Source organism: Marivibrio halodurans (assembly GCF_017963645.1).
In the GTDB taxonomy this organism is placed as follows: Bacteria; Pseudomonadota; Alphaproteobacteria; order UBA8366; family Aestuariispiraceae; genus Marivibrio; species Marivibrio halodurans.
Window position 1 is genome coordinate 1 of sequence record NZ_JAGMWN010000008.1, and the last position, 56,876, is coordinate 56,876.

Consider the following 56,876-nt stretch of genomic DNA (forward strand, 5'->3'; position numbering starts at 1 on the left):
GGCTCGCTCCTTCCTTCTTTGGATACCGACATCTTAAACAGATGTCGGCGGGAGGGGCGGGCCATCCATAAAGGGGGACGTCTTGAGGCCTCGGGTCGCTTAAAGAATGTAGGTCGTGACGCCGAGGAGGATACAGAGAAGCATGGCGACCATGCCGGCAAGGGTCGCAACCCGACTGGCGGTCGGGTGATCCTTGCATGCATCGCCCGCCGCCCAACTGACGGCATCATGCGTGATCCAGCGCAACGATCTCATGGCACGCTTCCTCTCTTCACACGCCATCATATCGGGCGAGATGCGCGCCTGTGCAATTCAATGCCGTCCCCTCGCGCTTCCGGGGATGCTTACCCGGTCCGTGCCGGCCGGCCTATCGCTCCCGCAGGCGCGGCATCAGTTCCACGAAATTGCAGGGGCGGAAGCGGATGTCGAGCTGGTGATGCAGAATCTCGTCCCAGCCGTCCTTGCAGGCACCGGTGGAGCCGGGCAGGGCGAAGAGATAGGTGCCGCCGGCGAGGACGGCCATGGCGCGGCTCTGGATCGTGGAGGGGCCGATCTTGGCCGCGGAAATCCAGCGGAAATATTCGCCGAAGCCCGGAATCTCCTTCTCCGCGACGCGCTGGAACGCCTCCGGCGTCACGTCGCGGCCGGTCAGGCCGGTGCCGCCGGTGGTGATGACGCAATCGACGCCCGTGTCCGCGATCCAATGTTCTAGCTTGGCGACGATCGCATCGGCGTCGTCCTTCACGATGGCCCGGTCGGCGAGGACATGGCCGTCGGCGCGCAGCCGGTCGACCAGCGTTTCGCCCGACCGGTCGTTCGCCAGATCACGCGTGTCGGAGACGGTCAGGATCGCGATATGGACCGGCTTGAAGGGGCGGCTCTGGTCAATCGCCATGGAACGCGGAACCTTCCTCGGTCGAAAGATCGGGCGGACGGGGCGGGCGGGCGCGATCGTTCATTCCACGGCGATCGCCTGCTCCGCCACCTCGGCATCGTCGAGAGTCATATAGATCGGCCAGGCGCCGCCGATCAAGGCGTCGAGGGTCGGCGAGGCCTGGCCCAGCCGGTGCCGGTAGACCCAGAGATTGGCCATGACATGCTCGACATAGTCGCGCGTCTCGCGCGAGGGCAGGCTCTCGATGAAAAGCAGCGGATCGCCGTCATAGTCGATACGCTCGCGCCATTTGTTGAGATTACCGGGTCCCGCGTTATAGGCGGCGGCGGCATAGAACAGATTGCCCTCGATGGAGGGATCGCCCATCAGCATGCGGATATAGCGCTGGCCGAGCGAAAGGTTCAGCGACGGCTCATAGAGCGCCGCGCGCTTGACGCCGCGATAGCGTTCTCCCGCCACCCATCCGGCGGTCGCCGGCATGAGCTGCATCAGGCCGCGTGCCCCGGCGTAGCTCTTGGCGCGGGCGCGGAACCGGCTTTCCTGCCGCACGAAAGCGTAGATCAGCGCGCGATCCACGCTGAACCCGTCCATCGGCCGCCATCCCGGCAGCGGATAGAGCGCGGCGTCCAGCCATGCCCCGTCGGCTTCCGCCATGTCGCGGCCGACGCGATAGGCCAGGTCGGCGAGCCCGGCCGCGTCCGCGAAGGCCAGCAATGTGTTGGCCATCGCCGGCGGCAGCGCATCGGTGAAGCGGCGAAGCTCCCCGTCGGCGCGCTCGGTCTGGCCGACCTCGATCAGCGCGATCGCGCGCCGCGCGGCCGGGATGCGTGTCAGCAACTCCACCTCGTCCTTGCCCAGGGCGGGTAGCGAGAAATCCAGCGCCGGTTGCTTGCCGAGCGACCGCGTGGCGAGCAGCCCATAGAAGCTTCGCGGAACCTCGGCCGCGTGGCTCAGCATCGGGTTGACCTGTTCCGGCATGCCGCCGACGAGCGCCGCGCGCGCCGCCCAATAGCCGCCCGCCGCCCGGTCCCATCGCGCCGCCGAGGGCGAGTGGGCAAGACCCGAGAACAGATCGAAGGCGGTTTCATATTTCCCGGCGCGCCATGCCGCGAGACCGCCCCACCATTGGGCCAGCGCGGCCCCGTCGGGGGAAAGGCTTTCCGCGCGCTCCGCCACCGCGATCGCCTCCGCGTCCTTGTGGTAGCGGAAATAGCCGCGCGCGACCACGCCGAGGCTTTCGGCGAAGGCGGCCGGCGTGAAGAGGTCCCGGTACTTCGGCTGATCCAGATAGTCCAGCGAATGGGTGACCGATCCGCGCTGCACCCAACGGCGGATCTGATATTGCGCCTTGCGGATTTGGCCGCGTTCCCAGCCCGACTTCCCGGCGAGTGGGTCCGGTCCCGTCAGGCGGCGCGCCGCCTGCCCCTCGGGCATCTCCGGAATGCCGATACGCTCTATCCCCGGTAACGAGACGGAGCGCGGCTTCTCCGGCCATTTGTAGTTGGGCGGCCGACGCTTGAGGGCGAGGCGGTAAATCCGTTGCGCCCCCGGGTGGTCGGCATACTCGGCCATCCAGCCCTTGAGTTCCAGATAGGTGGACCGCCAAGCGGTGGGGTGCATATAGCGCTGGAACAGCACATGCCCCATCAGCAGATCGTCGTCCAGGGTGGCGATCAGTCGATCGGCCTCCTGCATCCGGCCGGCATTCTGCAAGTCGAAGATTCGGGCGTAGCGCGTCCTGTCCTCGTCGCCCAGAATATCGGGAAGCTTGGCATGGCCGCTCGCGGTCCCTTCGGCGCGCTCGCCGTTCGTGAAACGGCCGGGAAGCAGGGCGGCGCTCTCGGTCTGGGGCGGATCGATCTCGAACCGGTTGGAGAGGTCGTCGGCGACGGCCGGCCTCGGTTCCGTGGCCGTGGCCAGGAATAGACCGATGGCGGCGACCGCGCCCAGGCGCAACGCCACGCGCGCGCCCCTAACGGCCAGCACGCGGCGGGACCGCGCGGCGACGAAGCCGGAACGAATGGAAGGCACTGAAACTTGTCCCCTCAAATCTCGTATTTCGGCCAGTGCGCGAAACGGCAAAATGCCTTCATGCACGAGCCAAAAAACCGCCACAAATTTAGGTGAAAGCCCGCGCTTATACAAGCGGCCCCGGGTCGTTCCAAGATCGATCGGGGGGAATGTGGGCTGGACGCGCCTATCCCGTTGGTGCCGGAAGGGGGCGATTGGGCGGATTCTTGAGGGCAGGCTGTTCGGGGGGGCAGGCTGTTCCGGCCAGGCTTTTCCTTGCCGGAAGCGGGCGCCGCGATATGTCAGCCGTTCGGTGTGTCCGCCGTATCCCCGTCGATCAGATCCAGGTCCCGCATTCGGCGCTGCAGTGACAAGAGATCGCGCCAGGCAAGGCGCTTCATCGCCGGGCTGCGCAGCAGATAGGCCGGATGGAAGGTCGCCAGGGCCGGAAGCGTTCCGACCTCTCCGCCCGCGTCATAGTCGAACCACCGGCCGCGCAACTTGGTGATTCCCTGTTCGGTGCCGAGGAGCGATTTAGCCGACTTTCCCCCGACGAGCAGCAGGATCTTCGGCCGGACGAGTTGGATGTGCCGCGCGATGAAGGGGCGGCAGGCGGCGACCTCCGCGTCGGTCGGCGTCCGGTTCCCCGGCGGCCGCCAATAGAGCACGTTGGTGATGTAGAACCGCTCCCGGTTCAAGCCGATGAAACCCATCATGCGGTCGAGCAATTGGCCGGAAACGCCGACGAAGGGCTTGCCCTGCATGTCCTCGTCGCGTCCCGGCGCCTCGCCGATCAGCATCACGTCGGCGGCGGGGTTGCCGTCGCCGAAAACGAGGTTCGTCGCCGTTTGCTTGAGTGGACAGCCGTCGAAGGATTCAAGGGCCGCGCGCAATTCCTCCAGCGTTCCGCAAGCGCCGGCCGCGCGGTTTCCAAGGGCCGCCGCCTCGGCGGCGCCAAGGGGAGCGTCCTCCGACGTTTGCCCCCGCGCCGTGGGGGAGGGCGTCCTTGGGGAAGCGGGCGCCTTGGATGGTGGCGGGGAGGGATGGGGCGCGGGCGTCGCCGCCGCGGGGCGTCGGCGGGCGGCGGCCGCGGCCTCGCTCGCCGCGAAACGGTCGAGGGGGGCGGTTCCCGTCGCTTCGTCCGCGCCCATCGCGATCTGCCAGGCGAGCATGGAGAGCGCCGCCTCCCGCGCCGCCCCCGTCAGGGGGGGCGCATCGAAGGATGCCACGTCGCTTTCCCGCATGTTCTGGTCGTCGCCGGTCATTGTCGCGTTCGGCTCGGTCTATAGGGTGGTGCGCGAACACAAGCCTAGCACGGCGCATCTTGGAACCGCATCCGGGTTCGTCTAGAACGTGGGCTGGATAGAGACAAGGGATCATCCGGGATTATCGGGGAAGTATCGAGATGAGCGAGTCCGCCGAACGCGAAAGCATGGAATATGACGTCGTCATCGTCGGCGCCGGTCCCGCCGGACTGGCGACAGCGATCCGGCTGAAGCAGCTCGAACAGGAGACGGGTCGGGAGATCGCCGTGTGCGTCCTGGAAAAGGCGGGCGAGGTCGGCGCGCACATTCTATCCGGCGCCGTGCTGGAGCCGCGCTCGCTGTTCGAATTGCTGCCGAACGCGATCGAGGACGGCGCGCCGCTCGACACGCCGGCGAAGGAGGACACGTTTCTCTATCTGACGGAGAAGGGCTCGCTGAAGCTGCCGACCCCGCCACAGATGCAGAATCACGGTAATTACATCATCTCGCTCGGTAATCTCTGCCGCTGGCTGGGGGAGCAGGCGGAGGCCCTGGGCGTCGAGATCTATCCGGGCTTCGCGGCGGCCGAGGTGCTCTATCACGACGACGGCTCGGTGAAGGGTGTCGCGACCGGCGACATGGGCGTCACCAAGGATGGCGAGAAAGGCCCGATGTATCAGCCGGGTATGGAGTTGCATGCGGCCCAGACCGTCTTCGCGGAAGGCTGTCGCGGTCATCTCGGCAAGGAATTGCTTCGGCGCTTCCAACTTCGCGAGGAAGGCCGGTTCCAGACCTACGGCATCGGCATGAAGGAGTTGTGGGAGGTTTCGCCGGAGAAATCCAAGCCCGGTTCGATCGTTCATACCTGCGGCTGGCCGATGGACAGCAAGACCTATGGCGGTTCCTTCCTTTATCACCTGGAGGGCAACCTGGTCTCGGTCGGCTATGTGATCGGGTTGGATTACGAGAATCCCTACCTCTATCCCTATATGGAATTCCAGCGCTTCAAGCATCATCCGGAGATCGCCAAGGTGCTGGAAGGCGGGCGTCGCCTGTCCTATGGCGCCCGTGCGCTCAACGAGGGCGGCTGGCAATCGGTGCCGAAACTGACCTTCCCGGGCGGCGTGCTGGTCGGGTGCGAGGCCGGTTTCCTCAACGTGCCGAAGATCAAGGGCACGCACACCGCGATGAAGTCCGGCATGGTCGCGGCCGAAACGCTGTTCGCCGCGTTGAAGCCCGCGGAGGAGGGGGCGGACTCCCCGCGCGAGGTCGTCGCCTTCGAGGAGGCGATGAAGAAGAGCTGGGTCTGGGACGAGCTTTATAAGGTCCGCAACGTGCGCCCGGCCTTCAAATGGGGGTTGTTCGCCGCGATCGCCTATTCCGCGCTGGATACCGTCATCCTGCGGGGCAAGGCGCCCTGGACGTTGAAGCATCACGGGCCCGACCACGCGGTTCTGAAACCCGCCGCCCAGTGCGAGAAGATCGACTATCCGAAGCCGGACGGCGTGCTCAGCTTCGACCGGCTGACCAACGTGTCCTTCACCAATACCAATCACGAGGAGGATCAGCCCTGCCACCTGACCCTCAAGGACGCGTCGGTACCGATCGAGCGGAACCTGCCGGAATTCGACGAGCCGGCGCAGCGCTATTGCCCGGCCGGCGTCTATGAGGTGGTACGGGACGATTCCGGCGCGCCTGCCTTCCAGATCAACGCGCAGAACTGCATCCACTGCAAGACGTGCGACATCAAGGACCCGGCCCAGAACATCCACTGGGTCACGCCTCAGGGCGGCGAGGGGCCGGTCTACGCCAACATGTAAGGGACCGGACGGTTCCGATCCGATGGCGTGAATCGTGGTCGGGGCGGAGGCGCCGCCGATCATGGGGAGCTGTGCGTGTCGCGATCCGCCGGCTGCCGGCCGGAAGACGCCGTCGCTACGGGCTTTCTACCGCGCGTTTCCTTGCTATATGGTTGGGCTATATGGTTGGAGGCGATGGAAACGCACGACCAATCCGACAGCGCGATGGGAGCCGCCGAATGATCCGAAAGCTTGGAATGAGCGTCGCCGTTCTGGCCGCCATGGCGGCGTGCGCCGGGTCGGGTCCGGTGGAGCGGGCGCTGGCTTTCGAGCGGAACGTCGGTGGCGCCGTGCCGGCGATGATCAAGGTCGCCGACGCCACGGGCCAGAGCGTGTCGGAGCTTACCGGGGCCGTCGGGGATAGTGGTTACGGCGCCTATCTCGCCGGCCGGCATGCCGAGGGGATGAGCGATTTCGGCGCGGCGGCGACGTTGCTGGACCGGGTGCTGGAAGAGAATCCGGAGGACCCGCGCCTGATCCGCCGGGCCTTTCTGGCCAATGTGAATGCCGGGCGTTTCGAGCGCGCGGTCGAACTGGCCCGGAAGATCGATTCGCAAAGCCCCATCGGCATGGGGCTCGCCACCTTGATCGAGAGCGCGGACGCGTTGAAACGTGGCGACTATGCCGAGGCCGCGCGCCTCGCCGATGCGGCGGAGCGGACGGGGCTGTCGCGCTATGCCGCGCCGATCTTCGCGGCCTGGGCGCGCGCCGCCGCGGGCGAGACGGACGCCGCGATCGAGGCGCTGTCGGAGATCGATGCCGATAGCGGTTTCGGTCCATTACTGGCGCTGCATACCGGATTGATCCAGAAGCAGGCGGGACGTCTCGATGCGGCACTGCGGACCCTGACGCCGGTCATGCCGGACTCGGTTGGGCCGGACTCGGTCGGGCCGGATTCCTCGCCGACCGATGAGGCCCCGACCGACGGCGCCCAGACGAATGGGGGGGACGATGCCGCCGGTTCGGATATGGGCGGAGAGGGCGAGGCCGCCGCGCGTGCCGAGGCGGTGGCGCGCATGCCGGTACGCATGGTGCGCGCCTATGCCCGTGTTCGTCTGGCGAACGGCGCCCCGGCGGCGGAAGTTCTCGCCATGATGCGTGACTACGACGGCGCGAATCCCGGCGTCACGATCATCGAGCGCGATATCGCCGCGCTGGAGGCCGATGGGACGCTGGAGGATCTCGTCGTCGGCCCGGCGGCGGGTGTCGCCGAGGGGCTCTATCACCTCGCCTCCAGCGTTCAGCGGCAGGCGGAGGGCATCGCGCTCGGCTATGGCCGGCTCGCCGTCTTCCTCGATCCGGGGATGGAGCTTTCCCGTCTACTCGTGTCGGAAATCCTGGAATCCCGGGGGCGTCACGCGGAGGCGATCGAGGAACTCAGGATGGTGCCGGAAAGCTCCGACTATGCCTGGTCGGCGCAGCTCGCGGTCGCGGATAATCTGATCGAACTCGACCGCGATGCCGAGGCGGCGGCGCATCTGGAACGGATGGCGACGACGCGCCCGGACGATATCGACGCGCTGATGAAGCTCGGCTATCTGATGCGCCTGCGCGAACGGTTCGACGAGGGGGCGGACGTCTATGCCCGCGTCCTCGACCGGATCGAGACGATCCGGCCGGAACATTGGCTCGTTCTCTATTATCGCGGCATCACGCTGGAACGCACCGACCGCTGGCCCGAGGCGGAGGACGCCTTCCTCAAGGCGTTGGACCTGAAGCCGGGCGACCCGTACGTCCTCAACTATCTCGGCTATAGCTGGGTCGATAAGGGCATGAACATCGATCGCGCCAAGGAGATGATCCGAGACGCGGTCGCGCAGCGTCAGAACGACGGCTATATCGTCGATAGCCTGGGATGGGTTCAGTACAAGCTCGGCAATTACGAGGAGGCCGTGCGCCATCTGGAACGCGCGGTCCAACTTCGCCCTCAGGACCCGGTCATCAATGATCATCTGGGCGACGCCTATTGGCGTGTCGGGCGCCGGTTGGAGGCACGCTTCCAATGGGACCGCGCGCTCAGCCTCGATCCCGACGAGGAATTGGTGGAGACCATCGACGACAAGCTCGACAGCGGCTTGGAGACCGACCCGGAATCCGGGGTGGGCGCCGAATCGGATGGCGCCGAGGCCAATTGACCGGGGCGGCGATGCACGACTTCGCCGCGGCGAAGCTCAACCTCACCCTTCGTATCCTCGGACGGCGGGCCGACGGGTATCATGAATTGTCCTCTCTGGTCGCGTTCGCCGATATCGGCGACCGGGTAAGCGTGGCGCCCGCCGATGCGCTGACGCTCGCGATCGACGGGCCGGCGGCGGGCGCGCTCGCCGATTTGCCGACCGACGACAATCTGGTCATGCGCGCGGCCCGGGCATTGAAGATGAAGATGGGGCAGGGGGAGACGGGCCTACCTGCCGGGGCGGCCTTGCGTCTGGAGAAGCATCTGCCGGTCGCGAGCGGGATCGGCGGCGGTTCGGCCGATGCGGCGGCCGCCTTGCGCCTGTTGTCGCGTCTGTGGAGAATCGCGCCGGACCCCGGCGGGCTGGCCCGGCTCGCGCTCGCGCTCGGCGCGGACGTGCCGGTTTGCTTGACGGGTCGGCCCGCCCGGATGGAGGGGATCGGAGAGGTCGTAACACCCGCCGGGCCGATCGCCCGTGATCCGGCGCCGGGCGTCCTGCTCGCCAATCCGGGCGTGGCGACACCGACCGGCGCGGTCTTCGCCGCGCTCGACGCTCCGACGTTCGCGCCGGACGGGGAAGGCGTGCGCCGGGACCATTGCGCGCCGCTTGGTCCCACCCTCGACGATCTGGTCGCGGCCATATCGCCGATCGGCAATGATCTGAGCGAGGCCGCCTGCCGCGTGACGCCCGCGATCCGCCGCGTCATGCAGGCCTTGGAGATCCTGCCGGGCGTGGCCTATGCCGCCCTTTCGGGCAGCGGCGCGACGTGCTTCGCCCTGTTCCGGGACCGCGCCGCGGCGGGGCGCGCGGCCGATATCCTTCGCGCGGCGGAGCCCGGCTGGTGGATCGCGGCCGGCCGGCTTCTTTCCGGGGTCGAACCGGACGGTGGGCCGTTGGGGTTGGGCCGGGGGGATATCGGCCGGGGGGAGGCGGCGCCGTGACCGGCGGCGATGCCAACGATCGCTCGCCCAGGCGACTCCTGGTCTGCGTCAATCCGGTCGGCGGCGCGAACAAACCCTGCTGCGGCGGCGATCGCGGTTCGGAAAGCCTGGCGGCGACCCTGGAACGCGAAATCGCCGCGCGCGGCATCCGCTGCGGGCTGGCGCGCATCCATTGCCTCAACAAATGCCTGAAGGGCCCGGCGATGCGTCTCGCGCCCGGCGGCGATTTTCTTCTCGGCATGACGGCGGCGGATCTTCCGGCGCTGCTCGACCGGCTGGAAGCCGAATGCGGCACCGAGACCGGGGGCGACGCGGGCGGACTGCCGCCGGGGCTCTATCCCGGCGCCTGACCGGAAACCTGACCCGAAGATTGGCCCGAATGCTGAATCGACCACGGGCAGGATGTCACGATCTTGCGGCCCCGGAAGCGATCCCATAGAGTGCGCGGCATTCCACGCGGCGATCCGCGATTGGGGCGTAGCCAAGCGGTAAGGCAGCGGTTTTTGGTACCGCCATGCGCAGGTTCGAATCCTGCCGCCCCAGCCATCCCTCCTGGATCGGCCATCCCTCCCGGGCCGGCCGTCCCTCCCGGAATGGACTGAACCCTCGACCACTCCGTCGGAGGAGTTGTCCCGCCCCGTTTCGTTCGTCCAGCGATAATCGCGGTGGAACGGAAACGCCCATGGCGCAAACGGGTGTCCGTATCCGCCGGAGGTGGCCGCGGCGATGCTTTCCAGACGGAGATGAACCGGGACGGCTCCATCCGTGCGCGAGCGACACGACGACAATCCCCTTCTTTATCGCTCCGGCGTCGAGACTTGCCAAAAAAGAGTTCCGCTGGATACTGCTCCGCACTGGGAAGACCTTCGGCGCGATCATGGGATGATTTTTGCGCGGCAGGACTCTGCCGTCGGGATTCGAGTACCTTGCCCGAGTATCTTGTAAGAGGGTCGCGAACATGTGTGGGAATCGATGGATCGGCCTTTTATGATCACTCAGGAAATCCATCGGCCGAAGTCCAATCAAGACGGTGCCCACTTCGAGAACATCACGGACGAGATCGTAACCGTCGCCTCCCGGCGGACGGCGATAGCATGCGTGGGCGTCAGCGCGACTTCCTCCATGTCTCGGTTGAGACGGCGGCGCGTCGCGCCCGGCAGCATCTTGTTCAATGCGGTCACTTCAATGGGGTCAAACGGACCTGAGATCGGAGCGTTGTCATGGCAGAATTGTTCGATCCTTTCACGCTGAACGCGATGCATCTGAAGAATCGCGTCGTCATGGCCCCGATGACCCGCGGCCTGTCGCCTGAATGGTTGCCGACATCCGAAAGCGTCGCCTATTACCGCGCCCGGGCCGAGGGCGGCGCCGGTCTGATCATATCCGAAGGCGTGGCGCCGGACCTCGGGTCCAGCCATGGTGAACGAGACGTTCCGGTCGTGCTTGGGGAACGCGCCGTGGATGCTTGGCGCGCCGTGACCGATGCCGTGCATCAGGCTGGCGCCGCGATGGCTTGCCAGCTTTGGCATGTTGGGGCTTTCCGGCGGATCGGGATCGGACCCACCCCGGACGCGCCGGTGCTTTCCCCTTCCGGTGTTCCGGTATGGCCGGAGGTTACGCCGGACGTGATGAGCGACAATGATATCGCCGATGCGATAGAGGCATTTGCCAAATCCTCGCGCGCCGCCGTCTCCGCGGGTTTCGACGCGGTCGAGGTCCATGGCGCGCACGGATATCTGATCGATCAATTTCTTTGGTCGCAAACGAACCGTCGGTCGGACCGCTATGGCGGTGGCCCGCGTGAGCGTGGCCGGTTCGCGGCCGACGTCGTTCGCGCGGTGCGACGCGAGGTTGGCCCGGATATTCCCATCCTGTTTCGGTTCTCGCAATGGAAGCGGCATGATTTCGAGGCATGGAATGCGGATTCGCCCGATATGCTGGGGGCGTTGTTGGAGCCGGTCTCCGAGGCTGGGGTCGATTTGTTCCATGCGAGCACCCGCCGCTATTGGGAACCGGCTTTTCCCGATGCCGGTCCCGAGGGACTCGCGGCCTGGACGCGCCGTTTGACGGGAAAGCCCACGATCGCGGTGGGCAGCATCGGTCTCGACGACGTTTCACGCCAAAACGCCAATCCCGTCGATTTGAATGATTTACAGGATCGGTTGGCGGCCGGGGAATTCGATCTCGCCGCGCTCGGACGTCAATTGCTCGCCGATCCGGAATGGCCGAACAAAGTCGCCGCCGGACGCCTGTCCGATGTGAAGCCGTTTAGGCGCGCTCATATCGATTGGCGCGATTCACCGTAAGCCGGCGCCTCGTTGTTCAGGCCGCTCCGTCTTGACGCGCAAGATGAGGGCGGTCGTCCCGCGGGGGTCCTCGGGATTTCCCTGGAGAACAAGCGCTGGGTCGATGACGGCGATGACGGGCCGTCGCCGGAACGGCTCGGGGCGGGTGCTGTGAAGACGAAGCTGGGTCGTGACGCCTTTTGAACTGCGGGGATGGGAAGTCCCCGCGTTTCCCGTGCCCATCGGGGCCATCAGGCCCGTGACATTATCGGATGTGGCCTCGGGGCGCATGTCCGCCATGCGGCGGATGCGCGCGGCTGTCGATTTCCGGTGCGGCGCGTTTCCGCCCGTGGCAATAGCATGTCCATGATCGGCGCGCGCGCATATCGGACCAGCCGGCGGCGGCGTGGCGGCAGGGGGCTTTCCCTGCTGCTTGCGCTGTCGCTGGTGCTGGGGCTGCTCGGGCCCGTGTCGGGGACGCTGCCCTTGCCGTCGCGGGATGGCTTCATCCCGATCTGCACGGGCAGCGAGATCGTCTATATCCCGATCGCGGAGGCAGGCCTCGTCCGCTCGGCGGAACAGGGGCAATCCGCGCCCGCCACCGATCCGACTACCGATCCGACTACCGATCCGACCACCGTGCCGTGCCCCTGGTTCGTGCCGTTCCATGCCGTGGCGATGCCATCGGTCGCGAGCGTGCATGTCCCCGTGGCCTATGCGGTCCCCCATTTCCGGTTGGCGGACAGCGCGCCCGCGGGCCGGTTTCTTTCCAGATCATTCCGGGCGAGAGCGCCACCGCCTGCCGGCGTGTGAGCGACCCGAACCCCATCAATGCCGCGCCCGACCACGGGCGGCGGCACCTCTTGCCATGGAATGACGATGATGAGCACCACAACCACCGCGCCGGGGGCATCCGTCTCCGCGCTCTATCGCGCCGTATGGCGCTGGCATTTCTATGCGGGACTGATCGTCCTGCCCTTCATGATCCTGCTCGCCGTGACCGGCGCGCTCTATCTCTTCAAGGACGAGATCAACGATCGTCTTTACGGCGGTCTCCGGCAGGTCGAACCGGCGGCGACGGTGCCGCTCGCGCCCTCGGACATCGCCATGCGGGCGCTCGCCGCGCATCCCGGCACGCTGAAGGCCTACCACCCGCCGGCCGCGTCCGACCGGTCGGCCGAGGTGAAGATCGTGGGCGCGGACGGCGTGCGGAACGTCGTCTATGTCGATCCCTATAGCGGCGCGGTCCTGGGAAGCACATGGGACGGCGGTTTCACGGGATCGCCCCTGATGTGGACGATCCGGAAGCTGCACAGCCTCGACTATGTCGGTTGGTGGGGTAACCGGATCATCGAATGTGTCGCCGGCTGGGCCGTGCTTCTGACGGTGACCGGGATCTATCTCTGGTGGCCGCGCGGCCGGAAGGTCGGCGTACTGCGTCCCCGGCGGACGCGGGGGCGCCCGTTGTGGCGCGACCTGCACGCGGTGACGGGCGTCTATACGGCGGGCTTCATCCTGTTCCTGGCGATGACGGGCCTGCCCTGGTCCGGGGTCTGGGGTAAGCGATTCTACGACCTGTCCTATGCCGTGGGGCTCGGCATGCCCGATGGCTATTGGGGCGACTATCCGACCAGCACGGTCCCGACCGGAGAGGCCTTGGACCGCGCGCCCTGGATATTGGAACATCAGCCCATGCCGGTGTCCGTCTTGTCGGCGGATGGGGCGCATGGGGCGCACGGCGAGGCGGCGGCGGACGTGGCGAACGGGGTGCCGGCCGGCCTGGATGCCGCCGTCGGCACGGTCGAGGCGATGGGCATCCATCCCGGATATGCCCTCGCCATGCCCGGCGGAGCGGAGGGGGTATTCACCGCCTCCGTCTATCCGGACGACATTTCGCAGGAGCGGGTGATCCATCTCGACCGATATACGGGCGACGTTCTGTTCGATATGGGGTTCGCGGATCTAGGCGCTCTTGGCCGCGCGGCGGAATGGGGCGTCAGCGTCCATATGGGGCAGGAATTCGGTTTGGTGAATCAAATCCTGCTGCTGCTTGCCTGCGTGGCGATCATGCTGATGGCGGTTTCCGCCGTCGTCATGTGGTGGAAGCGCCGGCCGGCCGGGTCGCTCGGCGCGCCGGTCCCGCCGATGGATTGGCGCGTTCCGAGAGCCGTTCTCGCGATCGCCATAGCCGCCGGGCTCTTCTTCCCCTTGGTGGGGCTCAGCCTGCTCGTCGCGCTCGCGATCGAGCTTACCCTCTCCCTGGTGGCGCGCCGCGCGCCGGGGTAAGGGCCGGGCCGCGTCCGGTCATCCGGCATTGCCCGGACGCGGCCTGTCCTTCCGTGCGGCAATTCGGCCATGGGGGCTTCCCAAGAGGGGCCGCATGATGTCTATGCCGGGGCAGGGAATGACGACGAAAAGGGAGATGGAATCCATGTATTACGGCACCGGAAGCGTGGAGACGGAGAAGGCGAGCCGCTATCTCCAGCAGCTCTGTAAGCATTTCGGGCATAAGATCCCGGCCGAATTCGATGAATGGTCGGGCCGGCTGACGTTCGAGCCGGGCCTGTGTCTGTTGCGCGCGACGGAAGGGCGCCTCGACGTCTATTGCGTGGCCCGGGAGGATGAGAAGCTGGAGATTTTGCGCAAGGTGATGGGTGATCATTTCGAACGCTTCGCCTGGAAGGACTCGCTGACATTCACCTGGACGGAAGGCCTTGCGGGTGATGCGCCGGAATCGGTAAGGGCGGCGGTGGTGGAGGAATAGCCCTGTCCTTGGGGGCGGCGATCTTGCATCACGGGCGGTTCGGAGGTAGACAGCAACTGCGAATTAGTCGCAATAAAGGGCGTTGAGGCCCATACGCGTCCCCTATCGAGGATTTCCCAGGCGTGTCGCGCGACCCGACGATACTGGCTCTGTACAGCGCGCATCGGGCCGATCTGGTCAACTACGCCAGCGCGATCCTGGGCGACCGCGCCCATGCGGAGGATGTCGTTCAGGAAGCCTATCTGCGTTTCAGCGACGCCGCGCGGGAAAGGCCGCTGGACGAGCCGCTCAATTATCTCTATCGCATCGTGCGCAACCTGTCGCTCGACGTTCACCGGCGGCTCGGCCGGGAACGGTCGATGCAGGTGCAGGGCGAGGAAGGCGAGCGCGCGGCGGTCGCCGACCCCGTCGCCTCGCCCGAGGCGGTAGCCGTCGGGCGGGAGGAGATCCGTCTGATGAACCGGGCACTGGCCGAACTGCCGGAGCGCACGCGCCTCGCGCTTGAAATGCACCGGTTCGGTGGTCTTCCCTTCAAGGCGATCGCGGCGGAGTTGGGCATCTCGGTCGGGTTGGCGCATCTATTGGTGGTGCAGGCGCTGGATCATTGCCGGCAAAGGCTGGCGCGCGCGCGGCCGGGGGACAAGGATTGAACGCCGCCGCCGCTCCATCGTCTATTCATCGGGTAGGGATGCATGCCCGGGTCCCGATGCGCGTCGGCGCATGGGGCCGTTCGGATTTTTCGTAAGGAGACCGCCGCGGTGACGGGTGATCCGAGAGAGCCGGGAAGCGCCGCCGAATGGATGGCGGCTCTGATCGAGACGCCGGAGGACCCTGAGCAACTGGCCCGATTCGAGGCATGGCGCGATCGCGCGCCGGAGAATGCCCGCGCTTGGCGGGAGATGACGCGCGCCTATGTGGTGCTGGGTCATGTCGAGCCGCGATATGCCGACAGATGGGGCGACCGGGGGACCGATGGGGAACGGGAGCCGGTGCCTCTTCCCACGGAAGCCGCGTCGCGTCCGCGTCGCGTCCGGGCCGGCACGTCCCATGCCCGATCCGGACGCGGTCGGCGGCATGGGCGGATTGCCGCAGCCGTGGCGGCCTGCGCCTGCCTGCTTCTGGCGGCCGTTCTGGTCGCGCCGGGGGGGACCTCCTTTCCGGATGCGGACCACGCGACGGCGCGGGCGGAGATCGGGCGTATCGTTCTTCCCGACGGCAGCCTCCTGCATCTTGCCCCGGAGAGCGCCGTCGATATCGCCTACGAGGATGCGCGGCGAACCGTGCGGTTGATCGAGGGGCGGGCCTTCCTGGAAGTGGAAGCCGATCCCGCGCGCCCCTTCCTGGTGGAGGCGGAGGGCCTCTCGACACGGGTTCTGGGCACGGCCTTCGAGGTGCACCACCATGGATCGCGCGCTTCCGTCGCGGTGCGCGAGGGGACGGTGGCGGTGCGCGCCGGTCAGGGCGAATGGTCGCTCTCCGCCGGTGAATGGGCGCGCCGCCTGGCCGATGGGTCGGTGACGCGCGGGCGCATGGCGGCCGATCAGGTGGCCGCATGGGTGGATGGCCGATTGGTCGCGAAGGACCTGTCGGTCGAGGAATTGGTCGAGGAGGTCGCGCATTATTACCGGGGCACGATCCTGGTGCGCGGCGAGACCTTGTCGGAACAGCCGGTTACGGGCGTTTTCGATCTGACCGACCCGGCGGGCGCGGTTTCCGCGATCGCCGCGGGCCAGGATGCGTTCGTTCTCGATCTCTCGCCGATCGCGCTGGTCGTCCTGGGTGAGTGATCGGACGGCCCCGCGAAAATTTCCAAATTTTTTTGAATGTCCCCCGATCGGCGGACGTCATTCCTGCGAGGTCTGAGATTGAGACGCATTAGCGCGCGGGCCGAGGCTTGGTGTTTTGGAGGGGATTTTCATGCCCATGACTTATCGACGGACGACGCGGGCGCGCGGCATGGCGCGGGCGCTTGCCATCACGACGACCCTGACCGGGGCGGCCTTGACCGGGGCGGCACTGACCTGGGCGGGGGCGTCCGCCGCTGCCGCGGATCAGGTCGTGCGCACGGATGGCGGCGCGATCAGGGGCGTCCAACTCGCCCAATCGGGCCAGCAGATCGATTTCGACATCGCCGCGCAGCCGCTTGCCGACGCACTGCCGGCCTTCGGACAGCAGGCGGGCGTCCAGGTCTCGGCTCATGGCGATCTCGTCCGCGATGTCATGACGCCGGGCGTTCAAGGCACGATGAGCGTCGAAGCCGCCTTGATGCGTCTCCTGGCCGGCACCAGCCTCGATTTCCGGCGCGAGGATAACGGCGCGATCGTGCTGACCCGCCGGGAGGCGAGCGAGGATGGCGTGCGGAGCCTCGGGCCGATCATGGTCGAGGGGGCGGCGGTTTCCGACCCCCTGGCCGGGGCGGCCGACCGGGCCGGGTCAATCACCGTCGGGCGGGAGGCGCTGGAGCGGCGCAACCCCGCCAACATGAAGGATGTCTTCGCGGGCGAGACCGGTGTCTCCGTCGGCGGCGGCATCCCGCTCAGCCAGAAGGTCTATGTCAACGGCGTGGAGGAAACGAACCTCTCCGTCAGCATCGACGGCGTGCGTCAGAACAACAAGGTCTTTCACCATAACGGAACGACCGTGATCGACCCCGCCCTGCTGAAGCAGGCGCGCGTCGACCCGGGCGTGGCGCCGGCGGATGCGGGGCCCGGCGCGCTCGGCGGGTCGATCGTCTACGAGACCGTCGATGTGGATGACGTGCTGGCCCCTGGCCGGTCGGTCGGCGGCTTCGCGACGATGAGCTTCGATACCAATGGGGAAACCTTCACGAACAGCACCTCCGCCTATGGCCGGAGTGGCGGCTTCGAGGTGCTGGGCTTCGTCAAGCGCGCCGATGGCGGCGACTATGAGGGCGGGGACGGCACGACCATTCATGGTACTAGCGCGAAGATGCTGAGCGGCCTTGCCAAGACCGGCTATGAGAGCGCGAGCGGCCATCGCGTCGAGTTCTCCGCCGAGCAGGTCCGCGACAACGCCAAGCGCCCCTATCGCGCCAATATGCGCGATCTGACCAACCGCAACGATCCGCTCGTGCGCACCTACGACCTGACCCGGAACAACTATACCGCCACCTACGGCACGCCGGACGCGACCGGGCTTTGGGACCCGCGCGCGGTCCTGGGCTACAGCGCGACGGAAGTTCTGGTCCCGACGCCGTTCGACAGTATCGGCACGACCTCCAGCCTCTCGGGCAAGCTGGAGAACGCCTTCAACCTCAGCGAGACGGACAGTATCACCGCCGGCGCGGATTTCTATAACGACATGGCACGCTACGAGGACCCGACGGTGCGCGGTCTGGAGGAGGAGGTCGACAATTACGGCCTCTACGCCCAGGCCCGGTTGGAGCCGCTGGAGGCCTTGCGGCTTTCCTTCGGCCTGCGCGGCGACTACCAGAATTTCGAGGGAATCGACGGCACGGAAATGAACGACGGCGGCCTCAGCGGCAACGGGTCGCTCGCCTATGACGCGACCGATTTCCTGACGCTGCGCGCCGGCTATTCGAATGTTTGGGGCGGGGTCGCGCTGGCGGAGAACTATATCTTCAACCAGAACTGGGCCTATGCGACCGACATCAAGGGCGTTCGGGCCGAGAACTATACCGCCGGCTTCGATGTCGATCACGCGGGCTTCACCTTCAGCGCCGGTGTGTTCCGCAGCGAATTCGAGAATGCCCGCGACGCGACCTTCGGGGGCTCGCCGGCCGATACGGTCGATTTCCAGACGCGTGGCTATGAACTCGGCGCCGGATACGATTGGGGGCCGGGCTTCGTGAAGGCCAGCTATACCGACAGCAAGATCGAGGTGAACGGCGCGCCGGGCAGCACCTTCAATACACAGTATCGGGGTACCCCGTTGGGCCGGATCATCGCGGTCGAGGCCGCGCACCGTTTCGACGAGATCGGTGTGTTGGTCGGCGGTACCATCGACGCGGCCCTCACCAACACCGAGACGGTGGACGCCGGCGGCGCCAAGCAGGAGATGTACCGGGTCTATAACCTCTATACGGAGTACGAGCCCGAGTTCGCCAGTTTCCTGACGCTGCGCGCGGAGGCCAACAATATCCTCGACGAGGAATATGCCGATCGCGCGACCTACGGGCAGGACTTCGCGACGGTGGCACCGTTGCTGGAACAGGGCCGGTCCTTCCTGTTCCGGGCCCGCGCCGAGTTCTAGCCGAAACCGGGGGTATCCTTGAAAATACGGGCGTTGGCGGGACGCATCCCGCGCTTCGCGCTCGCACTGGCGGCGGTCGTCCTGGGGGCGGCCGCCGTCGCGCGCGCGGAACCCTTGACGGTAACCGACCTCGCCGGCCGCACGGTCACGATCGAGCGGCCGGTCGAGCGTTTCGTGATCGGCGAGGGACGGTATCTCTCCGTCCTTTCGCTGCTGCGCCCGGACGATCCGGCGGCGGGGCTGGTCGGCATGATGAGCCCCGTCGGTTGGACCGATCCGGGGCTCGAGGCGGCATTGCTCGACCGGTTCCCCCATGTGGGGGAAATTCCACTGTTCGGCGCGGCCAGCGCCGCCAGCCTGTCGGTCGAGAAGATGATCGATCTGGCGCCGCGACTGGCGATCCTGGGGTTGAGCGATCATGGCCCGGGCGCGCGCAACGCCGAAGTGATCGAGCAATTGGAAAAGGCGGGCACGACCGTCGTCTTCATCGATTTCCGTGCCGATCCGATCGACAACACCGTGCCCTCGATCGCGCTGTTGGGGAAACTCCTGGGTGCGGAGGCGCGGGCCGATTCCTATATCGCCTTCCACCGGGCGGAACGCGCGCGCATCGAGGAACGCCTGACGGGGTCGATCGACAGGCCCAGCGTCTTCCTGCAGGTTCATCCCGGACGGCGCGATTGCTGCTGGGGCATGGCGGACGGCATGCTCGGCCCCTTCGTGACGGCGGCGGGCGGGCGCAACATCGCGGACGCCGTCGCCCCCGGGCCGACCGCCCAGCATACGGAGGAGTTCCTGCTGGTCGAGGACCCGGACATCTGGATCGGCACCGCCTCCGGCACGGCGGAGGAGTTCCGCGAGGGCAAGGACCCCGTCGCGCTGGGCCATGGCCTGAGCCCCGCGCAGGCGCGCGAAAGCCTCTCCCGTTACTTGAAGCAACCGGCCTTCGCCGCGCTCGGTGCCGTCCGGGACGGCCGGGCGCATGCGATCTGGCACGGTTTCTACAATTCGCCCTTCAATATCGTGGCGCTTCACGCATTCGCCGGGTGGCTGCATCCGGACCGTTTCCCCGATGCCGATCCGCGGGCGCTCTATGATGAGATTCACCGGCGGTTCCTGCCTTTCCCGCCCTCAGGCACCTATACGGCGAGCCTTGCGGATGAGTGAGCGCGAGGCGACGCTTCTCAACCGCTTCACACGGATAAAGCGGCGGCGGGTCCATCTGGCGTTCGCCCTCGCCCTGGGCTTGATCGCCGTTTTCCTTCTGGATTTGTCGGCGGGGCCGGCCGCGCTCGGCCTCGGGGACATCGTGCGGGGACTTTTCGATCCGGGGTCGCTTGAATTGCGGGACCGGATCATCCTGTGGGACGTGCGCCTGCCGGACGCCCTGATCGCGTTGGCGGTGGGGGCCGCGCTGGGGTTGGCGGGGGTGGAGACGCAGACGATCCTCGACAACCCGCTCGCCAGCCCCTTCACGCTCGGCGTGTCGTCGGCCGCCGTCCTGGGAGCCAGTGTCGCCATCGTCCTGGCCCCGTCTATCCCGGCCGTGCCGGATCATGCGATCCTGCCCGCGCTGGCGCTGCTTTTCGCGCTTGCCTCCGGCGGGTTCGTGCTGCTGGTCGTGCGCGTTTCGGAAGGATCGCGGGAGACCGTCGTGCTGTTCGGGATCGCGTTAGTGTTCCTGTGCAATGCGCTGACGGCGGGCTTCCACATGGTGGCCGAGGCCGAGGCGGTGCAGCAAATCGTCTTCTGGACCATCGGCAACCTGACCAAGGCGGGTTGGGCGGAGGTCGCGATGGTGTTCGCCTGCGTCGCCGTCATCCTGCCCTTCAGCCTGCGCCATGTCTGGCTTTTGACATTGCTGCGCGGGGGCGAGGCCCATGCCCGCAGCATGGGGATCGACATCGCGCGCCTGCGCACGATGGTGATCCTGCGCAGTTCGGTCCTGGCGGCCTTCGCGGTCTGTTTCGTCGGGGCGATCGGCTTCATCGGACTGGTCGCCCCGCATCTGGCGCGCCTGATGTTCGGGGAGGATCACCGGCTTTTGGTGCCGGGCGCCGCGCTTTGCGGGGCGTTGGTGCTCTCGGCGGCCTCATATCTGTCCAAGGCGCTGGTGCCTGGGATCATCATTCCGGTCGGCATTCTGACCGCCGTCGTGGGCGTGCCGGTCCTGTTGCTTCTGTTGTGGCGCGCGCGGAGGCGGGCATGACCGGGCGTTTCTCCGTCTCCAACCTCGGCGCGCGCTATGGGCGGGCCGTCGTCTTGCACGATGTGGCCCTGCCCGCGCTTCGCGATGGAGAAATGCTGGGGATTCTGGGCCCCAACGCCTCGGGTAAATCGACCCTGATGCGCCGTCTGACGGGGGAGATGCCGGGACCCGGCGATATTCTTCTCGACGGTCGGACGCAGCGGGAGCACGGCCGTGAGGGGTGGCGCCGCGCCGTGGCGGCGGCACCGCAGACTCCGCCCGCGCCATCGGCCCTGATGCCGACGGAATTGATGTGGAGCACGGCGCGCGCGCTGGGGCTGGCGCTGTCGGATGCGGAACTGGCCGCCCGAATCGAGGGGATTTTCGACGAGTTGGGGCTGGGCGCGGTCGCGCTGTCGCCGCTCGCCACGCTTTCCGGTGGAAAGCGGCAATTGGTCGGCCTCGCGCTTGCCCTTGTCCGGAACCCGACCCTCCTGCTGCTGGACGAGCCGACATCGGCCCTCGACCTCCATTGGCGGCTCGCGGTGCTCGACCTCGTGCGTCGGCGGTTGCGCGCGCAGGGCGGTCTGGTGGTGGCGGCACTGCATGATCTCGATCTGGCGGCGCGCTATTGCGACCGGCTGGCGGTCCTGCATGAGGGCCGTGTCCTGGCGGCGGGGTGCCCGGCGGAGGTGCTGACGCCCGATCTGCTGGCGCGGGTTTATCGTGTCGAGGCGGAAGTTTCCGCCGACCCCGAAGGACGCCCCGTCGTCCGTGCCTTGCGAGCGATCGATCCGGGTAAGGGGGATTGAGAGTCTCCTTGCCCGCGTGCCCGCGGCGAATGATCTTAGGAATTGCGCCGGCGCGCGCGATCGTTCTTAATTGCCGTGTGTGGAGTTGAGGATACGTTTCTCGTCGGCGTGGGTTTGGACCGCCGCCATGGGGCTATCGCCGGATGGTCGCCTTCCCGGATGACAGGGTGGCTTTCGGCGCGCTATCACACCCCATGGTTGGCATGACGAGGAACAGATGATGTCGCAGAGCGACGGCGCCCCGCTCAAGGTCGGGGTCCTATTCTCGAGAACCGGGGTGACGGCTGTCGTCGAGCGCACCCAGCTCAATGCCGTTCACTTGGCCGTCGACGAGATCAACGCCGCGGGAGGCGTTCTCGGCAGGCCGGTCGAAATCGTCGAATATGATTTGGAATCCTCACCCAAGGTGGCGGAGGCGCGCGCGCGCGACCTGCTCGAGACCGACGGGGTGCGGCTGATCTTCGGCTGCTACATGTCCTCGACCCGGAAGGCGGCTCTGCCGGTGGTGGAGAAATATCGCGGCTTGCTGTTCTATCCAACGCTCTATGAGGGGTTCGAGTTCTCCTCGAACTGCATTTATTCCGGCGCGGCGCCCAATCAGAACATCGTCCCGCTCGCCCGGTATTTGATGCGCGAATATGGCAATGAATTCTATCTGGTGGGGTCCAACTACATCTATCCCTACGAGACCAATCGGATCATGCGCGATTTCATCACCGCCTTCGGCGGCAAGGTGCATGAGGAACGCTATATCCCGCTCCGCCCCTCGGAGGATGAACTCCGCACCGTGGTGACGGATATCGCGCGCTTCCCGGGGTCGACCATCATTTCCACGATCGTCGGCGACGGGACGACCGGCTTCTATCGCGAATGCCGGCGCGCCGGTTTCGATCCCGCGACCATGCCGATCGGCAGTCTGACGACGGGCGAGGCGGAGGTCGCGGCCATGGGCGCGGAGGCCGCCGAGGGCCATATCACCTCCGCCCCCTATTTCCAGACCCTGGATACGGTCGAGAATGCGCGGTTCCGGGACGCCTATCAGGCGCTGCACGGCGCGGCGGCGCCGATCTCGGCCTGTACCGAGGCGGCCTATATGCAGGTGCACCTCTTCGCCCGCGCGGCGGAGCAGGCGGGATCGACCGAGCCCGGAGCGATCAAGCGCGCCTTGCCGGCGTGTCCCTTCAAGGCCCCGCAAGGCATGGTCAGCGTCGATGCGGAGAACAATCATACCTATCTATGGCCGCGTATCGGCCGGGTCGATTCGAGCGGCCGGTTCGCGATTCTGGAGGACAGCAAGGCGGCCGTGCGGCCGGACCCCTATTTGATTAATCCCGCGGAGGAGGATTGGTCACGGCGCGCCTCCCACGGCTGATACCGTGCGCGCGCCGGCGACCGGTCGGCAAGCAATGTCTGGGGCTCTACTCAAGGATCTTCGTGATCTGTCGGTCACGGTACTCCATCCGTCCGATACGGACGGGGAGTCGCTGGTCAGTCACCTGCGCCGTATCGGTTGCCGGGTCGACCCGCGCTGGCCGATCCCGGAGGAGCCGCCGGAGCCGACGGACATCCTCATCACGACGGTCGATCGGGACGTGCATGATCAGGTCAAGGCGCTGATCAAGAAATTCGGCGAGCCGAAGCCGGCGATTATGGCGGTCGTGAACTATGAGAACCCGGCGACGCTGCAACTGGTGCTGGAGATGGAGGCGCTCGCCGTCATCGGGAAGCCGATCCGGCCCTTCGGTTTGCTGACGAACCTGGTGTTGAGCCGGAACCTGCTGCTTTCCCAGCGCACGGCGGCGGAGCGGATTCGAAAGCTGGAGGCCAAGATCGCCGGCCAGAAGAAGATTGCCAAGGCCAAGTCGATCCTGATGGAAACCCAGGCGCTGAGCGAGAAGGAAGCTTATGAATCGCTGCGCGCGCAGGCAATGGCCAAGCGGATTTCGATGGAGCAGATCGCCGTCGCGATCATCAATGCAAATGAGCTCTTGAGTTTCCGATTGAAGGGTGATTAACTTTATTGTGCAGAGCAACAAAGATGTTGCTCTCGCGACGGCAAGGAGGCCTGTGGCGCCACGATGGTGGCGCACGGGCCTTTTTTTGTTTTGGCGGGTCGTGTGCCCGCCCTGATTGAACGCCGATACCTCGCGCATGGCTGGCCAGTCCCGAATCTTCGGGCCGGTCCGGGTGCGCCGGCCGGGTGATCCGGCAAGGCGTTCGGTCGTATCGAGCAGAGCATCCAACCGGGCCCGGATCGGGCCCGAACCGGGCAACGACGCCGGTCGCCACGGCCATGCGAGGCACGCGGCACGCGCGCTCCCCGGACCATCGGCAACGCCGCCGATCATCAGCGAAAAACAAATGCTTTTCAGGGCGCAAGGGGCCTTCGGGCCCTCGATGCGGAACGTATCCCCTTCTCTACACGGACGGGTATGCATGCGCCAGGGACGGGCTTCAACATGAACAGGAAGTGGAGTTACGGGTCATGAGCATCTCACGTCGTAAATTCTTGCAGAGTTCGGTCATCGCCGGCGGCGCGGCGGCGACCGCGCCCTATTACTTCATGCGCTCGGCCAGGGCGGCCGACGAGTTGGAGGTCGGGGTGCTGTTCTCGCTGACGGGCGGCCTCTCGATCGTCGAGAAATCGCTCGCCGACGCGACCCTGATGGCGATCGAGGAGATCAATGCCGAGGGCGGCGTCATGGGCAAGATGATCAAGCCCGTCGTGGAGGACGGCGCCTCCGATCCGAAGACCTATAACGAGAAGGCCTCGAAGCTGGTGATCCAGGATCGCGTGCCGTCGGTCTTCGGCTCCTACACCTCGGCCAGCCGCAAGGCGGTGCTGCCGGTGTTCGAGAAGCGCCGGAATCTCTATTTCTACCCGACCTATTACGAGGGTTTCGAGTGCTCGAAGAACGTCGTCTATACCGGCGCCGTTCCGAACCAGCAGCTTTCCAACTTCATCCCCTGGATCGTCGAGAACCTGGGCAAGAAGAAGTTCTTCATCGTCGGCTCCAACTATATCTATCCGCGCGAGATGGCGAAGGTCAGCAAGATCCTGATCGAGCAGGCGGGCGCCGAATGGGTGGCGGACGAGTATCTGGAACTCGGCCATTCCGAATGGGGCGCGATGGTGAAGAAGATCAAGGACAGCGGCTGCGATGTCGTGTTGTCCAACGTGGTCGGCGACTCGGTCGTCGCCTTCTATCGCGAGTTCAAGAACCAGGGCCTGACGCACGACACGCTGCCGATCTGCGCGACGGTCACCTCCGAGATCGAGATCGCGGCGATGGGGGCCGAGTTCGCGGCCGGCAGTTTCACCTCCTTCCCCTATTTCCAGGCCATCGACACCGATGCCAACCAAGCCTTCGTCGAGCGTTACCGGAAATATGTCGGAGACGCCAACGCGGTGACGCACCACGCGCTCGAGAGCAGCTATTTCCAGGTCTATCTCTGGAAGCAGGCGGTCGAGAAGGCGGGCGAGGCCACGCCGGAGGCGATCCGCGAAGGGGTGAAGGGACAGGTCTTCGACGCGCCGAACGGCACGGTCACGGTCGATCCGGAGAATCTGCACACCTACCTCACCCCGCGCATCGCGCAGTGGGACGACAAGGGGCAGGGCACGATCGTCGATGCCTATGACGCGCCGGTGCGCCCGCTGCCCTATGTCGCCTATGGGGAAACCAGCGAGAACCTGTTCTGCACGGCCAGTGGCCTCGACACCTCGAAGCTCTGATCCGATCAGCGGTACCGACGGCCCCGGGGGTGCGCGCCGCGCGCCCCCGGACGGGCCGCGACCAGGAGGATTCCCGCGATGGCCGACGTCATCTTCATCGGTTTGTCCCTGTCATCGATCCTGCTGCTGATCGCGCTGGGTCTGACGATCATCTATGGGGCCATGGGCGTCATCAACATGGCGCATGGCGAACTCGTGATGATCGGGGCCTATACGGCCGTGATGACCGGGATCTATCTCGGTTTCAATCTGATCGCGGCCTTGCCCGTCGCCTTCCTGGTGGCCGGCGGGATCGGGTTCCTGATGGAACGGGCGGTGATCCGGCATCTGTATGGGCGGTTGCTCGACACGCTGCTCGCCACCTGGGGGATCGCCATTATCCTGAAGCAGGCGATCCGGCTGGAGTTCGGTCTCAGCTTCCTCGACATTCATATCGACGGACTCGGCACCGGGCTTCAGAACGTCGCCATCCCGGCGTTCCTTAATCAGCCCTGGTCGATCGGCGGGATCGAGGTGCAGTCCTATCGCACCTTCATCATCCTGCTGACCGTCTTCCTGGCGTTGGTCACATGGTTCCTCATGTACCGGACCAGCTACGGCATCCAGGTGCGCGCGATCATGCGCAACGCCGACATGGCGGCGGCCTGCGGGATCGACGTCAAGAAGGTCTCATCGCTCACCTTCGCCTACGGCTCCGGCCTCGCGGGCGTGGCGGGCGTGATGATGGCCGGTTTCAAGACGGTTTCGCCGGACATGGGGTCCTCGCTGGTCGTGGACGGCTTCCTGGTCGTCGTGGTGGGTGGGGTCGGCAGTCTGCTGGGCTCCGTCGCCTCCGCCGGCTTCCTCGGTCAGGTCAACGGGATATTCGCCACCTACAGCAACGACATCCTGGCGCGCGCCGTCGTCTTCGGCGTGGTGATCCTGATCATCATGTGGCGCCCCCAGGGCCTTTTCTCCTTCAAGGGACGGTAAGCCATGCATGCCTTCGTCGCCGACCGTCGCCGGCTCGAATTCCTGGCCTATGCGCTGTTCATCGCCGGGGTCCTGGCCATGCCCTTGTTCATCGATGCCTTCTGGCTGAACCGGATCGCGAAATATCTGGTCTATGGCATGCTCGGCCTCGCGATCGCGCTGTCCTGGGGCTATGCCGGCATTCTCAATCTGGGCCAGGGGCTGTTCTTCGGCTTCGGCGCCTACATGGCGGCCATGTCGCTGAAGCTGCAGAGCTATACCTCGTTGCAGCAGGGGTCCGACAAACCGATTCCGGACTTCATGCTCTGGAACGCGGAACCGAATGCCCCGACCGATCTGTGCTGCATCAACGAGGGCTCCTTCCTCTGGCTGCCGTTCCAGGCGCAATGGTTCGGCATGGCGATGGCCATCCTGGCGCCGACCCTGATCGCCTATCTGGTCGGCTCCGCGATCTTCCGGCTGCGCATCTCGGGCGTCTATGTGGCGATCATCACGCTGGCGCTGGTCCTGCTCACCCGGTTGCTGATTATCGACGCCCAGCCGGTGACCAACGGCTTCAACGGTCTGACCGACCTTGGTTGGCTCACCATCGGCGGGTTCGAATTCGATCCCTACATGACGCAGACCTACTATCTCGTCGCCGCCGGGATGGTCGTCGTGCTGCTCGCGACGCGACTGCTGGTCGCGACGCGGGCGGGGCTGATCCTGCAATCGACCCGGGACGATCCGAACCGCGCGCGCTATCTCGGCTACAATGTCGCGGCCTATCAGGTGTTCTTCTTCACCGTCTCGGCGGCGATCGCCGGCTTCGCGGGCATGCTCTACGTCATCGCGGCTGAGTTCGCCTCGCCCACCTTCATGGATCTCACCTTCTCCATCAGCATGGTGGTCTGGGCGGCGGTCGGCGGCCGCGCGTCCCTGCTGGGCGCCTGCATCGGCGCGATCCTGATCAACACGATCGAGGCCTCCGTCAGCGAAAGCGAGATGCTTCAGGAAGGGTGGAAGCTGATCATCGGCTTCCTTTTCGTGCTGGTGGTGCTGTTCATGCCGCGTGGCCTGGCGGGGCTGGTCAATGACATGCTCGACCGGATCGAGGCCATGCTGAAACCCGGGGCCGCGCGCCCGCCCGCCACCACCAAGACCGCCGCCGCCACGGCGGCCGAGAAGCCCGGGGAGTGAGCATCATGGCTTCGGCGAAGGGCAAGGCCCTGACGATCGACGGGCTGACGGTCGATTTCGGCGGCTTCAAGGCGGTCGATGGTTTCTCGATGATCGTGGGAGACGGGGAGTTGCGCGTTCTGCTGGGCGCGAACGGCGCGGGCAAGACGACCCTGATGGACCTGATCAGCGGCAAGACCCGATCGACCGACGGCAGCGTCCATCTCTACGACCTGAACATCACCAATCAGGAGGAATACCGCATCGCCCGCGCCGGCGTCGGCCGCAAGTTCCAGATTCCCAGTATCTTCCGCGAACTGACGGTGGAGCAGAATCTGATCGTCGCCGGCACGCGCGAGCCGAGCGTTTTCCGCAACCTGACCTTCGGCATCAATCGCGAGGGGCGGCGCCGGTTGGAGGACGTGGTGGAACTCACCCGCCTCGGCGACGTTCTGGACAGGCCGGCGGGCGAGCTTTCGCACGGCGAGACCCAGTGGTTGGAGCTCGGCATGCTGGTGAGCCAGGGCGCGCGGGTCATCCTGCTGGACGAGCCGACCGCCGGCATGACCCAGGTCGAGACCCAGAAGACCGCCGAGCTGATCAACCGGATGAAGGGCGACCACACCATCCTGGTCGTCGAGCACGACATGGCCTTCGTCCGCGAGATCGCCAGCACCATCACCGTCATGCATCTCGGCAAGCTGCTCGCCGAGGGGTCGATGGCGGAGATCGAGTCCAATCAGGCGGTCCGGGACGCCTATCTCGGCAGCGGAGGGATTCACTGATGCTCGCGCTCAGCCATATCGACAGCTACTACGGCGCCAGTCACATCCTGCATGATTTGTCGGTCGAGGCGCGGGGTCGGGAAATCCTGGCCGTCCTGGGGCGCAACGGCGTCGGCAAGACGACGCTGCTCAAGACCATAATGGGGCTGACCGACCGCTGCACGGGGACGCTGGTTCTCGACGCGAAGGATTTCTCGACCGCCGCCACCTTCGAGCGCGCGCGCGCCGGCATCGGCTATGTGCCGCAGGGCCGGCAAATCATTCCCGACTTCACGATCCGCGAGAACATCCTGATGGGCGGGTTCGCGGCGGCCAATGGCGGGGGACGGATTCCGGACACGGTGGCGGAACTCTTCCCCTATCTGATGGACAATCTCGACCGGCCGGGCGGGGTGCTCTCCGGCGGCCAGCAACAGCAACTGGCCATCGCCCGGGCGCTGGCGATGGAGCCCTCCATCCTGCTGATGGACGAGCCGACGGAGGGCATCCAACCCAATATCGTCGAGCAGATCGAGCAGACCATCGTGCGTCTCAACAAGGAGTTCGAACTCACCATCATCCTGGTCGAGCAGAATGTCCGCTTCGCGCGCGAGGCCGCCGACAGCTTCGTCATGATGGAGAACGGCCGTGTCGTGGAGGCCGATGCCATCGACGGGCTGACCGACGCCATCATCGCCAAGCACATGACGATCTGAGGAGCGCGCCATGTTGATGATAGCACGCATCCTCGGCGCCTCGGACGATCCGGATCTGCATGCCCGCCTGCATGCGCACGAGCACGCGGATACGCGCGAATGGGTGACACTGTCCCGCGCGGATCTGGCCCGCCGGCGCATGCGTGTGGCGAGCGACCGGGGAACCGAGATCGCGATCGCCCTGCCCCGGGATACGCCGCTGTTCGATGGGGCGGTGCTGCATCTCGACGCGGCGCGCGCGATCGTCGTGCGCATGGAGGCGGAGGAATGGCTGCGCCTGCGTCCGCGCGACACCGATGCCGCGCTGCGGATCGGCTATCACGCGGGCAATCTGCATTGGCGCGCGCGTTTCGAGGGCGATGATCTGCTGGTCGCGCTGGAACGGCCGCGCGCCACCTATCTCGACCGGCTGGCGGCGTTTCTCGCCGATGGCGATATTCGGCTGATCGGAACGGGTGGGGATGACGAGACGAAGACGCCCGCGCGCGCCGGGGGGCGGGCATGAGCACGCGTTCGACCGTCGAGACCCTGACGCTTCTTCAGACGAGCGACAGCGCCTTCCCCAGCGGGGCCTTCGCCTTCTCCCACGGGCTGGAGACCCTGGCCGCGGAAGGGCACGTCGCCGGCGCCCCGGCGGTCGAGGCGGTGCTGTTGGAACAGGTCCTGCCGCGATGGCTCGGCTTCGATCGATGGTTTCTCGCGCGGGCGCATGAGGTGTCGGGCGTGGCAACTCCCGATGCGCTCCATCAGGTGGATGCGCTGTGCGAGGCGCATAACTCCGTCGCTTCCCTCGCCGAGGCGTCGCGCCGCATCGGACGGTCGACGCTCGTCACCCATGCCCGGCTCGGCACGCCGGGCGCGGCGACGTTCCGGGATCGTATCCAGGCGGGGACCGGCTTCGGCCATGCGCCGGTGGTGCAGGGCGCGCTGGCCCGCGCGCTCGGTCTGGCGGCGGGGGATGCCGCGACCGGCGCCCTTTTCGCCTGCATGAGCGCGAGTGTCTCGGCCGCCGTGCGGCTCGGCGTGCTGGGCGCGCTCGACGCGCAGCGTCTGCTCCTGGCGATGCGCGGGCCGATGGCCGAGGGGCTGGCGGCTCCGATGCCCGACAGCCCGGCCGCCTTCAGTCCGCTCATCGATATCGCGGCGATGCGCCACGCGATGTCCGAGACACGACTGTTCGCGGCGTAGGGAATGGAAAAAGGAAAGGGGAGGAGGCAGGTTCGATGCTTCTGACGCCAACCGAGATGGAGCGGCTGACGATCTTCACCGCCGCCGAGATGGCGCGGCGGCGGCGTGCGAAGGGGTTGAAGCTGAACTACCCCGAGGCGACGGCGCTGATCTGCGACGAAATCCTGGAGGGCGCGCGCGAGGGGCGTGGCGTCGCGGACCTGATCGGTTTCGGTTCGACGATCCTTTCCTCGGACGATGTCATGCCGGGCGTGGCCGAGATCATGCCGATGATCCAGGTCGAGGCTGGCTTTCCCGACGGCACCAAGCTCGTCACCGTTCACGACCCGATCCGGCCCGGCGCGGAGGCGACGCCGGACGATGCCGTCACCCCGGGCGAGATCGTCGCGGAGGCGGGCGAGATCGAACTCAATGCCGGGCGCGAGAAGACCGCGCTGACCGCGCTCAACACCGGCGACCGGCCGGTGCAGGTCGGGTCCCACTATCATTTCTTCGAGATCAACAAGGCGATGGATTTCGACCGCGCGGCCGCCTTCGGCAAGCGTCTCGACATCCCGTCCGGCACGGCCGTGCGCTTCGAGCCGGGCCAGAGCAAGGAGGTCACCCTCGTTCCCTTCGGTGGGACCGGCGTGCTGGGCGGGTTGAACCAACTGACCCAGGGCGATGCGAACGGCGCGGCGGCGAAGGAAGCGGCGTTGGACCGCGCGCGCCAGCGTGGCTTTAAGGGGGCATGAGGGCATGGCGGTAATGACGCGGGCGGCCTATGCCGCGATGTACGGCCCCACCAAGGGGGATCTGATCCGGCTCGGCGACACCGCCCTGATGGCGGAAATCGAGCATGACTATGCCGTGCCGGGGGAGGAATGCCTGCATGGCGGCGGCAAGACGTTGCGCGATGGGCTGGGCCTCGTCGCCGGGGCGACCTCGAAGCAGGGGGTCCTCGATTTCCTGATCTGCAATGTCGTCGTGATCGATCCCGTTCTGGGTATCGTGAAGGGCGATCTCGGCATGAAGGACGGCCGCATCGTCGGTGTCGGCAAGGCCGGCAATCCGGAAATCATGGACGGCGTTCACCCCGAACTGATCGTCGGCGCCGCGACCACCGTGCGCGACGGCGAGGGGATGATCGCCACCGCCGGGGCGATCGACGTGCATGTCCATTTCGACAGCGCGCAACTGGTGGAGCATGCCATCGCCAGCGGCATCACGACCATGCTGGGCGGTTCCCTCGGTCCCATCACGGTCGGGATCGACAGCGGCGGGCCCTTCAATGTCGGCAAGATGCTGCAGGCGGCGGAGGAATGGCCGATGAATTTCGGATTCCTCGGCCGTGGGAATTCGCACAAGCCGGACTCCCTGGTGGAGCAGATCGAGACCGGCTGCCTCGGCCTCAAGATCCATGAGGATTGGGGCGCCATGCCCGCGGCGATCGATTGCTGCCTGGGGGTGGCGGACGACCTCGACTTCCAGGTTCAGCTCCACACCGACACGCTGAACGAAAGCGGTTTCGTGGAGGATACGCTGGCCGCGATCGGCGGGCGCGCCATCCATATGTATCACACCGAGGGCGCGGGCGGCGGTCACGCGCCGGATATCATCCGCGTCGCCGGGGTGGCGAACTGCCTGCCCTCCTCCACCAACCCGACGAACCCCTTCACGGTGAATACCTTCGACGAGCACCTCGACATGACGATGGTGTGCCATCACCTGAACCCGTCGATCCCGGAGGATGTCGCCTTCGCCGAAAGCCGCATCCGCGCCCAGACCATCGCGGCGGAGGATGTGCTGCACGATATCGGCGCGATCTCGATGCTGGGCTCCGACAGCCAGGGCATGGGGCGCATCGCCGAGGTGATCTGCCGGACCTGGCAACTCGCCTCCAAGATGAAGGTCCAGCGTGGCCGGCTGCCGGACGAGACGGCGGCCAAGGGCGACAATCTGCGCATCAAGCGCTTCCTCGCGAAATACACGATCAATGCCGCCCGCTGTTTCGGGATCGAGCCGCATGTCGGCAGCCTGGAGCCGGGCAAGATGGCGGATGTCGTCCTGTGGAAGCCCGCGCTTTTCGGCATCAAGCCGGAGATCGTGGTGAAGGGCGGCTTCATCGCCTGGGGCGCGATGGGCGACAGCGCGGCCAGCCTGATGACCTGCGAGCCGCTGCGCATGCGCCCGCAATGGGGCGCCTTCGGCCGTGCCCGGCAGGCGTTGAGCGCATGCTTCGTCAATCCCCGCGCGATCGCGGCCGGGCTCTCCGACACGCTCGACCTCAAGAAGCCGCTCCTGCCGGCCAGCGGCACGCGGGCGCTGCGCAAGAAGGACATGCATCTGAACGACGCCTGTCCGGAGATCACGGTCGACCCGGCGACCTTCGAGGTCTTCGTCGACGGGGAATTGGCGACCTGCGAGCCGGCGCGCGAGCTTCCCCTGGCCCAAAGGTATATGTTGCGATGAACGAGGTGGTGCATCTTCCCCGCGCCGGCGGATCGGCGGACGTCTCGATAGGCGGCGCGCGCGGACCCGCGCGCATCGGTATCGGCGGGCCCGTCGGTTCCGGCAAGACGGCGCTGATCGAGCGCCTGATCCCCGCCTTCCACGCGCGTGGCGCGGAATTGGCGGTCGTGACCAACGACCTCGTCACCAAGGAGGATGCCGAGCGCCTGAAGCGCGGCGGCCTGATCGATCCGGCCCGCGTGCGCGCGGTCGAGGCCGGGGCCTGCCCCCACACCGTCATCCGCGAGGACCCGACCCTCAACATCACGGCGGCGGACGAGTTGGAGGCTGACTTCCCCACGCTCGACCTGATCGTGATCGAGAGCGGCGGCGACAACCTCGCCTCCACCTTCTCGCTGGACCTCGTCGATTGGTGGATGTTCGTGATCGACGTGGCCCAGGGCGACGATATCCCGCGCAAGCGGGGCCCCGGAATCCTGCAATCCGATCTGCTGGTCATCAACAAGATCGACCTCGCCCCCCATGTCGGCGTGGACGCCGACGCGATCCTGGCGGAAGCGCGCGCGATCCGGGGAGAGAAGGCCACGCTCGCCTGCCGGTGCCGACCTGGTGGTACGTGGCTTGGTGGCGCGGGAACCGGTGGCGCGGGAACCGGTGGCGGGCGGATCGGGGACACGGATGACGGGGTGGATGCGATCGTGGATGCGATCGACCGCGCCGTTCTGTTCCTCGGCGAACGGCGGCCGATACCGGATGCCGGACCCGACATGGAGACCGCGCGATGACGGCGCTGCGTCGCCCATCGCCCGCGCGCGACGACGCGCCGAAGGCCGAGGCAGGGGGCGACAAGGGCGTCGATTCCGAAGAGACCGGGCAATACGGCCTGCCGGGCGGGCCGAGACGGGTGGCGGCGGCGCTTCTCTTTCGCCGGGCGGGTCATCAACCGGGCGCGCGCACCTTCCTTGCCCGCCAGCATACGCCGCATCCGTTCCATATGACCCGCCCCTTCCATTTCCCGGATGATCCGCCGGGAATGGCGACGCTCTATCTGCAATCCTCGTCGGGCGGTCTCTATGGCGACGACGACCTCACCCTCGACATCTGGGCGGAGGCCGGCGCGGCGGCGCAAATCACGACCCAGGCCTCCACCATCGTCCACGCGGCGCGCGGCGGGGTGACGCGTCAGACGGTGCGGCTTCGCGCCGACTCGGGCGCATTGCTCGAATATCTGCCGGACCCGGTGATCCTCTTCCCCGGTGCGGATATCGCGGCCCGGGTGGAGGCGCGGGTCGCGCCGGGGGCGGTCGCGATGCTTTCCGATTCCTTCCTGGCTCATGATCCGGACGGCGCGGATGCCCGGTTCCTCCGGTTCGAGAATGCGATCGTCATCCATCGCGGCGCGGTGGTGGAAGACGGATGGGCGGAAGACGGGGCGGCGGCCCCGACGCTCGTCGATCGCATGCGCCTCGCCGGGGCATGCTGGCCGGGACGGGGGACGGCGGTCCAGGATTTCCGCTGCCATGGCGCCTTCTTCCTGGTCAATCCGCCGGACGGCGCGCGCGCCGTGGAGGCAATGCGCGCGGCGCTTCTCGCCGTTGAACAGTCGGGCACGGACAGTGGCGGGACCGGGGGCGAGAGCCGCGCCTATTCCGCCGTGGAGCATATGCCCGGACGGGGAATCGTCGCCGCGCGGTTCCTGACCCGCGACGGCGCGCTGTTGAGCCGGATGCTGAACGAAGTCGCCGCCGCCGCGCGCCTGGCCGTGACCGGCTGGCCGCCTGCGCGCCGGCCGAAATGAGGCGGTCGGCATGACCCCAGGCACTACCCCAAGGAAGGGAGAGACGCATATGCAGAGTTCCATTCCAATGCGGTTCGCGATTATGTTCGCGTCAATTTGGCTGGCATGGCCCATGGGCGCGATGGCCCATCCGGGCCATTCCCTCGACATGGCGGTAGCGAGCCTGGACGAGATGCTCCATCTGGCGGGGCATATCCTGGGCAATCCGGCGGTGTTCCTGAGCGTCGTCGCCTTCGTGGTGCTGGCGCGGCTGGTGCGGCGCGGCATGTCGCGCGCGCGCGCCGGCGGGGAGGGGCGGTCATGACCCTGCGCCGGCCGGCCCTCGCCGATATCGAGGATATCTCCATCCGCTACGGCCTCGACCTGACGGAGGCGGAGGTCGCCGATCTCCAACCCCTGATCGGCGCCGTCATGGCGGGCTACGACACACTCGACCAGATCCCCGATCCGGTGCGCGCGGTGACGCCCGCGGTGCGCATCCCGGGACCACGCCCGGAGCCGGAGGACGACCCCCTCAACGGCATCGTGCGCACCTGCAGTGTCGAGGCCGCGCCGCCGGTTCCGGACGGCGCTCTCGGCGGCAAGCGCATCGGCCTCAAGGACACGGTCGCGATCGCGGGCATTCCGATGAGTTGCGCCTCGCGGCTGCTCTACGACTATACCCCCGATATCGACGCGACCGTCACCAAGCGTATCCTGGAGGCCGGTGGGCATATCACCGCCGTCCTCAACACGGATGATTTCGCCTTCTCCGGCGGTGGACACACGAGTTGCTACGGTCCCGGCCGCAACCCGGTCGATCCGGCGCATGTGCCGGGCGGAAGCTCCAACGGCTCCGCCACCGCGCCGGCGACCGGGCAGGTGGATATCGCGCTCGGCGGGGATCAGGGCGGGTCGATCCGCATCCCCGCCTCCTTCTCCGGCGTGGTGGGGCACAAGCCGACCCACGGCCTCGTCCCCTATACCGGCATCGTCGGCTTCGACCAGACGATCGACCACATCGGTCCGATGGCGCGCACGGTGGAGGAATGCGCGCGCATGCTGGGCGTCATCGCCGGCGTCGACGATACCGCGATCGACCCGCGACAGCCCGATACGATCGCGGTGCCGGACTATCTCGGCGCGCTCACGGGCGATCTGAAGGGGCTGAAGGTCGCCGTCGTGACCGAGGGGTTCGAGACCCCGGAGGCGATGGAGCGCGTCAACAAGGCCGTGCGCGCGGCGATCAAGCAGTTGGAGGATCTGGGCGCGGAGACCGCCGAGGTCTCCGTCCCGATGCATCGTCATGTCGTGCCGCTTTGGAACTGCATCGCGATCGAGGGGGGGCTCGACAGCTTCTATCACGGCCACACGGCCTATCAGGTGAAGGGCTATCAGAACCCGCGCCTGATCAGCGCGATGATGCGCGCGGTCAAGACCAATGCCGGGGATTTCTCGCCGACGGCGAAGCTCGGCGCCGTCGTGGGTCATTACATGCGCGAGCATTATCACGGCGTCTTCTATGCCCGGGCCCAGAACCTCTCGCGCAAGCTGACGTCGGCCTATGACGCGGTGTTGGCGTCGGCCGACCTCGTCGTCATGCCGACCACGCCCCAGACCGCCCACGCCATGCCCGCCATGCCGGAGGAGAACCGGGGCGAGCATATCGGCCAGGCGCTCAACATGGTTCACAACACGGCCGCGTTCGATCTGACGGGCCATCCCTCGATCTCCGTGCCCGTGAACGGCGTGGACGGGTTGCCGGTGGGGCTGATGCTGACCGGCCGGCATTTCGAGGACGCGACCGTGCTGCGCGCCGCCCACGCCTATCAACGGGCGGGCTAGCCGGAGCCGCCCGACATCCGATCCGCCGAGGATCCCCAGGAGGAAAAGGAGTAACCCCATGTTTCACGGTGATATCTCAAGCAGTAACGATACCGTCGGCGTCGCCGTCGTGAACTACAAGATGCCGCGCCTGCACACCAAGGAGGAGGTGCTGGAGAACGCGGCCAACATCGCCGAGATGATCAAGGGCATGAAGGTCGGCCTGCCCGGCATGGACCTCGTCATCTTCCCGGAATATTCGACCCACGGGATCATGTATGACGAGAAGGAGATGTACGAGACCGCCTCCGCCATTCCCGGCGACGAGACGGAAATCTTCGCCGCCGCCTGCCGCGAGGCGAATGTCTGGGGCGTCTTCTCGCTCACCGGCGAGCGGCATGAGGAGCATCCGAACAAGGCGCCCTACAACACGCTGATCCTGATGAACAATAAGGGCGAGATCGTCCAGAAGTACCGCAAGATCATGCCCTGGGTCCCGATCGAGGGCTGGTACCCCGGCAACTGCACCTATGTTTCCGAGGGGCCGAAGGGCATGAAGATCAGCCTGATCATCTGCGACGACGGCAATTATCCGGAAATCTGGCGCGACTGCGCGATGAAGGGCGCGGAACTGATCGTGCGCTGCCAGGGCTATATGTATCCGGCGAAGGACCAGCAGGTCGTCATGGCCAAGGCGATGGCCTGGGCCAACAACTCCTATGTCGCGGTCTCCAACGCGGCCGGCTTCGACGGCGTCTATTCCTATTTCGGCCATTCGGCGATCGTCGGCTTCGACGGCCGGACGCTCGGCGAATGCGGCGAGGAGGAAATGGGCATCCAGTACGCCCAGCTCTCGGTCTCCGCGATCCGCGACGCGCGCTCGACCGGGCAGTCGCAGAACCACCTCTTCAAGCTGCTGCACCGTGGCTATACCGGCATGATCGCCTCCGGTGACGGGGGCAGGGGCCTCGCCGAATGCCCGTTCGAGTTCTACACGAAATGGGCGGCCGATCCGGAAGGCACCCGCGAAATGGTGGAATCCCTGACCCGCAAGACCGTCGGGACGGAGGAGTGCCCGATGGACAATATTCCGAACCAGAAGACGGGTTCGCATCGCTGACCGTTCTCTCCCTGACGGTCGCGATTCCCCGGGCGGGCGCGCCGGGACGCAAGGCAAGCGGCGTCCCGGCGCGTCCGGTCCGGACCTCTTTCGATCCCCCTATTTGTCGAGGGCGCGCATCCCATGAGCCTGGACGCCTACCGGATAGAGACCGAACCCTTCTTCCACGCGGTGGGCAACGAGATCGCCCAGTTCGAGGCGGCCCATGCCGACCGTCTTCCGATGATGTTGAAGGGCCCGACGGGATGCGGGAAGACGCGTTTCATCGAGCATATGGCCTGGCGGTTGGGCAAGCCGCTCGTCACCGTTTCCTGCCATGAGGACATGACGGCCTCCGACCTCGTCGGACGCTACCTTCTGGAGGCGGAGGGAACCGTTTGGCAGGACGGCCCGCTCACCCGCGCGGTCAGGGAGGGGGCGATCTGCTATCTCGACGAGATCGTGGAGGCACGCCAGGACACGACCGTGGTGATCCACTCGCTGACCGATGACCGGCGCATCCTGCCGCTGGAGAAGAAGGGGGAACTGGTCACCGCGCATCCCGACTTCCACCTCGTGATTTCCTACAATCCCGGCTATCAGAGCGTTCTCAAGGACCTCAAGGAATCGACCAAGCAGCGCTTCTGCGCGATCGATTTCACCTATCCCGATGCCGCGACCGAGGCCGCGATCGTCGCCCGGGAATCCGGCGTCGATGCCGCGACGGCCGCGATCCTGATCCGGATCGCGGCGCGCTCGCGCAACCTGAAGGGCAGCGGCCTGGACGAGGGCGCCTCGACCCGCATGGTGATCAACGCGGGCAAGTTGATGGCTCGCGGCGTGACGCTGGGCGAGGCTTGCCGCATCGCGCTGGTTCAGCCGATCACCGACGATCCGGATATCCGCGACGCGTTGTCGAACGCGATCGCGGCCTGCGCGTGACGGGCGGCGGCTATGGCCGGAGGCAGCGCGGGACGAAGCGGCAAGGGCGGCTATCTGAAATTGGTTGTTGGCGGCGGAGCCTCGGAAGGCGGCGCGGCCCAGGGCGGCTCACCCGCGACCGCCGCCGCCGGGTCGGATCCGACCGCCATCGACCCCCGGGCCGCCGGCTTTCCCGAGAGCCACGCGGCGCCCTGGCTGCGCGCCTGCCGCAAGCTGGAGGGCGCGGGCTATGGCGACCCGGTGGTCCGGGCCTATCGCCGCGCCAGCCTGGCCTGCGCGCCGCTGGTCGGGCCGGGGGCGGCGGTCGATCTGGCCGACGCGGTTTCCGCCGTGACGATCAAGGCCGGGCGGGAGGCGGGCCAAGGCTTGAGCGATGCCGCGGTCAACGCGGCCCATCGCGCCAAGACGCCGCAGCTTTTCCTTTCCTGGGTCAATCTGATGCAGCGCCTTGCCGCGTTGGCGCCGGAATCGATCGGCGCGGTGCTGGAGCGCACGGATCTGCTGCTGGGCGAGTTGGGTGTCTCCGGCCTCGACTCCTGGGCGATGGCGGGCATTCGCGCCGGCGGCAACGATCCGGCGCGCCGGCGTGCCTTCTTCACGATGGCCGACCCGGAGGCCGAGCGCTGGTTTCACAGGGAAACCGGTGAGGTCGCCTTTCTTGAGGTCGAGCGGCGCATGCGTGCCTATCTCGCGAGCCTCTTCGACGTGCATCTTCCGCTGATCGAGGCGCCGGCCCACCTACCGCCCGCCCGGCGCCGGCGCACCAGTTTCAATCCGGCGATGATTCAGGTTCCGGGCGCCTATCCGGGCTATCGCGGCGAGCAGGCGGTCGATATCTATCGCGCGGCGCTCGCCCATGTGGGGGCGCATCTGCGTTATTCGCGCGAGCGCTTCCCGGTGGGGGCGTTGAAGCCGGTCCAGGTCGCCGTCGTATCGCTGATCGAGGATGCGCGGGTCGAGACATTGGCGATCCGGGAGTTCCCGGGCCTGTTGCGCGTCTGGCTGCCCTTCCATATCGCCCAATCGACCGGGGTGACCACGGCACCCAGCCTCTTCGCGCGACTGGCCCGCGCGCTGATCGATCCGGATTTCACCGATATCGACGGTTGGGTGCGCAAGGGGCGCGATCTGTTCCAGGCCCATCAAGGGGCGTTGGAGGATCCGGCCATGAGCCGCCATATCGGCAATCTGCTGGGCAATGACCTCGGTCAGATGCGGGTCCAGTTCAATGCCAAGTCCCATATCGTCGAGCCACCCTATCGTGACGACAATGCGGGTCTTTGGCATTTCGACGACGATATGATGGAGGAGGCGGAAAGCGAACTGGCGACCGAGGCTTTCTCCCTGCGCGAGCAGGATGGCGACACCGATCCGCCCGACCGCGAGCGGGAGGAGGAAACCCGCCCGGACGAACCCATGGGCCGCGCCGCGCCGGACGAGACCGCGGCGGAGCGGGAGGGTTGGCTCCTCGGCCGCTATCCGGAATATGATTACGTCTCCGGGATGGAACGGGAGGAGTGGGCCCGTGTCCTTGGCTTCGACCCACCGGACGGGGATGGCGCGCGCGCCGATGCCGTGCTGGCCCGGCGGCGGGTGGAGGTGGACCGGATATCCGCCCTCGTCCGCTCCTCCCGGGTGTCGCGGGCCCGTCGCATGAAACGTCAGCCGGAAGGGGAGACTCTCGATCTGGACGCCTGTATCGAGGCGATGACCGACCTGCGCGGCGGCGATAGCCCCGACCCGCGCGTCTATCAGACGATGCAGCGGCGGGACCGGGATCTCTCGGTCCAGGTGCTGCTGGATGTTTCCCAATCCACCGCCGACCGCCTGCCGGGGCGCGGGGACACGATCCTCGACATGGAGCGGGAGGCGACCCTGATGCTTGCCCATGCGATGGCGGCGATGAACGATCCCTTCGCGATCGCCGCCTTCGCCTCAAACGGGCGCGAGGAGGTGCGATACCTCCCGATCAAGCGTTTCGAGGAACCGTTCGACCGGGCCTGTCGTGGCCGGCTCTTCGGGCTCCAGGCCGGGCTCTCCACGCGCATGGGGGCGGCCCTGCGCCATGGTGCGCGGGACCTCGCCGGGGCGGGGACCTATCGCCGTCTGTTGATGGTCGTGACGGATGGCGAGCCCGCCGACATCGATTGCCCCGACGCGACCTATCTGGTGGAGGATGCGCGGCGCGCCGTCCAGTCGATCGCGCATTCGGGCATCGACGTCTTCTGCATCGCGCTGGGCGACGCGGACGAGCAGGTGCTGGGCCGTGTCTTCGGGCGCCGCAACATGGCGCGGATCGACAAGATATCCCGCCTGCCGGAGAAACTGCCGCTGGTCTATCTGCGCATGACCGCTTGAGAGGGTGGGGTGGGCACGTTGACTCCTTCCCTGCCTCCACCCTCTCACGCGTGCGTTCAGAACCTCGCCGACATACGCAAATAGACGCTGCGGCCCGGCTCGTTCACCTGAATGTCGTTCGGCTCGAAGGTCGCCGGCTTGTTCAGGTGATGGGCATAGGTGGCATCAAGCAGGTTGGTGACGCCGAAACCGATCTCGACCGGCTCGAAGGTCGTTACCGTCCCATGCAGGTCGAGCGTCATCCAGCCCGGTGTCTCGCGAACGTCCTGGCCGGTCCCGACCGTGGCGTCCGTATCCGCCCGGCCCTGCTTCGTGGCCGCGTGAAGCGTGCCGCCGAGGCTCCAGTCCCCAGTGTCATAGATAAGACCCAGCGATCCACTCAGGGGTGGCATTTGCGGCAATGGCAGGCCGGATTCCAGGTTCTCGCCATAGGTCCAGGCCACGCTGCCCTCCACGCGCCAAAGATCGGTGAGGGCATGGGCACCCCCCACCTCGACCCCGGCGATCAGGGCGTCCGTGTTGTGATAGATCATCGCCCCGTCGGAACGCAGCACGCCATATTCGCCTCTGGCCCGATCGGCGAGGATATAGTCGTCGACCCGGTTGATGTAGGTCGCGACGAAGGCGCTGGCGGTGTCGGCGCCGGTCCAGGTGGCGCCGATATCCAATTGATGGTGCTTTTCAGGGTCGATATCGGGGTTGCCGACCCGCGCCGCTGCTCCATAGCCGGAGGCGATGCCGCGTTCCGTTGCGTCGGCCGTGCGCACGGAACGCGAGAGGCCACCATTCAGCGTGATCCGGTCCGTGACATCCTTTTCGACCCGGACAAGACCGCCCAGATTGACCTCCGTGTGATCGTCGTAGCTGGTGCCGTAGTAGTCGCGATAGAGCGAGTTCGCCGTCCGGAACGCGCCGGAGACCATCGTGGTGGGGACCGCGTCGGCCTTGCCCGCCGTCGTGTGGACGAAATCGACGCGCGCTCCCGCGGTCAGCCGCAAATCCTGGGTCAACGGCAGGGTGGATTCCCCGAATAGGCCGACCTCGTTGATCGTGATGTCCGGCCAGGAATAGGTGCGCACGCTGTTCAGGGTGGGCATCATGCCCATGTAGCCTAGCGCCTGCCGGTTGTTCGTGCGCCCATCGAGGCCCAGTACGGTGTCTGTGTCCAGAAGGTCGAGATCGGCGGCCAAGCGTCCGCCCATCGTGTCGGAGTCGGCGACCGTCTTCATATACATACCCGACGGATCGCGCAGGCTGTAGTTGTCCATGACATGATCGACCCGATTGGCGTAGAAACTGCCCTCGATCGAGCGCAGCGTCTCGCCGTCGACCATCAAGCGGCCGCGTGCGCGGCCACCGACCGTGTCGGTCTCGGGGCTGTCCATCATGCCATTGAAAAGGGCGTCGCTGACCCGGTCGCGGGATAGGCCGACTTCCAGGAAGGAGCCATCCAGACCTTCCCGGCCCATCAATAGATCGCCGCCGACCTGCCGGAAGCCGGATCGAACCTTGTCGCCCGCCCCGTCCTCGTAACTGTTGGATCGGGTCCAACTGCCTTCAATGGAGGCATAGAACCCCTCCGCCGAGGCATCGATGCCGAGGCCAGTCGATGAGCCGTCGCCGTTTGAATCGACGCCGCTCCAGAAGGACCCGGAAATCGGCTCGTCGAGGTCCGGCGGCTGGCGGTCCAGCAGGATTGTGCCGCCACTGGCGCCGGGGCCGTTGGTGACGGTCTGATAGCCACGGATCACGGTCACCGAATCCTGGCTGCCCGGCCGTGCAAGCGAGGTCGGCGGGTCCATCCGGCCTGGGCAGGCACCGAATAGCTGCGCGCCGTTGTCGATGACCGTCAATTGGTTCTGCTGTTGGCCGCGAATAACCGGCTCGAACCCGTGACCGCCCGCGCGGGAGGAGGAGACGCCTGGGATTCCACGCAGGAACTCGCCTGTTTCCAGGACCGGTGCGCGGTCGGGGTCGCCGGGGTCGGATCGATGGATGGTGGAGGCGGGTAGGGACTGCGCCGGCTTCGGCGCCGGAATCATGATCCGCAGCAATTGATTGGTGTCGGCCGCCTCTTCCGCCAGCGCGGGAGAGGCGAACAGGGTGCCGGTGACGCACAAAATCATGCGTCCCGGAAGGGAGCGTTTGGACATGGGAACTCTCATCTTTCCTGAAAGGGTCGCTTGACCGGCCGCCAAGGGCGGGACGGTCGGAGATCGGTCAGGAAAGGACGGTCGGCGGTCCCCTGGCCCGTGGGGCATGAGGCTTCCGGGATACCGGCGGAATCGCGCCGGTGTCGATCCATGCCAGCCTGTCGGGATGGATGATGGTCCGCGCCGCGAGGCACGGCGCCTGGACAGCCGCGGCACCGTGCGTGCCCGGATAGCAGAAAAAGCATTGCGGGTCGGCGGAAGGGGTGCCGCCCGGGCCGTCATCGGAGGCCTTCGGCGTGCCGGTTCCCGGCGTGACGCAGAGCGCGGCGAAGGCGATCCGTGTCGCCGGATCGTTGGGAACATCGATGCGCACACCCGCCGTCGCGGGCATGAGGACACTCAGCCACGCGACGAGCAACAAGGTCAAGGCGCGCCGTCGGCGCGCGCTGGTCGCGGATCGGATCATCCCCTCCCTTTCGCAAGCCGACGAAACTCAGCCACGGTTGCCGCGCCGGATCAATCGGCATGCCTCATGTCATGAGGGGTAAAATGTCGCAGGCACTGGCTTGTAGCGGGTGACGGGCTGCCTCTCAGCGCTTCAATTCGATTTCCAGGAAGGCGAACTCACGGCCGCTCGCATTGACGACGTTATGCTCCACGCCGGCTTTGCGGAAATAGGGGATGCCGTTCGTAAGCTCCGCGCGCGAGGTGCCGTCGGCGCTCTCGATCTCCAACACCCCGTCGCCGAGCGGCACGACCACGTAATCGAGCGCGTGCCGGTGCCAGCCGGTCTCCGCGCCGTCGGCGAAGCGCCACTCGGTGGCGATCGTCTCCTCGGTATCGATGCGGAGGGTCGATTCCGCCTGGGGGCGGGATTTCGCGGATTGGGACATGGCGGGGCTCCTCCTGTCGGCTGCGTCGATCGGCAGTGATGTTCGCGCGGGCGTCGCTGTTTCCACCGTCGCCGGCCGTCGATCCTTACTGCGGGAACAGACTCTGCGGGGTCTGGTACTGGTCGCTGAAATAGTCGCGGAAGATTCTCATTGGGGGCGTCATCTCCACGCTCTTGCGCCAGGCAAGGCCGACATTCATCGGCGGCACCGGCTCGGCCGGGATGATGGTCTCGATCCGCTTCCCTTCCAAGGACCAGGGGCGATAGACCATGTCGGACAGAATGGCCACGCCCTGGCCGTTGGCGACGATGGAGCGTACCGCCTCGACCGAACTGGTGCGCAGGCGAATGGAGGGTTGGTGCTCCGTCCGGCTCCAATAGCGCAGCGCCGTGTGCGCCGCCTCGTCCACCGTCAGCATGATATAGGGTTCGCCCGCGATCTCCTTGAAGCCGACGCTCTGCCGGTCGAGCATATGATGGTTCGTCGGAACCCACAGCCGGCGGCGCGAACTCAAGAGCGTCTCCGTCGTCAGTTCCGGATTGTTGACGTTGGAGGTCAGCACCACCGCCATGTCGAAGCGGTTGGTGACCAGCCCGTCCTCGATCATCTCCCGGCTCTGCTCGTGAAGCTGGATGCGTACATTGGGATAGCGCCGCTCCAGCCGTTCCAGATGCTGCGGCAGGAAATAGCCGAGCACCGTATAGGTCGCGGCGACCGAGAGCGTGCCCGAGACTTCCTCATCCGTGGCGCCGGGGTTCAGTGCCTCCTCGATCGTGGCCAGCAGCCGATAGGCGGTTTCCAGGAAGCGGCGGCCCGATTGGGTCAGTTCCATGCCCTGGGTGGTGCGGTCGAAGAGCCGCGTGCCGACCCGTGATTCAAGATCCTTGATCGCCGTCGTGATCGCCGATTGCGAGATCGACAATTCCATCGCCGCCCGGGACACCTGCCCGAGTTCGGCTGTGGCGACGAAGTATTTAATCTGTCGGAAATTCAACCTGACCTCGCATGCGATATCTGTTTTTCAGAATACTAGCCTTCCCGGACTCAGATAACGAAAGCGGCGAAGAGGCGGACGAATAGTATATTCGCTGATCTAACGTCTTTCAAAAGACCGATTCTCCTATCAGCGATAGTATCTGATTTTTCGATAACGGACGACGGTAAAATTCAATTTGCAATGATTTCGAAAGCCGCGCGATCCTAATCCACAAGCGGTTCGAGAGGCAGGACCCGAGGAAACGACAGGCAAGCCGCGAAAGCGGCAACGGAGGAAAGAGCGTGGCACTTCAATCCGTCGATCTGAATTGCGATCTGGGCGAGGCCTTCGGCTTCTGGCGGATCAGTGAGGCAACCGACGAGGAGCTGATGGACCTCATCAGCTCGGCGAACGTCGCCACCGGCTTTCATGCCGGGGACCCGAACCTGATGGACAAGGTGGTCAAGGGCGCGGTGGAGCGCGGGGTAGCGATCGGCGCCCATCCGGGCTTCCGCGACCTGCAGGGCTTCGGCCGGCGCGTGATACAGGCCAACCCGGACGAGTTGGTCAACGACATCGTCTATCAGGTCGGCGCGCTGCGGGAATTCGCGCGCCGGCACGGTACCAAGCTCCAGCATGTGAAACCGCACGGTGCCCTCTACATGGAGGCGGCGACCAACGCGGAGCTTTCCGAGCGGCTGGTCGACGCCCTGCTGAAATGCAGCCCGGACACGGCGCTTTTCTGCATGCATGTCTCGGAGACCTATCGCATCGCCAAGGCGGCCGGTATCGCCGTGGTGCGCGAGTTCTATGCGGACCGCGACTACAGCGACAGCGGCTCCATCGTCTTCACGCGCCGCATGCGCGCGTTGAACCCGCAGGAAGTAGCCGACAAATGCGTGCGCGCCTGCCTGGAGGGCAAGGTCCGCACGGTCGAGGGGAACGATATCGATATCCCCTTCGAGTCGATCTGTTTCCATTCCGACACCCCCGGCGCGCACGAGATCGGCAAGGCCGTCCGTGCCGGACTGGTCGAGAACGGCATCCGCATCCTGCCCGCGGGCGAGCTTCTGGCCCGCGCGGCCTGAACCGGCCGAGCCGAGCCCGGACGCGGCGGGACAATCAGATACGAAGCGAGAATATGGGAGTTTCCAGATGGCTGAAGTCAAATCACCGATCCCCGGCACCTTCTACCGGCGTCCCTCTCCGGAGGAGCCGCCCTTCAAGTCCGAGGGAGACAGCGTCGCGGTCGGCGACGTGGTCGGGCTGGTCGAGGTGATGAAGTCCTTTATCGAGGTGAAGTCGGAGGTCGCCGGCACGATCAAGAGCTTCACGGTCGAGAACGAGCAGCCGGTCACCGCCGGCGCGGTCGTCGCGGAACTGGACGACTGATCCCCATGGCGATCCGCAAGCTCTTCGTGGCCAACCGGGGCGAGATCGCCGTGCGCGTCGTCAAGGCGGCGCAGGCGCTCGGCATCCGCGCGGTGCAGGCCTATTCCGAGGCCGACGCCGACATGTTGGCGGTGCGTCTGGCGGAGGAATCTGTCTGTGTCGGTCCGCCCCAGGCGGCCAAGTCCTATCTCGACAAGGAAGGTCTCGTGCGGGCTGCCAAGGAGGCGGGCTGCGACGCCGTCCATCCGGGCTATGGCTTCCTGGCGGAGAACGCCGATTTCGCGGCGATGGTGGAGGCCGCCGGCCTCGTCTTCGTCGGCCCCTCCGCCGCCACCATCCGCAAGATGGGCGACAAGGCCGCCGCCCGCGCCGCGGCGATCGCGGCGGGGGTGCCGGTGGTGCCCGGATCCGACGGGCGCGTCGCCTCGGTCGACGCGGCCGTCGAGGCGGCCGAGACGGTCGGCTATCCGGTGATGATCAAGGCCGCCGCCGGCGGCGGCGGACGCGGCATCCGGGTGGCGGGGGACGAGGCGGAACTGCGCAAGCTCGCCCCCCAGGCCCAGCAGGAGGCGCAGGCCGCCTTCGGTGACGGCGGGCTCTATCTGGAGCGCGCGATCGTCGAGGCCCGGCATATCGAGGTTCAGATCCTCGGCGACGGAACGCGGGCGGTGCATTGCTATGAACGCGAATGCTCCCTTCAGCGCCGTCGCCAGAAGGTCTGGGAGGAGGCGCCCGCCGCCTGCCTGACGACCGACCGGCGGGAGGAACTCTGCGCCTCGGCCGTGGCGCTCGCCGAATCGGTCGGCTATCGCGGCGCCGGCACGCTCGAATATCTCTATGACGAGCGGACCGGCGAATTCTTCTTCATCGAGATGAACACCCGCATCCAGGTCGAGCATCCGGTGAGCGAGATGATCACCGGCATCGACCTGGTGGCCTGGATGATCCGGATCGCGGGTGGCGAGGCGTTGTCGATGGCGCAGACGGACATCGCCATCGATGGCCATGCCATCGAGGTTCGGATCAATGCCGAGGACCCGGCGAACGGCTTCATGCCCTTCCCCGGCGTGGTCGGCGCGCTCGACGTGCCGGAAGGGCCGGGTCTGCGGTTCGATGGGATGATCTACGAGGGCTATCAGATTCCGCCCTTCTACGATTCGCTGCTCGGCAAGCTGATCGTGCATGCCGGGGACCGCGCGGCGGCGATCGAGGCGATGGCGGCCGCGCTCGACCGTTTCTCGGTCGAGGGGCTGAAGACCACCATTCCGCTGCACAAGGCGCTGGCGCGTGACGAGGCGGTCCGCGCGGGCGCCTTCCACACCCAGTTCCTCGAGCCCTGGCTCGAGGCCCATCCACTGACGGCCCAACAGTAACGGGCGGCGACGTCACGCCCACGAGGAGGGACGGTATGCAATCACGTTATTCATTCGGAGGGGACGAGCACATCTTCGTCGAGACCGACGAGGAGATGTCGCTCGACGCCTTCTTCAAGGCGCTATCGGTCTGCAACGCGATCCGCGAGGCCGCGATCGACGGCGTCACGGAGGTCTGCCCGGCCAATGCGGGCTTCCAGGTCAAATACGATCCGGATGTCATAAAGCCCGACGACATGATGGCGCGGATCAAGGAATTCGATGCCGACGCGGACGATGCCGAGAAGCGCATCGATACCCGTATCATCGAGTTCCCGGTCTATTACCAGGATCCCTGGACGCATGAGACGCTGATGCGCTTCCGCGACCGGCATCAGGACCCGGGCGGCACCGACCTCGACTATGCCGCGCGGATCAACGGCTATGACAGCGCGGAGGCCTTCATCCAGGCGCATCACGAGGCGCCTTGGTTCGTCTCCATGGTCGGCTTCGTCTCGGGCCTGCCCTTCCTCTACCAACTCGTGGAGCGCGAGCGGCAGCTGCAGGTGCCGAAATATGTCCGCCCGCGCACCGACACGCCGAAGCAGACGGTCGGCTATGGCGGGTGCTTCTCCTGCGTCTATTCGGTGCGCGGCGCCGGCGGGTACCAGATGTTCGGCATCACGCCGATGACCATCTTCGATCCGAAGCAGGAAACCAATTATCTGCGCGATTTCATGGTGTTCCACAAACCCGGCGACATCGTGAAATTCACCCCGATCGACCGCGAGGAATATGACCACATCCTCGGCGAGGTCGAGGCCAACCGCTACGAGCCGAAGATCCGCCCGGTCGAATTCGATCTGGCCGCGTTCAACGCGGACATGAAGGGCGTGAACGCCAAGCTGATGGGGGCCCTCAATGACGGTTAAGGTACTCAATCCCGGACTTTTCACCACGATCCAGGATCTCGGCCGGCCCGGCTATTTCCATCTGGGCATCCCGATCGGCGGCGGCATGGACCGCCTGTCGCTCCGCGCCGCGAACTTGTTGGTGGGCAATCCGGAGGACGCGGCCGTGCTGGAGACCGTGTTCATGGGCCCGCAGCTCGAATTCGAGCAGGATGCGACCGTCGCGGTGACCGGCGCCGACCTGCCGCCGCGCGTCGACGGCGAGGCGAAGGAAAGCTGGACCGCCTTCAAGGTGAAGGCCGGCCAGACGCTGACCTTCGATTATCTGAAGGAAGGCGCGCGCGCCTATATCGCGATCTCCGGCGGGATCGACACGCCGCTCTATCTCGGCAGCCGCTCGACCTATCCGATCGGCGCGCTGGGCGGTATCGACGGCCGGCCCGTCGCCATCGGCGATCAGATTCCGATCGGCGAGGGCGCGGGCGCGAAGGAGGGGCGCAGCATCCCCGACGCCTTGCGTCGCCTGCCGGGCAACCCGGCGGAGCTGCGTGTGCTGCCCGGGCTCTATTGGCGCCTGATCACCGAGGAGGCGGGCCGCAACTTCTTCGAGGATACCTGGGCCGTCGCCCCGGAGGCCGACCGCATGGGCGTGCGCTTCCGCGGCGGCCGGGAGATGACCTTCAAGGAGCGCGAGCAACCCTTCGGCGCCGGGTCCGACCCGTCGAACATCGTCGACGGCTGCTACAGCTACGGCTCGATCCAGGTGCCGGGCGGCAAGGAGCCGATCGTGCTCCACCGCGACGCCGTCTCCGGCGGGGGATACTTCACCCTCGGCGCGGTGATCTCGGCGGACATGGACCTGATCGGTCAGTTGCAGCCGCACACGCCGACCCGCTTCGTCGCCGTGGACATGGAACAGGCGCTCGCCGCGCGGGCCGAACGGGCGGCGCTGCGCGGGCGCATCCGGGAGGCACTGCAATAGCCCGCCTCCCCCACTCGATAAGGAAGGCCGCGATCAAGCGGTCCATTCCACCCCTTCCGATCAATCCAATGAACAGGGAGTCGATAAGATGAAGCGTTTTGCCCTAACACTTGCCGCCGGCGCGGTGCTGGCCATGCCGGCGATGGCCGACGATACCTGGTACCCCTACGAGGCCGAGGAGGTCGTCCCGGCCTTCGCCGCCGACGGGGAGGTGACGCCGATCACCTATACCCCGCTGGACAAGGCCTCCGAGGCCTGGAACATCTGCGTTTCCTTCCCGCATATGAAGGATGCCTATTGGCTGGGCGTCGATTACGGCGTGGTCGAGGAGGCCAAGCGTCTCGGCGTCAAGATGAACCTGGTCGAGGCCGGCGGCTATACCGAGCTCACCAATCAGATCAACCAGATCGAGGATTGCGTGGCCAACGGGGCCGACGCGGTGATCATCGGCGCGATCTCCTATGACGGCCTCAACAATCTGGTCGGCGAGGTCCGTTCCAAGGACGTCCCCGTGATCGATGTCATCAACGGCATGTCCTCTCCGGAGCTTTCGGCGAAGTCGCTGGTTTCCTTCCGCACGATGGGCGCGAAGACCGGCGAATATCTGGCCGAGATGCACCCGGCCGGCAGCGATCCGGTGCAGGTCGGCTGGTTCCCCGGACCGGCCGGCGCCGGGTGGGTCGAGGCCGCCCATGCCGGATTCATGGAGGCCGTCGAGGGCTCGGCGGTCGAGGTGCTGGAGCCGCGTTACGGCGATACCGGCAAGGAGGCGCAGCTTCGACTCGTCGAGGATGTGCTGCAGGCCAATCCGGACGTGCGCTATATCGCCGGCACGGCGGTGACGGCGGAGGCCTCGGTCGGCCTGATCCGCGAGCGTGGGCTCGTCGGCGATGTCGGGCTGCTGTCCTTCTACATGACGCCGGGCGTCTATGAGGGGATCGAGCGCGGCTTCATCCAGGCGGCGCCCGCGGACTCCATGGTCATCCAGGGCCGTATCGCCGTCGATCAGGCGGTCCGCATCCTGGAGGGCAAGGAGTATGTGAAGCATGTCGGGCCGAAGATCTTCGTCGTCGATCAGGACAATATCGGCGCGGTCAATCGCAGCGACATCCTGCCGCCGGAAGGCTATAGCCCGGTCTTCTCGGTCGAGTAATCCCGTACCCCTGTAATCCTGGGTCGGCCGTTCCCCCGCATCGGGGCCTCGCCTTCGGGCGGCGGAACGGCCGACCGCCCTTTTTCCTTTCGTTCATTTCTCCCACCCAAAGGTGGAGGCACCGATGTCCCGATCGTCCCATGCGACGTTGATCGAAGCGCGGTCGCTGACCAAGCGTTATCCCGGCGTCATCGCCCTGAACGCGGTCGATTTCGACCTGAGGGCGGGCGAGGTGCATGTGCTCTTCGGCGAGAACGGGGCCGGTAAGTCCACCCTGATCTCGATGATCGCGGGCGCGAGCGCGCCGAGCGAGGGGAGCCTCGCCGTGCGTGGGGAGCCCGTCACCTTCAACGGTGTCGCCGACGCCCGCGCGCACGGTATCTCGGCGGTCTTCCAGGAATTCTCGCTGATACCCACCATGACAGTGGCGGAGAACATCTTCCTCGGCGACGAACCCCGGCGCGGTCCCTTCACCGATCATCGCGCCATGGTGGCCCGGGCGCGCGAGCTGTTCGCCAGCCTGGAGTTCCAAATCGATCCGATGCGCCTCGTCTCGCGCCTCAGCCGGGCGGAGCAGCAGATGGTCGAGATCGCCAAGGCGGTGCACAGCGATCTGTCGGTCCTGATCCTGGACGAGCCGACGGCCTCGCTGACCGACCGGGAGGTGGATCACCTCTTCCAGGTGGTCGAGCGGATGACGGCGCGCGGCGTCGGCGTGATCTATATCTCCCACCGCATCCAGGAATTCAGCCGCATCGCCGACCGCATCACCGTGCTGCGCGACGGCGCGCGGATCGGCACCGTCACGATGGACGCGACCAGCGAGGAAGAGCTGATCGAGATGATGGTCGGCCGCGCGATCGACGAGATCTATCCGACGATCGCGCGCGATCCGGGGCCGCCGGTCCTGTCCGTTTCGGGCCTTCATGCCTCCGGCGTGCATGGGGTCGATTTCGACGTGCGCCCGGGCGAGGTGCTGGGCGTCGCGGGCCTTGTCGGCTCCGGCAAGTCGCGCTGCTTCCGCGCGCTGATGGGGCTGGAGGCGGTGAAGGCGGGGCGCGTTCGCTTGCGCGACGCGGACGTGACCGGCGCGCCGACCCGCCGGATGATGGAGGCGGGTGTCTATTATCTGACGCCCGACCGGAAGAACGAGGGGCTGCAACTCGTCTTCACCGCGCGCGACAATCTGGTTCAGGGCATCCTGCCCGGCATCGAATCCCGGGGCGGACAACTGCCCTGGTCGCGGATTCGGGAGACGGCGGACAAGGTCGCCGAACGGGTCGATCTGCCGGAGAGCTATCGCGGGCGGCTGGCCGCCCAGCTTTCCGGCGGAAACCAGCAGAAGACGCTGTTCGGCCGTGGTCTCGGCCGGGATTATGACGTCTATATCTTCGACGAGCCGACGGTCGGCGTCGACATGGGCGCGCGCGCCTCAATCTACAAACTTATCAAGTCGCTGGCCGAATCCGGCAAGGCCGTCATCGTTATCTCCTCCGACCTGCCGGAGGTCATGAATATCGCGCACCGTCTGTTGGTCTTCGCGCGCGGCCGGATCACGGCCGAACTGCCGCGCGAGGATATCTCCGAGTCGACGGTTCTCGCCCACTTCTTCGAGGAACAGGAGGAACTCGCATGAGCGAGCAGGCCCATTCCGACGCGGCGCCCGTCCGGGCCCGTCCGGTCGATCTGGCGAAAGGCGTCTTCATCCGTCTCGGTGTCCTGCCGTTCTTCCTGGCGGGGGCGCTGATCATCTTCACGGCCCTGTCCGACCGGTTCCTGACGCTGGACAATCTGGTCAATGTCTTTCGGCAATCGGTCTATCTGATTTTGGTATCGATGGGGCAGATGCTGGCCCTCATTACCGGCGGCTTCGACCTGTCGGTCGGCGCGGTGGTGGCGCTCACCTCGGTCACGGCGGCGCTGGCGATGGTGGCGCTGGCCGCCGCCTTCCCGGAGGCGGTCTGGCTCGTGATCGCGCTCGGCGCGCTGGCCGGGTTCGTCGCGGCGGCGCTGGTCGGCATCGTCAACGGCGTCGGCGTCGCGTTCTTCGGCGTCTCGCCCTTCATCATGACGCTGGGCGTCAGTTCGGTCGCGGCGGGTATCTCGCTCTTCCTGACGGGCGGTGTTCCGGTCTCGGGCATCCCCTATGAATTCGGCAATATCTTCGGTTTCGGCCGGTTATGGGGCATGCCGGTGCCGGTGCTGGTCGCGCTGGTCGCGATTCTGGCGATGTGGGTCTTCATGACCCGGATGCGCACGGGCGCGCATATCTACGCCGTCGGCGGCAATATCAAGGCGGCCGCGCTCTCCGGCATCGACACGCGCCGGACCCTGATCATCGCCTATGGCACCTGCGCGCTGATCGCCTCGCTGACCGGCTTGCTGCTGACGGCGCGGGTCGAATCGGGCGAGGCTAATCTGGGTGGGACCATCGCGCTCGAATCGATCGCGGCCTGCGTCATCGCCGGCGTCAGTCTGCGCGGCGGGATCGGCCGGGTGGAGAATGTCGTGCTCGGCGCCTTCTTCATCGTATTGGCCCAGAACGGCATGAATTTGTCCCAGGTCAGTTCCTACATGCAGATGGTTCTGCTCGGTGGGCTCTTGATCCTTGCCGTCGTCTTCGATCAAGTGCGGTATCGGATGATGATGGGACGTACATGATGCAATCGAACGCCGTTCGCCTGGAGGGGGTCACCGTATCGCGCGGGGGCCGGCCGGTCCTGCATGACCTGACCCTCACGCTCGGCGAACGGCGGATCGGGATCGTCGGGCGCAACGGCTCCGGCAAGACGACGTTGGCCCGAACGATCAAGGGGCTGTTGAAGCCGGATTCCGGCACGGTACGCGTCGCCGGTCACGACCCGGCCGCCCGCACGCGCGAGGCGACGGCGGCGGTCGGGTTCCTGTTCCAGAATTCGGACCATCAGATTCTCTGCCCCAATGTGATCGAGGAGATCGCCTTCGGCCCGATCGAGGCCGGCCAGCCCCGGGCGGAGGCCCGCGAGGCCGCGCGCGTGATCATGGCCGCGCATGGGATAGAGGATTGGGCCGACCGTCCGGTGGCCGCGCTTTCGGAGGGACAGCGGCGGCTCGTCTGCCTGCTGGCCGTCCTCGTTCTGCGTCCGGTGGTGCTGATCCTGGACGAGCCCTTCAACGGCCTCGACATCCCGACGCGTCACGGGCTCTCGCGCTTCCTGGCCGATTTGCCGCTGCAACTGATCACCATAAGCCACGAGATCGAGACGCTGGAGGCCGCCGACCGGCTGATCTGGGTCGAGGAGGGGCGCATCCATGCGGACGGTCCGCCGGCCGAGGTCGCGCCGCGCTTCTTGAAGGCCATGGACCGGGCGGCGGATATCCGCACCGGCGCGGTCGCGGATCGCGTGGCGGCGGTGGAGGGGGCGGCGGTGGAAGGGGCGGCATGATCGGTCTTTCCGCGGCGGATGCGAAGCGCCCGGTCGCGCGTGCGATGCGGGCGGTTCCGGCGGGGGTGAAGCTGCTGGCCCTGGCGGCGGTTAGCGCCGGGCTGTTCTTCGTGGAAAGGTTGGACCTTCTGGGGGGCGCGCTCGCGATCGGCTTGGCGCTCGCCTGGGGTACGGGCGGCGGGGCGTTGTTGCGGGCGCTGCGGCCGATCGCCTTCATGTTGGTCTTCGCCTTCGGGGCGCATGCGCTGCTTGGGGATTGGCGCCTGGGGCTGGCGGTATGCCTTCGGATCGGTGCCCTGGTCCTGCTGGCCAGCGCGGTGAGCGCCTCGACCGAGGTCTCCGAGATGCTGGCGGTGCTCGACCGGGTTCTAAGCCCGCTGCGCTGGGTCGGTATCCCGACGCGGCCGGTCGGTGTCGCCTGCATGCTGACGCTGCGTTTCGCGCCGATGCTGGGGGAGCGCTGGCGCGGGCTCGACGCGGCATGGCGGGCGCGCTCGCCACGCCGGGCGGGCTGGCGGCTGGTGGTGCCGTTCGTCGTCTCGGCCCTGGACGATGCCGACGGCACGGCGGACGCGTTGGCCGCACGTGGGGCCTTCACGCGCAAATGATTTAAATGATATATATCTTTTGACAGTCAGATAAACGGGAGAGACGTCATGGAAAAGACAGTCGCGCGGGTCGCCCTGTTCGCGGCGCTGATCGCCGCGCTGGGCTTGGTGCCGCAACTCGTGCTGCCCTTCGCCGGTGGCGTGCCGATCACGGCGCAGACATTGGGCGTCATGCTGGCGGGGCTGATGCTGGGGCCGTGGCGGGGCGCGCTCGCCGTTCTCGTCTTCATGGCGGTGGTCGCGATGGGGGCGCCGCTGCTGGCGGGCGGTCGCGGCGGGCTCGGCGTTTTCGCGGGGCCGACCGTCGGGTTTTTCGTCGGCTGGCCCTTCGCGGCGATCGCGATCGGCCTGATCTATCGCGCTATGCGGGCCCGCGCGCCGATCGTCGGCGGGATCGTGGCCAGCGTGCTCGGCGGAATCGGGGTGCTCTATTTCTTCGGGATCGTCGGTCTCTCCCTGGTGACCGGCATGGATTTGATCGCCGCGACAGTCGCGGCCCTGACCTTTGTTCCGGGCGATATCCTGAAGGCCGTGATCGCCGCCTTCATCGCCCGCGAGGTGCGGCGCGCGCGACCCGATCTGGTCGATTAGCGCCGGGGGTGAGGGCCTTGGGCCGAAGCGCCCTCGGCCGAAGCGCCCTGGGCCCCCACGCCTCAAGCGACGGGGCCGAGGCTCGCCAGCAGGTCGTTGAACTTCTCCCCCTGGACCGCGACATGCGCGCGTAACGCGCGTTCCGCCCGGGTGGCGTCGCCGGCGCGGATCGCGTCCAGGATCTCGCGATGCTCCGCCATCGACTGGGGCATGCGCCCGCGCACGCGCAACTGCATGCGGCGATAGGGCTGCAGGCGCTTTTGGAGCCTCAGCGCCTCCTTCGCCAGGAAGCCGTTGCCGCTGGCGGCATAGAGCAATTGGTGGAAGCGTTCGTTGCGGCGGTAATATTCGTCGCTGTCGCCCTGGGCGAGCGCATCCTCGCAGCGCGCGGCCGCGCCGTCGATCTCCGCCAGCGCGGTTTCCGAAACGCGGCGCGCCGCCAGCCGCCCGCACATTCCCTCCAACTCGGCCATCACCTCGAACATCTCGACCATCTCCTGGATGCCGGGATTGCGCACGAAGGCGCCCCTGTTCGGGATGAGTTCCACCAGCCCCGAGGCGGAGAGGGCCTGAAGCGCCTCGCGCAGCGGCGTGCGCGAGACATCGAAGCGCGTGGCGAGCCGCACCTCGTCCAAATGCGCGCCGTCGGCCAACTCCCCCGTCAGGATGAGCTGCTCCAATCCCTCACGCACGATATCCGCCGCCCGTCTGCCCATACCGTCCAATACTCCCCTCGATGGCCGACATCAAATTGTATACAAATTTATTGACAGTGAATGCAAAAAATATGATGACGGATACAACGAGGTCCGTGAATGAAAGGGCCCGCTCATCCTAGGGAGGTTACTATGTCGTTTCGTCTGCCGGCCGCGCTCGCGGCCCTCACCCTCGCCGCGGGGCTCAGCAGCGCCGCCTCGGCGACCGAATTGCGTCTTTCGCATCAATGGTCCACCAGCGACGTGCGCCACAAGGTGGCGCAGATGGTCGCCGACGAGGTCGAGGCCGCCGGCGTCGACCTGTCGATCAAGATATTTCCCTCGAAGTCCTTGCTGAAGCCGCGCGAGCAGTATCGCCCGCTGTCGCGCGGGCAGGTCGACATGGTCGTCCTGCCGCTGTCCTATGCCGGCGGGGAGCGGCCGGAATATAACCTGACCCTGATGCCGGGTCTGGTGAAGAACCATGATCACGCGGCCCGCCTGAACGACTCCGAATTCATGGGCGAGATCGAGAAGATCCTGGCCGAGGACGATGTCATGGTGCTCGTCCACGGCTATCTGGCCGGCGGTTTCGCGGGCAAGGACAAGTGCATCACGGCGCCGGAGCATGTCGAGGGGCTGCAGACCCGTGCCGCCGGCAAGGCGTTCGAGCAGATGCTGGCGGAAGCCGGGGCCTCCATCGCCTCCATGGCATCGTCGGAGATCTATAACGCCATGCAGACCGGCGTCCTGCAGGCGGCGAACACCTCCTCCTCCTCCTTCGTTTCCTATCGCATCTACGAGCAGGTGGCCTGCTACACCCCGGCGGGCGATGTCGCGCTGTGGTTCATGTATCAGCCCCTGCTGGTCAACAAGTCGGTCTTCGAGGGGCTGACAGAGGAACAACAGGCCGCGTTGCGCGCCGGCGCGGAGAAGGCGCAGGCCTTCTATCTGGAGGAAGCGAAGAAGGCCGACGCGGCCTCCGAGAAGGTCTTCCGGGATGCGGGCGTGGAGATCGCGCGCATGTCGGAAGAGGAGTTCCAGGCCTGGCGGGAGATCGCCAAGAAGTCCTCCTATAAGAACTTCGTCGACAACGTCGAAGGTGGTCAGCGCCTACTCGACCTCGCCTTGTCGGTCGAATAGGCGGGCCGAACTGCCCGGCGGGGCGGCCCGGCCCCCGGACGCCCCGCCGGTTCTTTCCCCGATCCCCCAACCGCTTGAGACGATGCGGGAGTCGAAGCATGGCGGACAGCCCTGACGATCGCGCGGCCAGATCGAAGGAGCCGATCTATCTGCGCGCGGTCGATCTTCTTTCCCAGATTTGCGGAATAACGGCGGCGATCTTCATCGTG

At 66.5% G+C, this 56,876-nt stretch carries 54 protein-coding genes and 1 tRNA gene (1 of these 55 running past the window's edge); 46 read left to right on the forward strand and 9 right to left on the reverse strand.

Annotated elements, in window-relative coordinates:
- Positions 1–99: 99 nt before the first annotated feature.
- The 4 genes from KAJ83_RS15345 to KAJ83_RS15360 all read right to left on the reverse strand — a co-directional run bounded on the left by KAJ83_RS15345 (position 100) and on the right by KAJ83_RS15360 (position 4,170).
- Entirely contained in the window at positions 100–255 is a 156-nt protein-coding gene (locus tag KAJ83_RS15345; RefSeq protein WP_210682989.1) for a hypothetical protein, read from the reverse strand.
- Positions 256–367: 112 nt separating this feature from the next.
- On the reverse strand, positions 368–895 hold the full coding sequence (moaB, locus tag KAJ83_RS15350) for a molybdenum cofactor biosynthesis protein B (protein WP_210682990.1): 528 nt from the start codon (positions 893–895) through the stop codon (positions 368–370).
- A 60-nt stretch (positions 896–955) separates the two neighbouring features.
- Complete coding sequence (locus KAJ83_RS19695; RefSeq protein ID WP_210682991.1) at positions 956–2,926, reverse strand: lytic transglycosylase domain-containing protein; 1,971 nt, start codon at positions 2,924–2,926, stop codon at positions 956–958.
- Between the two features lie 281 nt (positions 2,927–3,207).
- On the reverse strand, positions 3,208–4,170 hold the full coding sequence (locus KAJ83_RS15360) for a uracil-DNA glycosylase (RefSeq protein ID WP_246484691.1): 963 nt from the start codon (positions 4,168–4,170) through the stop codon (positions 3,208–3,210).
- 140 nt (positions 4,171–4,310) lie between these two features.
- Here KAJ83_RS15360 and KAJ83_RS15365 point away from each other — a divergent pair, with 140 nt between their 5' ends.
- The 33 genes from KAJ83_RS15365 (at position 4,311) to KAJ83_RS15525 (ending at position 40,393) form a co-directional block, all read left to right on the forward strand.
- Positions 4,311–5,969, forward strand: a complete 1,659-nt coding sequence (locus KAJ83_RS15365) for an electron transfer flavoprotein-ubiquinone oxidoreductase (RefSeq protein ID WP_210682992.1) — start codon at positions 4,311–4,313, stop codon at positions 5,967–5,969.
- Between the two features lie 218 nt (positions 5,970–6,187).
- Positions 6,188–8,143 (forward strand): tetratricopeptide repeat protein, encoded by a 1,956-nt coding sequence (locus KAJ83_RS15370; protein WP_210682993.1) that lies wholly within the window; start codon positions 6,188–6,190, stop codon positions 8,141–8,143.
- A gap of 11 nt (positions 8,144–8,154) precedes the next feature.
- Positions 8,155–9,126, forward strand: coding sequence for a 4-(cytidine 5'-diphospho)-2-C-methyl-D-erythritol kinase (locus KAJ83_RS15375; RefSeq protein ID WP_210682994.1), 972 nt, complete (start codon positions 8,155–8,157; stop codon positions 9,124–9,126).
- Entirely contained in the window at positions 9,123–9,476 is a 354-nt protein-coding gene (locus KAJ83_RS15380; protein WP_210682995.1) for a (2Fe-2S) ferredoxin domain-containing protein, read from the forward strand. Before KAJ83_RS15375 ends, KAJ83_RS15380 begins: the two co-directional genes overlap by 4 nt.
- Positions 9,477–9,597: 121 nt before the next feature.
- Positions 9,598–9,672, forward strand: a tRNA-Gln gene (locus KAJ83_RS15385).
- 674 nt (positions 9,673–10,346) lie between these two features.
- On the forward strand, positions 10,347–11,432 hold the full coding sequence (locus KAJ83_RS15390; protein WP_210682996.1) for an oxidoreductase: 1,086 nt from the start codon (positions 10,347–10,349) through the stop codon (positions 11,430–11,432).
- A gap of 339 nt (positions 11,433–11,771) precedes the next feature.
- A complete protein-coding gene (locus KAJ83_RS15395; protein ID WP_210682997.1) occupies positions 11,772–12,224 on the forward strand; it encodes a hypothetical protein in 453 nt (150 codons plus the stop codon).
- 66 nt (positions 12,225–12,290) lie between these two features.
- Positions 12,291–13,697, forward strand: coding sequence for a PepSY-associated TM helix domain-containing protein (locus tag KAJ83_RS15400; protein WP_246484692.1), 1,407 nt, complete (start codon positions 12,291–12,293; stop codon positions 13,695–13,697).
- A 118-nt stretch (positions 13,698–13,815) separates the two neighbouring features.
- On the forward strand, positions 13,816–14,175 hold the full coding sequence (locus KAJ83_RS15405; protein ID WP_210682998.1) for a DUF2218 domain-containing protein: 360 nt from the start codon (positions 13,816–13,818) through the stop codon (positions 14,173–14,175).
- Between the two features lie 122 nt (positions 14,176–14,297).
- Positions 14,298–14,825 (forward strand): sigma-70 family RNA polymerase sigma factor, encoded by a 528-nt coding sequence (locus tag KAJ83_RS15410; RefSeq protein WP_210682999.1) that lies wholly within the window; start codon positions 14,298–14,300, stop codon positions 14,823–14,825.
- 108 nt (positions 14,826–14,933) lie between these two features.
- The gene (locus tag KAJ83_RS15415) at positions 14,934–15,962 is read left to right on the forward strand and encodes a FecR family protein (RefSeq protein WP_210683000.1); all 1,029 of its coding nucleotides are present in this window, start codon (positions 14,934–14,936) and stop codon (positions 15,960–15,962) included.
- A 130-nt stretch (positions 15,963–16,092) separates the two neighbouring features.
- Positions 16,093–18,408, forward strand: coding sequence for a TonB-dependent receptor (locus KAJ83_RS15420; RefSeq protein ID WP_246484694.1), 2,316 nt, complete (start codon positions 16,093–16,095; stop codon positions 18,406–18,408).
- Positions 18,409–18,441: 33 nt separating this feature from the next.
- Positions 18,442–19,575 carry an ABC transporter substrate-binding protein gene (locus KAJ83_RS15425; protein ID WP_246484695.1) on the forward strand — a complete coding sequence of 378 codons (1,134 nt, stop codon included), beginning with the start codon at positions 18,442–18,444 and terminating at the stop codon, positions 19,573–19,575.
- A complete protein-coding gene (locus tag KAJ83_RS15430; protein ID WP_210683001.1) occupies positions 19,568–20,617 on the forward strand; it encodes a FecCD family ABC transporter permease in 1,050 nt (349 codons plus the stop codon). The genes KAJ83_RS15425 and KAJ83_RS15430 overlap by 8 nt, the downstream gene beginning before the upstream one ends.
- Positions 20,614–21,408 carry an ABC transporter ATP-binding protein gene (locus KAJ83_RS15435; RefSeq protein ID WP_210683002.1) on the forward strand — a complete coding sequence of 265 codons (795 nt, stop codon included), beginning with the start codon at positions 20,614–20,616 and terminating at the stop codon, positions 21,406–21,408. Before KAJ83_RS15430 ends, KAJ83_RS15435 begins: the two co-directional genes overlap by 4 nt.
- 217 nt (positions 21,409–21,625) lie before the next feature.
- Entirely contained in the window at positions 21,626–22,780 is a 1,155-nt protein-coding gene (locus tag KAJ83_RS15440; protein ID WP_246484696.1) for a transporter substrate-binding domain-containing protein, read from the forward strand.
- Positions 22,781–22,814: 34 nt separating this feature from the next.
- A complete protein-coding gene (locus KAJ83_RS15445) occupies positions 22,815–23,423 on the forward strand; it encodes an ANTAR domain-containing response regulator (RefSeq protein WP_210683003.1) in 609 nt (202 codons plus the stop codon).
- Between the two features lie 470 nt (positions 23,424–23,893).
- Positions 23,894–25,144 carry a transporter substrate-binding domain-containing protein gene (locus KAJ83_RS15450; protein ID WP_210683004.1) on the forward strand — a complete coding sequence of 417 codons (1,251 nt, stop codon included), beginning with the start codon at positions 23,894–23,896 and terminating at the stop codon, positions 25,142–25,144.
- A 78-nt stretch (positions 25,145–25,222) separates the two neighbouring features.
- A complete protein-coding gene (gene urtB / locus KAJ83_RS15455; protein ID WP_210683005.1) occupies positions 25,223–26,116 on the forward strand; it encodes an urea ABC transporter permease subunit UrtB in 894 nt (297 codons plus the stop codon).
- Positions 26,117–26,119: 3 nt separating this feature from the next.
- Entirely contained in the window at positions 26,120–27,295 is a 1,176-nt protein-coding gene (gene urtC / locus KAJ83_RS15460; protein ID WP_246484697.1) for an urea ABC transporter permease subunit UrtC, read from the forward strand.
- A gap of 5 nt (positions 27,296–27,300) precedes the next feature.
- On the forward strand, positions 27,301–28,059 hold the full coding sequence (urtD, locus tag KAJ83_RS15465; protein WP_210683006.1) for an urea ABC transporter ATP-binding protein UrtD: 759 nt from the start codon (positions 27,301–27,303) through the stop codon (positions 28,057–28,059).
- The gene (gene urtE / locus KAJ83_RS15470; protein WP_210683007.1) at positions 28,059–28,754 is read left to right on the forward strand and encodes an urea ABC transporter ATP-binding subunit UrtE; all 696 of its coding nucleotides are present in this window, start codon (positions 28,059–28,061) and stop codon (positions 28,752–28,754) included. Before urtD ends, urtE begins: the two co-directional genes overlap by 1 nt.
- Before the next feature lie 10 nt (positions 28,755–28,764).
- The gene (ureE, locus tag KAJ83_RS15475) at positions 28,765–29,259 is read left to right on the forward strand and encodes an urease accessory protein UreE (protein WP_210683008.1); all 495 of its coding nucleotides are present in this window, start codon (positions 28,765–28,767) and stop codon (positions 29,257–29,259) included.
- On the forward strand, positions 29,256–29,942 hold the full coding sequence (locus KAJ83_RS15480) for an urease accessory protein UreF (protein ID WP_210683009.1): 687 nt from the start codon (positions 29,256–29,258) through the stop codon (positions 29,940–29,942). The genes ureE and KAJ83_RS15480 overlap by 4 nt, the downstream gene beginning before the upstream one ends.
- 35 nt (positions 29,943–29,977) lie before the next feature.
- On the forward strand, positions 29,978–30,676 hold the full coding sequence (locus tag KAJ83_RS15485; protein WP_210683010.1) for an urease subunit beta: 699 nt from the start codon (positions 29,978–29,980) through the stop codon (positions 30,674–30,676).
- Positions 30,677–30,680: 4 nt separating this feature from the next.
- The gene (ureC, locus tag KAJ83_RS15490) at positions 30,681–32,393 is read left to right on the forward strand and encodes an urease subunit alpha (RefSeq protein WP_210683011.1); all 1,713 of its coding nucleotides are present in this window, start codon (positions 30,681–30,683) and stop codon (positions 32,391–32,393) included.
- Positions 32,390–33,178: an urease accessory protein UreG gene (gene ureG / locus KAJ83_RS15495; RefSeq protein WP_210683012.1), complete on the forward strand. Its 789-nt coding sequence runs from the start codon at positions 32,390–32,392 to the stop codon at positions 33,176–33,178. Before ureC ends, ureG begins: the two co-directional genes overlap by 4 nt.
- On the forward strand, positions 33,175–34,191 hold the full coding sequence (locus KAJ83_RS15500; protein WP_210683013.1) for an urease accessory protein UreD: 1,017 nt from the start codon (positions 33,175–33,177) through the stop codon (positions 34,189–34,191). Before ureG ends, KAJ83_RS15500 begins: the two co-directional genes overlap by 4 nt.
- 82 nt (positions 34,192–34,273) lie before the next feature.
- A complete protein-coding gene (locus KAJ83_RS15505) occupies positions 34,274–34,495 on the forward strand; it encodes a hypothetical protein (RefSeq protein ID WP_210683014.1) in 222 nt (73 codons plus the stop codon).
- Positions 34,492–36,015, forward strand: coding sequence for an amidase (locus KAJ83_RS15510; RefSeq protein WP_210683015.1), 1,524 nt, complete (start codon positions 34,492–34,494; stop codon positions 36,013–36,015). The genes KAJ83_RS15505 and KAJ83_RS15510 overlap by 4 nt, the downstream gene beginning before the upstream one ends.
- Before the next feature lie 58 nt (positions 36,016–36,073).
- Complete coding sequence (locus KAJ83_RS15515) at positions 36,074–37,114, forward strand: aliphatic amidase (protein WP_210683016.1); 1,041 nt, start codon at positions 36,074–36,076, stop codon at positions 37,112–37,114.
- A 123-nt stretch (positions 37,115–37,237) separates the two neighbouring features.
- Positions 37,238–38,035 carry a CbbQ/NirQ/NorQ/GpvN family protein gene (locus tag KAJ83_RS15520; protein ID WP_210683017.1) on the forward strand — a complete coding sequence of 266 codons (798 nt, stop codon included), beginning with the start codon at positions 37,238–37,240 and terminating at the stop codon, positions 38,033–38,035.
- Between the two features lie 12 nt (positions 38,036–38,047).
- Positions 38,048–40,393 (forward strand): nitric oxide reductase activation protein NorD, encoded by a 2,346-nt coding sequence (locus KAJ83_RS15525; protein ID WP_210683018.1) that lies wholly within the window; start codon positions 38,048–38,050, stop codon positions 40,391–40,393.
- A gap of 56 nt (positions 40,394–40,449) precedes the next feature.
- On the opposite strand, the gene KAJ83_RS15530 is transcribed toward KAJ83_RS15525, so the two are convergent.
- From KAJ83_RS15530 to KAJ83_RS15545, 4 genes are all read right to left on the reverse strand, one after another.
- The gene (locus KAJ83_RS15530) at positions 40,450–42,546 is read right to left on the reverse strand and encodes a TonB-dependent copper receptor (RefSeq protein WP_210683019.1); all 2,097 of its coding nucleotides are present in this window, start codon (positions 42,544–42,546) and stop codon (positions 40,450–40,452) included.
- A gap of 67 nt (positions 42,547–42,613) precedes the next feature.
- Entirely contained in the window at positions 42,614–43,012 is a 399-nt protein-coding gene (locus KAJ83_RS15535) for a hypothetical protein (RefSeq protein ID WP_210683020.1), read from the reverse strand.
- A gap of 124 nt (positions 43,013–43,136) precedes the next feature.
- Complete coding sequence (locus KAJ83_RS15540; RefSeq protein ID WP_210683021.1) at positions 43,137–43,439, reverse strand: cupin domain-containing protein; 303 nt, start codon at positions 43,437–43,439, stop codon at positions 43,137–43,139.
- A gap of 85 nt (positions 43,440–43,524) precedes the next feature.
- The gene (locus tag KAJ83_RS15545; RefSeq protein ID WP_281413162.1) at positions 43,525–44,433 is read right to left on the reverse strand and encodes a LysR family transcriptional regulator; all 909 of its coding nucleotides are present in this window, start codon (positions 44,431–44,433) and stop codon (positions 43,525–43,527) included.
- Between the two features lie 284 nt (positions 44,434–44,717).
- Between KAJ83_RS15545 and KAJ83_RS15550 the strand changes: the two genes are divergently transcribed.
- From KAJ83_RS15550 to KAJ83_RS15600, 11 genes are all read left to right on the forward strand, one after another.
- Positions 44,718–45,503, forward strand: coding sequence for a 5-oxoprolinase subunit PxpA (locus KAJ83_RS15550; RefSeq protein WP_210683022.1), 786 nt, complete (start codon positions 44,718–44,720; stop codon positions 45,501–45,503).
- A gap of 67 nt (positions 45,504–45,570) precedes the next feature.
- Positions 45,571–45,807, forward strand: coding sequence for an acetyl-CoA carboxylase (locus KAJ83_RS15555; protein WP_210683023.1), 237 nt, complete (start codon positions 45,571–45,573; stop codon positions 45,805–45,807).
- Positions 45,808–45,812: 5 nt separating this feature from the next.
- Complete coding sequence (locus tag KAJ83_RS15560) at positions 45,813–47,180, forward strand: acetyl-CoA carboxylase biotin carboxylase subunit (protein ID WP_210683024.1); 1,368 nt, start codon at positions 45,813–45,815, stop codon at positions 47,178–47,180.
- A gap of 35 nt (positions 47,181–47,215) precedes the next feature.
- Entirely contained in the window at positions 47,216–48,091 is an 876-nt protein-coding gene (locus KAJ83_RS15565) for a 5-oxoprolinase subunit B family protein (RefSeq protein ID WP_210683025.1), read from the forward strand.
- Positions 48,081–49,052 carry a 5-oxoprolinase subunit C family protein gene (locus KAJ83_RS15570; RefSeq protein WP_210683026.1) on the forward strand — a complete coding sequence of 324 codons (972 nt, stop codon included), beginning with the start codon at positions 48,081–48,083 and terminating at the stop codon, positions 49,050–49,052. Before KAJ83_RS15565 ends, KAJ83_RS15570 begins: the two co-directional genes overlap by 11 nt.
- 88 nt (positions 49,053–49,140) lie before the next feature.
- Complete coding sequence (torT, locus tag KAJ83_RS15575; protein ID WP_210683027.1) at positions 49,141–50,205, forward strand: TMAO reductase system periplasmic protein TorT; 1,065 nt, start codon at positions 49,141–49,143, stop codon at positions 50,203–50,205.
- A gap of 124 nt (positions 50,206–50,329) precedes the next feature.
- Positions 50,330–51,841, forward strand: a complete 1,512-nt coding sequence (locus KAJ83_RS15580) for a sugar ABC transporter ATP-binding protein (RefSeq protein WP_210683028.1) — start codon at positions 50,330–50,332, stop codon at positions 51,839–51,841.
- Positions 51,838–52,866, forward strand: coding sequence for an ABC transporter permease (locus KAJ83_RS15585; protein WP_210683029.1), 1,029 nt, complete (start codon positions 51,838–51,840; stop codon positions 52,864–52,866). The genes KAJ83_RS15580 and KAJ83_RS15585 overlap by 4 nt, the downstream gene beginning before the upstream one ends.
- Positions 52,863–53,630, forward strand: a complete 768-nt coding sequence (locus tag KAJ83_RS15590; RefSeq protein ID WP_210683030.1) for an energy-coupling factor ABC transporter ATP-binding protein — start codon at positions 52,863–52,865, stop codon at positions 53,628–53,630. Before KAJ83_RS15585 ends, KAJ83_RS15590 begins: the two co-directional genes overlap by 4 nt.
- Positions 53,627–54,238, forward strand: a complete 612-nt coding sequence (locus KAJ83_RS15595; protein WP_210683031.1) for an energy-coupling factor transporter transmembrane component T family protein — start codon at positions 53,627–53,629, stop codon at positions 54,236–54,238. The genes KAJ83_RS15590 and KAJ83_RS15595 overlap by 4 nt, the downstream gene beginning before the upstream one ends.
- A gap of 48 nt (positions 54,239–54,286) precedes the next feature.
- Positions 54,287–54,829, forward strand: a complete 543-nt coding sequence (locus tag KAJ83_RS15600; RefSeq protein ID WP_210683032.1) for a biotin transporter BioY — start codon at positions 54,287–54,289, stop codon at positions 54,827–54,829.
- Between the two features lie 62 nt (positions 54,830–54,891).
- Here KAJ83_RS15600 and KAJ83_RS15605 read toward each other — a convergent pair whose 3' ends face one another.
- The gene (locus KAJ83_RS15605) at positions 54,892–55,545 is read right to left on the reverse strand and encodes a GntR family transcriptional regulator (RefSeq protein WP_210683033.1); all 654 of its coding nucleotides are present in this window, start codon (positions 55,543–55,545) and stop codon (positions 54,892–54,894) included.
- A 132-nt stretch (positions 55,546–55,677) separates the two neighbouring features.
- Here KAJ83_RS15605 and dctP point away from each other — a divergent pair, with 132 nt between their 5' ends.
- Both dctP and KAJ83_RS15615 read left to right on the forward strand, forming a co-directional pair.
- On the forward strand, positions 55,678–56,667 hold the full coding sequence (gene dctP, locus KAJ83_RS15610) for a TRAP transporter substrate-binding protein DctP (RefSeq protein WP_210683034.1): 990 nt from the start codon (positions 55,678–55,680) through the stop codon (positions 56,665–56,667).
- Between the two features lie 98 nt (positions 56,668–56,765).
- A protein-coding gene (locus KAJ83_RS15615; protein WP_210683035.1) for a TRAP transporter small permease crosses the window boundary here: on the forward strand, positions 56,766–56,876 show its beginning. 441 nt of this gene lie beyond the right edge of the window; 111 of the gene's 552 nt are visible here — the first part of the coding sequence; its start codon is at positions 56,766–56,768; its stop codon lies beyond the right edge, outside the window.

Bases quoted from the DNA above. Each gene is read 5' to 3' on its own strand.
- KAJ83_RS15345 (WP_210682989.1), bottom strand. From the start codon at position 255: ATGAGATCGTTGCGCTGGATCACGCATGATGCCGTCAGTTGGGCGGCG.
- moaB (WP_210682990.1), bottom strand. From the start codon at position 895: ATGGCGATTGACCAGAGCCGCCCCTTCAAGCCGGTCCATATCGCGATC.
- KAJ83_RS15360 (WP_246484691.1), bottom strand. From the start codon at position 4,170: ATGACCGGCGACGACCAGAACATGCGGGAAAGCGACGTGGCATCCTTC.
- KAJ83_RS15365 (WP_210682992.1), top strand. From the start codon at position 4,311: ATGAGCGAGTCCGCCGAACGCGAAAGCATGGAATATGACGTCGTCATC.
- KAJ83_RS15370 (WP_210682993.1), top strand. From the start codon at position 6,188: ATGATCCGAAAGCTTGGAATGAGCGTCGCCGTTCTGGCCGCCATGGCG.
- KAJ83_RS15375 (WP_210682994.1), top strand. From the start codon at position 8,155: ATGCACGACTTCGCCGCGGCGAAGCTCAACCTCACCCTTCGTATCCTC.
- KAJ83_RS15390 (WP_210682996.1), top strand. From the start codon at position 10,347: ATGGCAGAATTGTTCGATCCTTTCACGCTGAACGCGATGCATCTGAAG.
- KAJ83_RS15395 (WP_210682997.1), top strand. From the start codon at position 11,772: ATGTCCATGATCGGCGCGCGCGCATATCGGACCAGCCGGCGGCGGCGT.
- KAJ83_RS15400 (WP_246484692.1), top strand. From the start codon at position 12,291: ATGATGAGCACCACAACCACCGCGCCGGGGGCATCCGTCTCCGCGCTC.
- KAJ83_RS15405 (WP_210682998.1), top strand. From the start codon at position 13,816: ATGACGACGAAAAGGGAGATGGAATCCATGTATTACGGCACCGGAAGC.
- KAJ83_RS15420 (WP_246484694.1), top strand. From the start codon at position 16,093: ATGCCCATGACTTATCGACGGACGACGCGGGCGCGCGGCATGGCGCGG.
- KAJ83_RS15430 (WP_210683001.1), top strand. From the start codon at position 19,568: ATGAGTGAGCGCGAGGCGACGCTTCTCAACCGCTTCACACGGATAAAG.
- KAJ83_RS15435 (WP_210683002.1), top strand. From the start codon at position 20,614: ATGACCGGGCGTTTCTCCGTCTCCAACCTCGGCGCGCGCTATGGGCGG.
- KAJ83_RS15440 (WP_246484696.1), top strand. From the start codon at position 21,626: ATGATGTCGCAGAGCGACGGCGCCCCGCTCAAGGTCGGGGTCCTATTC.
- KAJ83_RS15445 (WP_210683003.1), top strand. From the start codon at position 22,815: ATGTCTGGGGCTCTACTCAAGGATCTTCGTGATCTGTCGGTCACGGTA.
- KAJ83_RS15450 (WP_210683004.1), top strand. From the start codon at position 23,894: ATGAGCATCTCACGTCGTAAATTCTTGCAGAGTTCGGTCATCGCCGGC.
- urtB (WP_210683005.1), top strand. From the start codon at position 25,223: ATGGCCGACGTCATCTTCATCGGTTTGTCCCTGTCATCGATCCTGCTG.
- urtC (WP_246484697.1), top strand. From the start codon at position 26,120: ATGCATGCCTTCGTCGCCGACCGTCGCCGGCTCGAATTCCTGGCCTAT.
- urtD (WP_210683006.1), top strand. From the start codon at position 27,301: ATGGCTTCGGCGAAGGGCAAGGCCCTGACGATCGACGGGCTGACGGTC.
- urtE (WP_210683007.1), top strand. From the start codon at position 28,059: ATGCTCGCGCTCAGCCATATCGACAGCTACTACGGCGCCAGTCACATC.
- ureE (WP_210683008.1), top strand. From the start codon at position 28,765: ATGTTGATGATAGCACGCATCCTCGGCGCCTCGGACGATCCGGATCTG.
- KAJ83_RS15480 (WP_210683009.1), top strand. From the start codon at position 29,256: ATGAGCACGCGTTCGACCGTCGAGACCCTGACGCTTCTTCAGACGAGC.
- KAJ83_RS15485 (WP_210683010.1), top strand. From the start codon at position 29,978: ATGCTTCTGACGCCAACCGAGATGGAGCGGCTGACGATCTTCACCGCC.
- ureC (WP_210683011.1), top strand. From the start codon at position 30,681: ATGGCGGTAATGACGCGGGCGGCCTATGCCGCGATGTACGGCCCCACC.
- ureG (WP_210683012.1), top strand. From the start codon at position 32,390: ATGAACGAGGTGGTGCATCTTCCCCGCGCCGGCGGATCGGCGGACGTC.
- KAJ83_RS15500 (WP_210683013.1), top strand. From the start codon at position 33,175: ATGACGGCGCTGCGTCGCCCATCGCCCGCGCGCGACGACGCGCCGAAG.
- KAJ83_RS15505 (WP_210683014.1), top strand. From the start codon at position 34,274: ATGTTCGCGTCAATTTGGCTGGCATGGCCCATGGGCGCGATGGCCCAT.
- KAJ83_RS15510 (WP_210683015.1), top strand. From the start codon at position 34,492: ATGACCCTGCGCCGGCCGGCCCTCGCCGATATCGAGGATATCTCCATC.
- KAJ83_RS15515 (WP_210683016.1), top strand. From the start codon at position 36,074: ATGTTTCACGGTGATATCTCAAGCAGTAACGATACCGTCGGCGTCGCC.
- KAJ83_RS15520 (WP_210683017.1), top strand. From the start codon at position 37,238: ATGAGCCTGGACGCCTACCGGATAGAGACCGAACCCTTCTTCCACGCG.
- KAJ83_RS15525 (WP_210683018.1), top strand. From the start codon at position 38,048: ATGGCCGGAGGCAGCGCGGGACGAAGCGGCAAGGGCGGCTATCTGAAA.
- KAJ83_RS15530 (WP_210683019.1), bottom strand. From the start codon at position 42,546: ATGTCCAAACGCTCCCTTCCGGGACGCATGATTTTGTGCGTCACCGGC.
- KAJ83_RS15535 (WP_210683020.1), bottom strand. From the start codon at position 43,012: ATGATCCGATCCGCGACCAGCGCGCGCCGACGGCGCGCCTTGACCTTG.
- KAJ83_RS15540 (WP_210683021.1), bottom strand. From the start codon at position 43,439: ATGTCCCAATCCGCGAAATCCCGCCCCCAGGCGGAATCGACCCTCCGC.
- KAJ83_RS15555 (WP_210683023.1), top strand. From the start codon at position 45,571: ATGGCTGAAGTCAAATCACCGATCCCCGGCACCTTCTACCGGCGTCCC.
- KAJ83_RS15560 (WP_210683024.1), top strand. From the start codon at position 45,813: ATGGCGATCCGCAAGCTCTTCGTGGCCAACCGGGGCGAGATCGCCGTG.
- KAJ83_RS15565 (WP_210683025.1), top strand. From the start codon at position 47,216: ATGCAATCACGTTATTCATTCGGAGGGGACGAGCACATCTTCGTCGAG.
- KAJ83_RS15570 (WP_210683026.1), top strand. From the start codon at position 48,081: ATGACGGTTAAGGTACTCAATCCCGGACTTTTCACCACGATCCAGGAT.
- torT (WP_210683027.1), top strand. From the start codon at position 49,141: ATGAAGCGTTTTGCCCTAACACTTGCCGCCGGCGCGGTGCTGGCCATG.
- KAJ83_RS15580 (WP_210683028.1), top strand. From the start codon at position 50,330: ATGTCCCGATCGTCCCATGCGACGTTGATCGAAGCGCGGTCGCTGACC.
- KAJ83_RS15585 (WP_210683029.1), top strand. From the start codon at position 51,838: ATGAGCGAGCAGGCCCATTCCGACGCGGCGCCCGTCCGGGCCCGTCCG.
- KAJ83_RS15590 (WP_210683030.1), top strand. From the start codon at position 52,863: ATGATGCAATCGAACGCCGTTCGCCTGGAGGGGGTCACCGTATCGCGC.
- KAJ83_RS15595 (WP_210683031.1), top strand. From the start codon at position 53,627: ATGATCGGTCTTTCCGCGGCGGATGCGAAGCGCCCGGTCGCGCGTGCG.
- KAJ83_RS15600 (WP_210683032.1), top strand. From the start codon at position 54,287: ATGGAAAAGACAGTCGCGCGGGTCGCCCTGTTCGCGGCGCTGATCGCC.
- KAJ83_RS15605 (WP_210683033.1), bottom strand. From the start codon at position 55,545: ATGGGCAGACGGGCGGCGGATATCGTGCGTGAGGGATTGGAGCAGCTC.
- dctP (WP_210683034.1), top strand. From the start codon at position 55,678: ATGTCGTTTCGTCTGCCGGCCGCGCTCGCGGCCCTCACCCTCGCCGCG.